The organism is Paenibacillus sp. FSL R10-2771 (assembly GCF_038000205.1).
In the GTDB taxonomy this organism is placed as follows: Bacteria; Bacillota; Bacilli; order Paenibacillales; family Paenibacillaceae; genus Paenibacillus_AQ; species Paenibacillus_AQ phytohabitans.
Window position 1 is genome coordinate 7780822 of record NZ_JBBOBM010000001.1, and the last position, 57671, is coordinate 7838492.

The 57671-nt window shown below is 55.0% G+C and carries 47 protein-coding genes, 1 pseudogene and 1 riboswitch (1 of these 49 running past the window's edge); of the genes and pseudogenes, 29 read left to right on the top strand and 19 right to left on the bottom strand.

What is annotated here, in order from left to right; genetic code table 11:
• Positions 1 to 2715: the 3' portion of a beta-phosphoglucomutase gene (gene pgmB / locus NSU14_RS33865; RefSeq protein WP_336101068.1), read on the top strand. The gene continues 402 nt to the left of window position 1, outside the view; 2715 of the gene's 3117 nt are visible here — the last part of the coding sequence; its start codon lies off the left edge, out of view; the stop codon is at positions 2713 to 2715.
• Positions 2716 to 2970: 255 nt separating this feature from the next.
• On the opposite strand, the gene NSU14_RS33870 is transcribed toward pgmB, so the two are convergent.
• Together NSU14_RS33870 and NSU14_RS33875 are read right to left on the bottom strand one after the other, a co-directional pair.
• Positions 2971 to 3459, bottom strand: coding sequence for a DinB family protein (locus tag NSU14_RS33870; RefSeq protein ID WP_076243600.1), 489 nt, complete (start codon positions 3457 to 3459; stop codon positions 2971 to 2973).
• 766 nt (positions 3460 to 4225) lie between these two features.
• Positions 4226 to 5203 carry a LacI family DNA-binding transcriptional regulator gene (locus NSU14_RS33875; RefSeq protein ID WP_076243599.1) on the bottom strand — a complete coding sequence of 326 codons (978 nt, stop codon included), beginning with the start codon at positions 5201 to 5203 and terminating at the stop codon, positions 4226 to 4228.
• 345 nt (positions 5204 to 5548) lie between these two features.
• On the opposite strand from NSU14_RS33875, the gene NSU14_RS33880 reads away from it, so the two are divergent.
• Positions 5549 to 8503 (top strand): ABC transporter substrate binding protein, encoded by a 2955-nt coding sequence (locus NSU14_RS33880; RefSeq protein WP_340948683.1) that lies wholly within the window; start codon positions 5549 to 5551, stop codon positions 8501 to 8503.
• Between the two features lie 150 nt (positions 8504 to 8653).
• Here NSU14_RS33880 and NSU14_RS33885 read toward each other — a convergent pair whose 3' ends face one another.
• Both NSU14_RS33885 and NSU14_RS33890 read right to left on the bottom strand, forming a co-directional pair.
• Positions 8654 to 10045 carry an aldehyde dehydrogenase gene (locus NSU14_RS33885; RefSeq protein WP_042140368.1) on the bottom strand — a complete coding sequence of 464 codons (1392 nt, stop codon included), beginning with the start codon at positions 10043 to 10045 and terminating at the stop codon, positions 8654 to 8656.
• Between the two features lie 74 nt (positions 10046 to 10119).
• Positions 10120 to 10824 (bottom strand): Crp/Fnr family transcriptional regulator, encoded by a 705-nt coding sequence (locus NSU14_RS33890; protein WP_042140367.1) that lies wholly within the window; start codon positions 10822 to 10824, stop codon positions 10120 to 10122.
• A 144-nt stretch (positions 10825 to 10968) separates the two neighbouring features.
• Between NSU14_RS33890 and hcp the strand changes: the two genes are divergently transcribed.
• Complete coding sequence (gene hcp, locus NSU14_RS33895) at positions 10969 to 12621, top strand: hydroxylamine reductase (RefSeq protein WP_156118753.1); 1653 nt, start codon at positions 10969 to 10971, stop codon at positions 12619 to 12621.
• Between the two features lie 504 nt (positions 12622 to 13125).
• Here the strand turns inward: hcp and NSU14_RS33900 are convergent.
• Together NSU14_RS33900 and NSU14_RS33905 are read right to left on the bottom strand one after the other, a co-directional pair.
• On the bottom strand, positions 13126 to 14094 hold the full coding sequence (locus NSU14_RS33900) for an aldo/keto reductase (RefSeq protein WP_340948685.1): 969 nt from the start codon (positions 14092 to 14094) through the stop codon (positions 13126 to 13128).
• 5 nt (positions 14095 to 14099) lie between these two features.
• Positions 14100 to 15029, bottom strand: a complete 930-nt coding sequence (locus NSU14_RS33905) for a LysR family transcriptional regulator (RefSeq protein WP_336101063.1) — start codon at positions 15027 to 15029, stop codon at positions 14100 to 14102.
• Between the two features lie 96 nt (positions 15030 to 15125).
• Between NSU14_RS33905 and NSU14_RS33910 the strand changes: the two genes are divergently transcribed.
• Positions 15126 to 16043, top strand: a complete 918-nt coding sequence (locus tag NSU14_RS33910) for a DMT family transporter (RefSeq protein ID WP_042140364.1) — start codon at positions 15126 to 15128, stop codon at positions 16041 to 16043.
• Between the two features lie 67 nt (positions 16044 to 16110).
• On the opposite strand, the gene NSU14_RS33915 is transcribed toward NSU14_RS33910, so the two are convergent.
• Positions 16111 to 17736, bottom strand: coding sequence for a flagellar assembly protein A (locus NSU14_RS33915; RefSeq protein ID WP_042140363.1), 1626 nt, complete (start codon positions 17734 to 17736; stop codon positions 16111 to 16113).
• 102 nt (positions 17737 to 17838) lie between these two features.
• Positions 17839 to 17932: riboswitch (cyclic di-GMP riboswitch) on the bottom strand.
• Positions 17933 to 18451: 519 nt separating this feature from the next.
• Between NSU14_RS33915 and biuH the strand changes: the two genes are divergently transcribed.
• Genes biuH through atzF form a run of 8 tightly spaced genes read left to right on the top strand, consistent with a single transcriptional unit; the run spans position 18452 to position 26759 of the window.
• Positions 18452 to 19135, top strand: a complete 684-nt coding sequence (gene biuH / locus NSU14_RS33920; RefSeq protein ID WP_076243593.1) for a biuret amidohydrolase — start codon at positions 18452 to 18454, stop codon at positions 19133 to 19135.
• Between the two features lie 54 nt (positions 19136 to 19189).
• Positions 19190 to 20203, top strand: coding sequence for an ABC transporter substrate-binding protein (locus NSU14_RS33925; RefSeq protein ID WP_340948686.1), 1014 nt, complete (start codon positions 19190 to 19192; stop codon positions 20201 to 20203).
• Positions 20204 to 20216: 13 nt separating this feature from the next.
• Positions 20217 to 21026 carry an ABC transporter ATP-binding protein gene (locus NSU14_RS33930; protein WP_052422151.1) on the top strand — a complete coding sequence of 270 codons (810 nt, stop codon included), beginning with the start codon at positions 20217 to 20219 and terminating at the stop codon, positions 21024 to 21026.
• Positions 21023 to 21775, top strand: coding sequence for an ABC transporter permease (locus NSU14_RS33935; protein ID WP_340948687.1), 753 nt, complete (start codon positions 21023 to 21025; stop codon positions 21773 to 21775). Before NSU14_RS33930 ends, NSU14_RS33935 begins: the two co-directional genes overlap by 4 nt.
• A complete protein-coding gene (locus NSU14_RS33940; RefSeq protein ID WP_336101086.1) occupies positions 21775 to 22845 on the top strand; it encodes a ring-opening amidohydrolase in 1071 nt (356 codons plus the stop codon). Before NSU14_RS33935 ends, NSU14_RS33940 begins: the two co-directional genes overlap by 1 nt.
• A gap of 52 nt (positions 22846 to 22897) precedes the next feature.
• Positions 22898 to 23329 (top strand): cupin domain-containing protein, encoded by a 432-nt coding sequence (locus NSU14_RS33945; RefSeq protein ID WP_340948688.1) that lies wholly within the window; start codon positions 22898 to 22900, stop codon positions 23327 to 23329.
• A 13-nt stretch (positions 23330 to 23342) separates the two neighbouring features.
• The gene (locus tag NSU14_RS33950; protein ID WP_042140357.1) at positions 23343 to 24980 is read left to right on the top strand and encodes a PucR family transcriptional regulator; all 1638 of its coding nucleotides are present in this window, start codon (positions 23343 to 23345) and stop codon (positions 24978 to 24980) included.
• 6 nt (positions 24981 to 24986) lie between these two features.
• Positions 24987 to 26759, top strand: a complete 1773-nt coding sequence (atzF, locus tag NSU14_RS33955) for an allophanate hydrolase (protein ID WP_340948692.1) — start codon at positions 24987 to 24989, stop codon at positions 26757 to 26759.
• Between the two features lie 472 nt (positions 26760 to 27231).
• Here atzF and NSU14_RS33960 read toward each other — a convergent pair whose 3' ends face one another.
• Entirely contained in the window at positions 27232 to 28332 is a 1101-nt protein-coding gene (locus tag NSU14_RS33960; protein WP_042140355.1) for an FUSC family protein, read from the bottom strand.
• Between the two features lie 294 nt (positions 28333 to 28626).
• Between NSU14_RS33960 and NSU14_RS33965 the strand changes: the two genes are divergently transcribed.
• From NSU14_RS33965 to NSU14_RS33985, 5 genes are all read left to right on the top strand, one after another.
• Complete coding sequence (locus NSU14_RS33965; RefSeq protein ID WP_171720783.1) at positions 28627 to 29751, top strand: ABC transporter ATP-binding protein; 1125 nt, start codon at positions 28627 to 28629, stop codon at positions 29749 to 29751.
• Positions 29741 to 30547: an ABC transporter permease gene (locus tag NSU14_RS33970; protein WP_042140354.1), complete on the top strand. Its 807-nt coding sequence runs from the start codon at positions 29741 to 29743 to the stop codon at positions 30545 to 30547. Before NSU14_RS33965 ends, NSU14_RS33970 begins: the two co-directional genes overlap by 11 nt.
• Before the next feature lie 20 nt (positions 30548 to 30567).
• Positions 30568 to 31395 carry an ABC transporter permease gene (locus tag NSU14_RS33975; RefSeq protein WP_076243746.1) on the top strand — a complete coding sequence of 276 codons (828 nt, stop codon included), beginning with the start codon at positions 30568 to 30570 and terminating at the stop codon, positions 31393 to 31395.
• Positions 31392 to 32465: an ABC transporter substrate-binding protein gene (locus tag NSU14_RS33980; protein WP_340948693.1), complete on the top strand. Its 1074-nt coding sequence runs from the start codon at positions 31392 to 31394 to the stop codon at positions 32463 to 32465. The genes NSU14_RS33975 and NSU14_RS33980 overlap by 4 nt, the downstream gene beginning before the upstream one ends.
• 76 nt (positions 32466 to 32541) lie before the next feature.
• On the top strand, positions 32542 to 32673 hold the full coding sequence (locus NSU14_RS33985) for a hypothetical protein (protein ID WP_269323201.1): 132 nt from the start codon (positions 32542 to 32544) through the stop codon (positions 32671 to 32673).
• 475 nt (positions 32674 to 33148) lie between these two features.
• Here the strand turns inward: NSU14_RS33985 and NSU14_RS33990 are convergent, their stop codons facing one another.
• From NSU14_RS33990 to NSU14_RS34010, 5 genes and pseudogenes are all read right to left on the bottom strand, one after another.
• Positions 33149 to 33271, bottom strand: a complete 123-nt coding sequence (locus NSU14_RS33990) for a hypothetical protein (RefSeq protein ID WP_340948695.1) — start codon at positions 33269 to 33271, stop codon at positions 33149 to 33151.
• Between the two features lie 152 nt (positions 33272 to 33423).
• The gene (locus tag NSU14_RS33995; RefSeq protein ID WP_336103974.1) at positions 33424 to 34098 is read right to left on the bottom strand and encodes a hypothetical protein; all 675 of its coding nucleotides are present in this window, start codon (positions 34096 to 34098) and stop codon (positions 33424 to 33426) included.
• Positions 34099 to 34233: 135 nt separating this feature from the next.
• Positions 34234 to 35057 (bottom strand): annotated as a pseudogene (locus tag NSU14_RS34000) (class I SAM-dependent methyltransferase).
• A gap of 53 nt (positions 35058 to 35110) precedes the next feature.
• Entirely contained in the window at positions 35111 to 35962 is an 852-nt protein-coding gene (locus NSU14_RS34005) for a 1,4-dihydroxy-6-naphthoate synthase (RefSeq protein ID WP_340948697.1), read from the bottom strand.
• The gene (locus NSU14_RS34010; RefSeq protein WP_340949037.1) at positions 35962 to 36645 is read right to left on the bottom strand and encodes a futalosine hydrolase; all 684 of its coding nucleotides are present in this window, start codon (positions 36643 to 36645) and stop codon (positions 35962 to 35964) included. The genes NSU14_RS34005 and NSU14_RS34010 overlap by 1 nt, the downstream gene beginning before the upstream one ends.
• Positions 36646 to 37855: 1210 nt before the next feature.
• On the opposite strand from NSU14_RS34010, the gene NSU14_RS34015 reads away from it, so the two are divergent.
• The 9 genes from NSU14_RS34015 to NSU14_RS34055 all read left to right on the top strand — a co-directional run bounded on the left by NSU14_RS34015 (position 37856) and on the right by NSU14_RS34055 (position 47576).
• Positions 37856 to 38329 (top strand): MarR family winged helix-turn-helix transcriptional regulator, encoded by a 474-nt coding sequence (locus tag NSU14_RS34015; protein WP_042140349.1) that lies wholly within the window; start codon positions 37856 to 37858, stop codon positions 38327 to 38329.
• 202 nt (positions 38330 to 38531) lie between these two features.
• Positions 38532 to 38933 carry a DoxX family protein gene (locus tag NSU14_RS34020; protein WP_039308226.1) on the top strand — a complete coding sequence of 134 codons (402 nt, stop codon included), beginning with the start codon at positions 38532 to 38534 and terminating at the stop codon, positions 38931 to 38933.
• Between the two features lie 127 nt (positions 38934 to 39060).
• Positions 39061 to 40011: a ring-cleaving dioxygenase gene (locus NSU14_RS34025; protein WP_340948698.1), complete on the top strand. Its 951-nt coding sequence runs from the start codon at positions 39061 to 39063 to the stop codon at positions 40009 to 40011.
• 2 nt (positions 40012 to 40013) lie between these two features.
• On the top strand, positions 40014 to 40631 hold the full coding sequence (locus NSU14_RS34030; protein WP_039308221.1) for an alpha/beta hydrolase: 618 nt from the start codon (positions 40014 to 40016) through the stop codon (positions 40629 to 40631).
• A gap of 261 nt (positions 40632 to 40892) precedes the next feature.
• Positions 40893 to 42122, top strand: coding sequence for a multidrug effflux MFS transporter (locus NSU14_RS34035; RefSeq protein WP_042140346.1), 1230 nt, complete (start codon positions 40893 to 40895; stop codon positions 42120 to 42122).
• Positions 42119 to 42985: a DMT family transporter gene (locus tag NSU14_RS34040; RefSeq protein ID WP_042140345.1), complete on the top strand. Its 867-nt coding sequence runs from the start codon at positions 42119 to 42121 to the stop codon at positions 42983 to 42985. Before NSU14_RS34035 ends, NSU14_RS34040 begins: the two co-directional genes overlap by 4 nt.
• Positions 42986 to 43074: 89 nt before the next feature.
• Positions 43075 to 43434 carry a FlxA-like family protein gene (locus NSU14_RS34045; RefSeq protein ID WP_340948701.1) on the top strand — a complete coding sequence of 120 codons (360 nt, stop codon included), beginning with the start codon at positions 43075 to 43077 and terminating at the stop codon, positions 43432 to 43434.
• Between the two features lie 384 nt (positions 43435 to 43818).
• Positions 43819 to 46476 (top strand): bifunctional lysylphosphatidylglycerol flippase/synthetase MprF, encoded by a 2658-nt coding sequence (gene mprF / locus NSU14_RS34050; RefSeq protein ID WP_340948702.1) that lies wholly within the window; start codon positions 43819 to 43821, stop codon positions 46474 to 46476.
• 236 nt (positions 46477 to 46712) lie between these two features.
• A complete protein-coding gene (locus NSU14_RS34055) occupies positions 46713 to 47576 on the top strand; it encodes a nitroreductase family protein (protein ID WP_042140342.1) in 864 nt (287 codons plus the stop codon).
• On the opposite strand, the gene NSU14_RS34060 is transcribed toward NSU14_RS34055, so the two are convergent.
• Together NSU14_RS34060 and NSU14_RS34065 are read right to left on the bottom strand one after the other, a co-directional pair.
• Positions 47569 to 49488 (bottom strand): ATP-binding cassette domain-containing protein, encoded by a 1920-nt coding sequence (locus NSU14_RS34060; protein ID WP_340948703.1) that lies wholly within the window; start codon positions 49486 to 49488, stop codon positions 47569 to 47571. The two genes, NSU14_RS34055 and NSU14_RS34060, sit on opposite strands and share 8 nt — an antisense overlap.
• Positions 49485 to 50303 (bottom strand): energy-coupling factor ABC transporter ATP-binding protein, encoded by an 819-nt coding sequence (locus tag NSU14_RS34065; protein ID WP_336103407.1) that lies wholly within the window; start codon positions 50301 to 50303, stop codon positions 49485 to 49487. Before NSU14_RS34065 ends, NSU14_RS34060 begins: the two co-directional genes overlap by 4 nt.
• 118 nt (positions 50304 to 50421) lie before the next feature.
• Between NSU14_RS34065 and NSU14_RS34070 the strand changes: the two genes are divergently transcribed.
• Both NSU14_RS34070 and NSU14_RS34075 read left to right on the top strand, forming a co-directional pair.
• Positions 50422 to 51030, top strand: a complete 609-nt coding sequence (locus tag NSU14_RS34070; protein WP_039308201.1) for a biotin transporter BioY — start codon at positions 50422 to 50424, stop codon at positions 51028 to 51030.
• Positions 51031 to 51359: 329 nt separating this feature from the next.
• Positions 51360 to 51728, top strand: a complete 369-nt coding sequence (locus NSU14_RS34075) for a hypothetical protein (RefSeq protein WP_340948704.1) — start codon at positions 51360 to 51362, stop codon at positions 51726 to 51728.
• A 234-nt stretch (positions 51729 to 51962) separates the two neighbouring features.
• Here NSU14_RS34075 and NSU14_RS34080 read toward each other — a convergent pair whose 3' ends face one another.
• Complete coding sequence (locus NSU14_RS34080; RefSeq protein ID WP_042140340.1) at positions 51963 to 53447, bottom strand: alpha-amylase; 1485 nt, start codon at positions 53445 to 53447, stop codon at positions 51963 to 51965.
• Positions 53448 to 53545: 98 nt separating this feature from the next.
• Positions 53546 to 54391 (bottom strand): DUF72 domain-containing protein, encoded by an 846-nt coding sequence (locus tag NSU14_RS34085; protein ID WP_042140339.1) that lies wholly within the window; start codon positions 54389 to 54391, stop codon positions 53546 to 53548.
• 271 nt (positions 54392 to 54662) lie between these two features.
• Here NSU14_RS34085 and NSU14_RS34090 point away from each other — a divergent pair, with 271 nt between their 5' ends.
• Positions 54663 to 55517, top strand: coding sequence for an MBL fold metallo-hydrolase (locus tag NSU14_RS34090; protein ID WP_340948706.1), 855 nt, complete (start codon positions 54663 to 54665; stop codon positions 55515 to 55517).
• A gap of 22 nt (positions 55518 to 55539) precedes the next feature.
• Here the strand turns inward: NSU14_RS34090 and NSU14_RS34095 are convergent, their stop codons facing one another.
• Both NSU14_RS34095 and NSU14_RS34100 read right to left on the bottom strand, forming a co-directional pair.
• Positions 55540 to 55749: a hypothetical protein gene (locus NSU14_RS34095; protein WP_340948707.1), complete on the bottom strand. Its 210-nt coding sequence runs from the start codon at positions 55747 to 55749 to the stop codon at positions 55540 to 55542.
• Positions 55750 to 55854: 105 nt separating this feature from the next.
• Positions 55855 to 57447: a histidine kinase N-terminal 7TM domain-containing diguanylate cyclase gene (locus NSU14_RS34100; RefSeq protein WP_340948708.1), complete on the bottom strand. Its 1593-nt coding sequence runs from the start codon at positions 57445 to 57447 to the stop codon at positions 55855 to 55857.
• Positions 57448 to 57671: the final 224 nt, after the last annotated feature.

Genomic DNA, 57671 nt, shown 5'->3' on the forward strand with positions numbered 1-57671 from the left:
ATGATCGAACTCAGTATTGAAGGACATGATTTCCGGATGGACCAAGGGAAGGTTCACCGGTATGAACGCCGGCTGGATATGCAGAGCGGGATTCTGCACCGGGAGGTGGAGTGGGAATCCCCTGCCGGCCACCGGGTGCTGCTGGAGATCCGCCGGATGGTGTCGCTTGCGCACAAGCATCTGGCCGCAATCGACTATGCAGTGACCGCGCTGAACTTCTCCGGCACGCTGAAGTTTGAGTCTGCCGTGGACGGCGAGATCCGGCGGCCGGAGGCTACGGATGATCCGCGGCTGGGCGCAGGCAGTGCCGAGCCCAGCCTGCTGCTGGAAGATACCGGCTACGATGCTGCCACCCGAAAGCTGTGGATGAAGCAGCGGACACGGCATACGCGGTTTGCGCTGCTGACCGCAGTCAGCCATGCGCTGCAGGCAAAGTCCGGCCGCGAGATGAGCAACCAGCTGATCGGACAGCGGATATCGGTGTGTTATGCTGCTGCAGTGCGCAGCGGTGAGACCGTAAGACTCACCAAATATATAACCTATCACACCTCCAAGGATTACGTGGAGGAGGAGCTGCAGGGCCGGAGTGACAGGGTGCTGGAGATGGCCGGAGAACTTGGATTCACCGGTCTGGCCGGGGAGCAGCAGGAATATCTGGATACCTTCTGGGCGCATACGGATGTCGAAATCAAGGGCGACCCGGCGCTGCAGCAGGGTATACGCTTCAATGCTTTTCAGCTGCTGCAATCGGCAGGCCGGGACGGCGCGACCAATATCGGAGCCAAAGGCTTAACCGGAGAAGGCTATGAAGGCCATTATTTCTGGGATACGGAAATGTACATGCTGCCGTTCTTCACCTTCACCCAGCCTGAAGTCAGCCGGGCGCTGCTGGAATTCCGCTATGCTACGCTCGGCAAGGCGCGGGAGCGTGCGGCGGTCATGTCCCAGAAGGGGGCGCTGTATCCATGGCGGACGATAGACGGCGAGGAGAACTCCGCCTACTTCCCTGCCGGGACCGCCCAGGCCCATATCAATGCCGATATTGCCTACGGGCTGAAGCAATACGTGCTGGCAACGGGCGACACGGAATTTCTGGTTGCCCAAGGGGCGGAGGTTCTGTTTGAGACCTCGCGCTTCTGGGCCGATCTCGGTCACTACAACCCGGCGCGCAGAGGCGCCTTCTGCATTGATGCTGTGACTGGACCGGACGAATATACGGCGATTGTGAATAACAATGCCTATACCAATCTCATGGTTCAGGACCAATTCATGTATGCCTATGAGACCGCCCTGCTTCTGCAGGAGGAATATCCTGCTGACTATGAACGCCTGCAGCTGGCTATAGGACTGTCCATGGAAGAGGCAGAGGGCTGGAGGGAAGCCGCCGAGAGGATGTTTATTCCTTTTGACAATGATCTCGGCATCTATGCCCAGGATGATACGTTCCTGGCGAAGCAGAAATGGGATTTCGAGCACACACCGCCGGATAAATATCCGCTGCTGCTGAATTATCATCCGCTGGTGATCTACCGCCACCAGGTGCTGAAACAGGCGGATCTCGTGATGGCTATGTTCCTGCTCGGGAACAAGTTCAGCCTGGCGGATAAAATCCGCAACTATCATTATTATGAGCCGCTAACCACCCACGACTCCTCCTTGTCGCCTTGTATTCATAGCATCATGTCTGCTGAGATCGGCGATTTAACCGGGGCATATGCCTATTTCGACCGCACCGTGCGGATGGATCTTGATGACATTAACCGCAACGCCAAGGACGGGCTGCATATGGCGGCGATGGCCGGCTCGTGGATGTCGATCGTGAACGGTTTTGGAGGGTTGCGGCTGTATGAAGGGAAGCTGAGCTTTGATCCGGCCCTGCCGGAGCAGTGGGAGAGCTACCGCTTCAAGATCACCGTGCGCGGGCAGCTTCTGGATATATTCATTGATCGTGAGGATGCCGTATATACGCTACTGGCCGGCACAGGTCTCGAGATCTTGCATAAGGACCAGCCGCTGAGGCTGCTTCCGCAGGAGCCGGTGAAGATTTCGCTTGCGGGCCGGCTTCAGGCGGTAATCTTCGATCTGGACGGCGTCATTACCGATTCGGCTGAATATCATTATCTGGCCTGGCAGGCACTCGCCGATGAGCTGGGCATTCCCTTCAGCCGCGAGAAGAATGAACGGCTGAAAGGGGTCAGCCGGATGGAATCGCTGGAGATAGTGCTGGAGGGCAGCAGACTTGCGCTGCTGCCTGAAGCCGAGAAGTTCCGGCTGGCGGAGAAGAAGAACGATCATTACAAGGAAATGATCGGGCGCATCACCCCGGCTGACCTGCTGCCGGGGATTCCTGAGCTGCTGGATTCCCTGCGCGAGCGGGGAATCTCTGCGGGGCTGGCCTCGGCCAGCCTGAATGCGCCGCTGATTCTGGAGCGCCTCGGCGCAGCCCATTGGTTCCAGGCGGTCGCCGACCCGGCTGAGCTCCGGAAGGGCAAGCCCGACCCGGAGATCTTCCTCAAGGCGGCGGAGCTGCTTGGGGCCGCGCCGGGCAACTGCATCGGCGTGGAGGATGCGGCCGCAGGGGTCGCCGCGATCAAAGCGGCGGGCATGAAGGCCGTAGGCATTGGCAACGCGGCGCAGCTGGGTGCGGCTGACCTGCTGCTGCCGTCTACCTCGGCGCTGGATGCCGGGAAGCTGCTGGAGCTGTGTGCGAGATAAGTGGCAGATAGGCTTGGCTGCGGTGGTGGAAAGGATGGAAGTACGGAAGTACGGCAAGAAAAGGGAGGCGTAGTATGCTGTAGTGCTCCGCTTTTCATTTAAGTGAGATATTAGACGCCCGTGTTCTCCTCAGTAGGTGGGGGAACACGGGCGTCTTTGTTGAAATTCAGGAATGTATAAGGTACACACGGTTGCTTCTCCCTCTATTTCCCGCTGGAATGGACCGTCTTTATTAAAGGACGGCAAAGCTATTTCTTACTGGTCAGGGTTATTTTTCGCTGGGCTATCCCAGTCCTGGTCCGGGAGCATTTGCCGCAAGTGATGCTTCATGTGATCCACGTAGTCCTCAACCAGCCATTGCAGGGTGACCGTAGTGCCATCATTCCGCAGGAAGAGGAGTGCCAGCTGCTCAGCAGACATGCGTGAAACTGCGCGTAGGACCGACTGATTCAGGCTGATCCACAGGGTCAGTATTTCATCATGCGGAGCCGAGGCATACTGCTGGGCAGACATCCATTCATTCTGGTCGTAATAAGCCAGCTGAAGAGGCTGCGGTTCGTACTGGACCTTGATAAACCGGGTGAGATTGTTGATCGCCGAATCGCATAAATGTCCAAGTAGTTGCAAACAGGACCATTTGCCTCCCGGACGCGGTGCGGCTGCTTCCTCTGGAGTGAAACGGTTATACGCAGCGGGTACTGCTGCCAGCAGCTGCTGCAGCTCAGCAATCGTAGGCGTTAGCATCGAACCATCCCTGCCTTTCAACTATAAAGTGTGAATAGGATTGGATAAGGAGTTTATCCCTGAATTCAAATATAGAAACTATATAAAAACTATATAGAAACTATTGAGAAACTATTGCTGTATTTCTGATTCCGCCGGAAGTGGGCGGAATGGGGAAAAGAAAGGGAAAAATCCCACTAATTCCGCCGGAAGTGGGCGGAATGGAGAAATGAAAGGGATAAATCCCTCTGATTCCGCCGGAAGTGGGCGGAAGGAGTAAATGAAAGGGAAAAATCCCACTAATCCCGCCGGAAGTGGGCGGAATGGGGAAAAGAAAGGGATAAATCCCTCTAATCCCCGCCGAAAGTGGGGGGAATGGGGAAATGAAAGGGATTAATCCCACTAATCTCGCCGGATGTCGGCGGAAGGAGTAAAAGAAAGGGATAAATCCCTCTAATCCCGCCGGAAGTGGCCGAAATGGGGAAAAGAAAGGGATTAATCCCACTAATCTCGCCGGAAGTGGGCGGAAAGGGGGAATGAAAGGGATAAATCCCACTAATCCCGCCGGAAGCGGGTGGAATGGGAAAATGAAAGGGATAAATCCCTCTAATCCCCGCTAGAAGTGGGCCCAAGGAGGAAATGAGGGGCAAAAGTGCCCTTGATTCCACCAGATGTGGCCCAAAGGAGGAAATGAGGGGCAAAAGTGCCCTTGGTTTCACCAGTTACGCACCCAAGGAGGAAATGCCTATATCTATGCCTCTGCCTATATCTATATCTATATCTATCCCTAAGTCGTAGCGCCCTCCTCCAGCTCCACGGGCAGGATGTATGCTGATTCGACATGCTCACCCTGCACCTGCCGCAGGATTAGATCGACGGCCAGCTTGCCCATCGCCTCCATCGGCTGGCGGATAGAGCTGATGGCCGGATACAGCAGGCTGCGGAGGGAGATGCCGTCATAGCCGATAATCCGCACATCTTCGGGAACGCGCCGCCCTCTGATCTGGCAGGCCTTCAGGGCATAGGCGGCAATGATGTCACTGCCGGCGAAGATGCCGTCCACCTCAGGATGCTCGCGGAACAGCTGGGCCAGCAGCAGCTCATAGGCTTCGAAGTCGAAGCTGTTGTTGTCCGTATGCAGCGAAACGTACTGGGCGCCGTGCTGCTTCGCAGTTTCTTCGAAGGCGACGCAGCGCAGATGCGATAAGATATTCAGCTTGGGATGCCCGCCGATATGGGCCAGGCGGCGGCAGCCTTTTTGAATCAGCAGGGTCGTGGCCAGCCGTCCTCCCGCGTAATTATCCGAGCATACATACGGAATATCCGGCGAAATCTGCCGGTCAAAGGTAACCAGAGGCAGGTTCATCTGCCGGTAATCCTCTACTTCAAGCGTGTGGCTGCCCATAATAATGCCATCCACCCGGCTTGCGCGCAGCATGTTGATATACTCCTGCTCCTTCTGCTTGTCCTGCCACGAGTTGCACAGCAGCAGCTTGTAGCCTTCCCGGTAGGCATGTTCTTCAATATGACTGGTCAATTCCCCAAAAAAGGGCAGGGAAACATGCGGAATAATCAGTCCGATAATGTTTGATTTTGAGCGGCTGAGCGAGCGGGCCAGTTCATTCGGGCGGTAATTGAGCTCGTCCATCGCCTGGTGCACCTTCTGCTTCAATTCTTCACTTAAGTAACCCCTGTTGTTCAATACCCGGGATACGGTAGTTGCCGATACGCCAGCCTTCAGCGCAACGTCCTTGATGGTCGGCATGGCCTGGCCTCCTGTCTAAGCAGTCAACTGCAAATTCATTCTAACGTGAGCGCTGTTCTCTGTCCATAAAGGCCGCAGCTCCGCTCTATTTGTTGTTTATTAAAATATCGTTTCCCCCTATAATTATAAGAAAGCGGCAAATTTAAAAGATAAGAATTCATTTGCTTTATGCAATAAATTATCCTTATCTTTTACGCTGATACCGGCCGGTGCAGAATGGGGTGCTTTTTTCACTCAAAAGAGGGATGGGAAATGGGTATAACGAATTAGTATTTAGTATAATGTCGAAATTCCTCGTTTTATAATCGAAATCTGACTTTGAGATAGATGAACGGGAGTGTGCGAATGGGTGTAGATAAAATTCATCTCAGGTTGTTAAAAAGCTTGCTCTTGCCGCTGTTTATCTTACTGTGTACGACAGAAGGCACACACGCCTACGCCGAAGAACTTCCCGCTCAGAATGTGCTGGTGCTGCATTCCTATCAGAAAGGCTTTGCCTGGAGCGATGAACAGAGTGCCGGAATTGAAGAACGCCTCAAAAGCGCAGCCGCTCTGCCCGTAATCTATACCGAGTATATGGATTGGAAACGGTATCCCAATCAGGAGAACCTCGAACACTTCTACGAAACGATCAAATTCAAGTATCAGAATATCCGTATTGATGCGGTTCTCACCACAGATGATGCAGCCCTGAGCTTTGCCATGAAATACCGAGGGGAGATTCTGGATAATGCTCCGATCATCTTCAGCGGTGTCAATGAGCTGGGTGTGGCCGGCATCCCGGACACTCACAACATCACAGGTGTTATCGAGAAGATTGATCCTACGCGTACGATCCAAATGGCGCTGGAGATCAACCCTTCCGTGAAGAAGGTTTATGTTGTTTTTGATAATTCGGAGAGCGGATTGTCGACCGGCAAAATGGTCATGGATCAGATTGACGCGCTGAACCTGGGGCTGGAGATCCTCCCTATGAACCGCTTTTCTATAGAACAAATTAAAGCAACGGCATCCGCCCTGTCTCCGGAAAGTATCGTACTGATGACTACATACTATAGTGACTCGACCGGAAGGATTGTTGAGTTTGACAGGTTCTCAAGTGAACTGGGCAAGAGCAGCAGTGTTCCGGTGTACCATATTTATGATTTTGGACTAAACCACGGTGCCTTCGGCGGCAGTCTGATCAGCGGCAGAATTCAGGGCCAGACCTCAGCGGAGCTGGCGCTGCGCATCCTGCAGGGGGAGAGTGCGGATAATATCCCTGTTGTGACTGACAGCAATGTCCGCAATGTATTTGACTACAACGAGCTTCAGCATTTCAGCGTACCCCTGGACAAGCTGCCGGAGGGCAGCGAAATCATTAACAAGCCGTTCTCCTTCTATCAGACCTACAAAGTGCTGGTACTGAGCATTATTGCCGCTTTTGCCGTGCTGCTTACCTTTATCTTTGTATTATTATTCTATGTACAGCTGGTGAAACGGATCAGAAGCAATCTGGAAAAAAGCAATGAACGCTTCAGCCTGGCCACCTATGGCGCGGACGCGGTCATCTGGGACGTGGACATGTCCACGATGATCTATTACTTCTCGGACAGCTGGTACGAGCTGCTGGGGTATGAACGGGATGAGGTCAATGAGACCCGCGGCGGCTGGAGAGACCTCCTGCATCCTGAGGATGCCGAGCAGGAGGACCGGCTGCGGACCCAGCATCTGGAGGGTCGTTCTTCGTATTACTACGCTGAATACCGGATGCGCAGCAAGTCGGGGGAATACAAGTGGTTCCAGGCCCGGGGCAAGGTGCTGCGTAATGCAGGCGGCGGATATATCCGGTTTGCCGGGTCGATGGTCGATGTCACCGACCGCAAAGGGTATGAGAGCAAGCTGCAGATGAGCTATCAGGAGCTGGAGTCTACTTATGAGGAGCTGACAGCACTGCAGGATGAGCTGCTGGAGCAGTATAACAAGGTGGTGGAGAACCAGGCGCTGCTGCAGACCAGTGAAGAGAAGTACCGCCTGCTTGCCTATAATGATGTACTGAGCGGCCTGCCGAACCGGCTGTCGCTGTCCGAAGAGCTGAAGAAATTTATTCAGGAGCACTCCGGCGGCCATGCGGCACTGTTCTTCCTGGACATTGATAATTTCAAGTATATCAATGATTCGATGGGCCATACCTTCGGCGATGAGCTGCTGGTGAAGGTCGGCGAACGGCTGCTGGAGCTGTCCGACGGGCGCAGTAAGCATTTCCGCTTCGGCGGCGATGAGTTTGTGATTCTTTTCAAGGATGTAGACGGGTATAGTGAAGTGATCCGCTATGCGGACTCGTTGGTTCAGGGCTTCAAGGAGCCGTTTCAGCTGAGTGCCAGTGTCGTGCATATCTCGGCCAGTATCGGGATTGCCCAATATCCGGGGAATGGCGTGAACGCGGAGGAACTGCTGAAGAATGCCGACATTGCCATGTATAAAGCGAAGGAAGCGGGCAAAGGCATTTATGTGATCTACGGGCGTGAGATGCAGCAGCATTTTGATGAGCGGATGATTATTGAGATGCATCTAAGAAACGCCATCTCCAATAATGAGCTCTCGCTGCATTATCAGCCGCTGGTGGATATCGGTTCGAACGAGATTTGGGGCTTCGAGGCCTTGATCCGCTGGAACAATCCCGTACTGGGCTTCGTATCGCCGTTGTCCTTCATTAAGATTGCTGAGGATTGCCGGCTGATTGTGCCTATCGGTGAATGGGTGCTGCGCACCGCCTGTCAGTTCATCAAGGATCTGCAGAGCCAGGGGTATGCGGGCTACCATATCTCGGTTAACATCTCGGTCATTCAGCTGATGCTGGATGATTTCACGAACATGGTGCTTACGGTGCTGCGGGATACCGGACTTGCCCCGGAATATCTGGAGCTGGAGATTACAGAGTCGATCTTCATGGAATCCTTCGAGGCCATCAGCTCCAAGCTGGAAGCGCTCAAGGAAAAGGGGATCGGCATCGCGCTGGACGACTTCGGTACGGGTTATTCTTCACTGAGCTATCTGAAGCAGCTGCCGATTACCACACTGAAGATTGATAAGTCCTTCATTGACAGTATCGATACCCCGAACAACATGTCGCTGGCCAGCTCCATTGTGACCATCGGCCACGATATGGGCCTGAATGTTACCGCAGAAGGGGTGGAGACCCCGGAGCAGCTGGCTTTTCTGGAGCGGACGAGCTGTGACAAGATTCAGGGCTATTATATCAGCAGGCCTATCCCGGAGAAAGAGGTTGCGGGCTGGGTTGCCGGACGGCGTGCGGGCTGAAGCAATAAGTATACGGAATGTACTCCGTTGATAGTCTGGGTATGTAATATAACAACAAAAAGGGAAGCTCCTTTTAGCAGGGGAGGCTTCCTTTTTGTTTTTTCTTTTGCGCAAAAGTGGGGTAGAGGGCTATCCGGTCTCCTTAATCCTCTACTTCAGCAGCTTCCGGGCCAGCTTGACCTTATTGCCGTATGGCGGATAGACAATCCCGAAATCCAGTCTCGTGCTTCGCTTAACAATGCTCTTGCGGTGGGAGAAAAGCTCAAAGCTATGCTTACCGTGATAGCCGCCTATCCCGGAATTCCCCACACCGCCGAACGGCAGATGAGTGCTGGCTACATGGGAGATTGTATCATTCACACAACCTCCCCCGAAGGAAACGCTGCCCATCACCTGTTCCTCGACCTGCTTATCCTCAGTGAACAGATAGAGGGCGAGCGGCTTGGGGTGATCGTTGATACTCCGGATAGCTTCGCTAATCTGGCTGTATTCCATAATCGGCAGCACAGGTCCGAAGATTTCATCCTCCATCAAGGCATCGCTCCAGGAAGCCGGGTAGATCAGGGACGGCTCGATGTAGAGATCCTCCGGCACAACGCTGCCGCCCAGGATCAGCTTATCGCGGTCCTGCTCAAGCATCTTTTCAATCCGCCGCAGCTGGCGTTCATTCACAATCCGTCCGTAGTCTGTGTTATGCCGGATATCCGTTCCGTAGAATGCGGTGATGTTGTGTTTGATCCGCCCGATCAGCTCAGCTGCAACATCGCTATGGACCAGCAGGTAATCCGGGGCGATACAGGTCTGCCCGACATTAATCAGCTTGCCCCATACGATCCGTTTGGCCGCGGCCTCCAGATTGGCGGTCTTGTCGACAATGACCGGACTTTTACCGCCCAGCTCAAGGGTTACAGGCACCAGATTCTTCGCTGCCGCCTCCATGACAATTCTGCCTACAGGCACGCTGCCGGTGAAGAATATATAATCGAATTTCGCGTGAATAAGCAGATTTGTCGTTTCTTTCTCACCCTGCACCACCCGGATATATGCGGGGTCAAAGGTCTCCCGGATCATGTCTTCAATGACTGCCGAAGTAGCAGGGGTACTCTCGGAAGGCTTCAATACCGCGCAATTGCCGGCGGCAATGGCCCCGATCAGCGGCTCAATCAGCAGCTGGAACGGATAATTGAAAGGTCCGATGATGAGTGCAGTCCCATAAGGCTCTGCTAGAATGCTGCTCTTCGCCGGGAACATGTGCAGCGGTGATCTTACCTTAACCGGCTTCATCCAGCGCCGGAGATGCTTCATCATATAGCCGATGCTGTCCAGCGTAAATCCGATTTCGGTGGCGTACGCCTCGAATTCACTCTTACGCAGATCTTTATTCAAGGCGGCGATAATCCGGGGCTCGCTGCGCTTGATAGCGTCCTTCAGCTTCTGCAGCTGCTCCAGCCGGAAGCCGGGGGTTCTCGTGATTCCGCTGCTGAACCATTGTCTATGCTCTGCCAGCAGCTGGTCGATATGGGGGGCGGTTAACTGCAACATGCTTGCATCCTCCTCGGGTGAATCTATAGGGTTCGTCTAGTCTAGCCCGGTCTGCTCTGCACCGGGGACGTTCTTCACAGGTTGCCTGCTGAAGAGGGCAGGCTCAGGAGGTAATCATTCATCCGGCTGCGGTCCAGCAGTGTGATTTCACTGCCCTTGAAGTCAATCCAGCCCTGATCGCGCAGGAATCCAAGCTCCCGGGACAATGAAGGACGGGCGGTATTCAAATGCCCGGCCCATTCTTTGCGGCTGAAGGGAAGCTTCAGCGTATCGGAGGCCTGCTGCGTGCCCTGCTCCAGCAGGAAGTCTATGATCCGGCGCCGCAGCGGCCCGGCGGACAGGTTCTCGATTTTCCGGTTAACAAGCACCAGCCGTTCGGACAGATTCTCAATGAAGCGGGTGAGGATATCTGTGTCCGCAGCGAATATTCGCAGCAGCTCCTGCTTGCCGATGAACATCACCTTGCAGGGTCCCGTTGCTGTTACCGTGGCGGGGGCTACATTATCCCTGCGGAATAACACAGCCTCCCCGATGGTCTGTCCTTCCTTGAGGTGGGCGATGGTAACGCTGCTGCCGGTGGAATGCGTCTTCTGCACCTCGACCCGGCCGGAGAGCAGAATTCCCAGCCGGTCAGCCGGATCGCCTTCGGCGAGGATGATGGCATTCCTGCGGTAAGTGCTGACGGTATAGGCCAGCGTATGCAGCAGCAGTTCGATCTCTTCTGCGGATTTCCCGCGGAATAACAGGCAGGCTTGCAGCGCGGCAGGCTCCGGTTTCATACATTTCCTCCGAATTCATAATAATCGGTAACATCCGTTACCGATTGATAGACGAAAGTCTACTACAATTACTGGTAACTGTAAAGGCGGGACGCAGCGCTGTCCTGTCCAGCTATCCAATTCATAATAAGGAGTGAATGTGTAATGAGCGACATGTTTTGTTTTCAGTGCCAGGAGGCGGCCAAGGGGACGGGTTGTACGATTCAGGGGGTATGCGGCAAGACCAGTGATGTAGCCAATCTGCAGGATCTTCTGGTGTACACGCTCAAAGGCATTGCGGTGTTCGCACGCAGCGGCCGTGAGCTGGGCATTACCGATCCGGTGACAGAGAAATTTATTATAGAGAGCCTGTTCGCTACGATTACCAATGCTAACTTTGTTCCGGAATACTTCACTGCGAAGATCCGGGAGGGGCTTGCCCTGCGGGATAACTGGCGCAGCAGAATTGCGGATGCCGGAGTGATCGCATATTTGTCAGAACATGACGCAGCGCTATGGAGCGCCAGTACGGACGGGGAACTGACGGACAAGGCGGCAACCGTGGGTGTGCTTGCTACAGAGCATGAGGATATCCGCTCTCTGCGTGAGCTGCTCACCTATGGTCTGAAGGGAATGGCTGCTTACATGGAGCATGCGGCGGTGCTGGGATTCTATGAAGCAGGCGCACATGCTTTTATGGAAAAAGGCCTGACGGCCGTGCTGGATGATACCCTGAGCGGGGGCGATCTGACTGCCCTGGTCCTGGAATGCGGCAAGTTCGGTGTGGATGTAATGGCACTGCTTGACCGTGCGAATACGGCAGCTTACGGTAGTCCGGAGATTACCAAAGTGAATATAGGTGTGGGCACGAACCCCGGCATTCTGATCAGCGGACATGACCTCAAGGATATGGAGGAACTGCTGAAGCAGACGGAGGGGACAGGAGTCGATGTGTACACGCATAGTGAGATGCTGCCCGCCCACTATTACCCGGCCTTCAAGAAATACAGCCACTTCGTGGGCAACTACGGTAACGCCTGGTGGAAGCAGACTGAAGAATTTGACAGCTTTGGCGGCCCGGTTCTGATGACTACGAACTGTATCGTACCGCCAAAAGAAAGCTATAAGAACCGGCTGTACACCACAGGCAACACAGGTTATCCGGGAGTTCAGCATATTGCAGCAGGAGCAGACGGGGTGAAGGATTTCTCCGCTCTGATTGAGCAGGCCAAAGGCTGCAGCGCTCCGGTAGAAATCGAGACGGGTGAGATTATCGGCGGCTTTGCCCATGCGGCGGTCATGAATCTGGCAGATCAGGTAGTCGGGGCCGTCCAGAGCGGCGCAATCAAACAATTCTTCGTGATGGCGGGCTGCGACGGACGGATGAAGAGCCGAAGCTATTATACAGACTTCGCGGCGGAGCTGCCTGAGGATACAGTGATTCTCACCGCAGGCTGTGCCAAATACAAATATAATAAGCTGGCGCTTGGCGATATCGGCGGAATTCCCCGCGTGCTGGATGCCGGCCAGTGCAATGATTCCTACTCCCTTGTGGTCATAGCGCTGAAGCTGAAGGAAGTCTTCGGCCTGGACGACATCAACGATCTTCCGATCTCCTACAATATTGCCTGGTATGAACAAAAGGCGGTAATTGTGCTGCTGGCGCTGCTGCATCTGGGCGTGAAGAACATTCACCTCGGCCCTACACTTCCGGCATTCCTGTCACCTAATGTAGCTAAGGTGCTGGTAGACAGCTTTGGCATCGGCGGCATTACCACCGTACAGGAAGACATGGAGCGGTTTATAGCAGCGGTGTAACACAGAATGTTGACCGTCTAACCTGCGGCGCTATGTCTCACAAGACTATCGGATGGCCGCTTTTGCAGGGAATTTCCTGATTCATCCATTATCCGTGACAGAGATCCGGTAATATTCTAAAATCCTGCACGGAATACAACATTTTGCCCGTTAAACCGGCCTAAATCCAAAATTGTTGTATAAAAGGCATGAATTCTCCTGCTTCAGGCGGCTTAGCGGATCAATTCTTGTATTTCCTACAACAATCCTCCGCCACAACCGGCTATCTATGAATCAAAGTTGTAGAACGTACAACACTTATGTCTGCAATGCTTACTTCATAGTCTTCATTCTGCCGGCAACAAGACAAGTGTGAGGATCTGATGTATGCCGTATTCTGCAAGTCCCACCGCGGGCCGGTAACTTGTCTGGTGGTGACTTAAGCGGGGTTTGTCTATGTAACGCACAAAAAAGCGGGCCCACGGTATACCGGGGACCCGCTTTTTTGGTATGAGCCGGCTGCGGTTACGGCAGCCGGTAGACGGCGAACGGCTCCCCGCTGCGGAAGGCGGCGCTGGCCTGATCCAGCTGCTCAAGCGTTGCCGCATCCGGCCGGACGGAGAGACTCTGCAGGTTATGCTCCACCTGCTCCACCCGGGTGGCGCCGACAATCACCGTGGAGACGGCCGGCCTGCTCATCAGCCAGGCCAGAGACAGCGCCGCCGGTGAAGTGTCCAGCTCTTCCGCTATACTGCTAACCTGCTCCCCGAGCGAGATGCGTTCCGGGGTAAGGAAGCGGCGGAAATTCGGGTCGGTTTCCGCTCTGGAACCGGCAGGGGCACTGCCGGTATATTTGCCGGTGAGAATGCCGCCGGCCAGCGGGAAGTACGGGATGATGCCCAGTCCCTGATCCAGACACAGCGGAAGCAGCTCTGCTTCAGGTGTGCGGTCGGCAAGCGAATAGCTGCACTGGATCGAGACGTATTTGGCCCAGCTGCGCGCTTCGCTGATGCCCAGCGCCTTCATCAGCTCCCAGGCAGCATAATTGGAGGCCCCGACATAACGTACTTTGCCCGCAGAGATCATATCATCGAGGGTGCGCAACGTCTCCTCCAGCGGGGTGTAGGGGTCGAAGGTGTGAATCTGATACAGATCTACATGATCCGTCTTCAGCCGCCGCAGGCTGCCTTCCAGCTCCTGCATCAGATGGCGGCGGGAAGAGCCGCTTCCGTCAGGCCCGTCATGCTTCGGAAGGCCGGCTTTGGTAGCCAGGACGGCCTCATGGCGTCTGCCCTCAAGCGCGAGGCCGATAATCCTCTCCGACTCGGAGCCGGCATAGATGTTGGCGGTATCGATGAAGTTGATTCCCTGATCCATTGCGGCATGAATGATACGGATCGAGGTCTCCTGATCCGCCCTTTTGCCAAATGAGTTAGTTCCAAGGCCCAGCGCAGATACCTGCAGGCCGCTATTTCCGAGACGATTATATTCCATGTTAATCACTCCTTATCGGTATCGTTAATCAGGCCGGCTGCGGCCGGAGACGGCGGAGCGGCTTCATTGCCGGAGAACAGCTGCAGTGCAGTATCAATAAATAATTGAACGGCAATAGAGGTCTCCTCCAGGGAATGGACGGCGATATGAATGTCGCGGTAAGCATCAGGCGCCAGCTCCCGGACCACGACATTCGGCGGCAGCGACAAGAGGGAGAGCTGTGACATCACACCGACGGCGAGCCCCTCCTTAATCATATTCAGTGCGGTAATGTAGCTGTTGACCTCGTATTTCACATTCAGCCTGCTTCCGGCCCGGTTGAATAAGTCCACTACCGGAGGCTCGTAGCCCGACCGGCAGAGCAGCATAGGCTGAGCTTCCAGATCCTTCACGCAGATGATCTGCTTGTGCCGAAGCTCGTGATCCCCGGGCAATACGGCGTAGAGCTTCTCCCGGAACAGCGGCAGGGAGGCGAAATCTTCGACCGGCGGAATCATCAGGCCTGCGTCAATGAACCGTGATGCCAGCCAGTCCTTCACCTCGGCGACCGAACCTTCATATAATCTGATCTCAATTCCGGGGTATTTGGCAGTGATGGCACTGATAATCTTCGGGACAAAATAGGCAGCGGCAACCGGAAAGGCGCCGATGCGGATGAGGCCCTTCTCCAGGCCTTTCTCGGCGGCAATCTCCTGATCTATCTTATCGAGGCCGCTGAGAATTCCGCGGCAGATAACCAGAATCCGCTTGCCGATATCCGTCAGCATCAATCCGCTGCGCCGGTCGCGCAGCAGCAGCTTCACGTCCAGCTCGGCTTCGAGTGCGGAGATGGCGCGGCTGACTGCGGGCTGGGTCATATTCAGCTCAAGACCTGCCTTGGTGAAGCTGCGGCTCTCAGCGATTAAGACAAATAGGCGAATTTGAGTGTTATTCATATCTAATCTGGTATGCCCCTCATGATTATAATTCATTTCAATTATGACTGAATCTATTGTATCATTTGGGAAGAAATCAGAACAAGAGGTGAACTCATGCAGAAGCGGAAGCAAACCATTGGCTTATTAGTGTTCCTGGTTATTGTCTGGGGCATCAACTGGCCGCTCTCCAAAATTGCCTTAACGTATGCCCCGCCCTTGCTGTTCGCCGGAATCCGAACGGTCATTGCCGGTATTATACTAATCATCGCGGCGCTCCCGAAGCGGAAGCAGCTGCATTTGCGCCAGCTCTGGCCCGTCTATCTGGTGTCAGCATTCCTCAGTATCGTCTTCTACTATGGCTTCCAGACGATTGGCCTGCAGTATGTGCCGTCCGGATTATTCTCGGCCATTGTATTCCTGCAGCCGGTGCTGCTCGGAATCTTTGCCTGGATCTGGCTGGGCGAGCGGATGTACGGGCTTAAGATCGCCGGCCTCGTAATCGGCTTCCTCGGGGTAGCCTCGTTAAGCCTTGGGGGATTAACCGGAAGTATCTCGCCTATAGGCGTACTGCTGGCCTTGGCCAGTGCACTCAGCTGGGCGCTGGCTACGGTCTATACCAAACGCAATGCAGCCAGAGTAGATATGCTGTGGATGACCGCGATGCAGATCATGATCGGCGGGGTAATCCTGCTGGCGGCAGGCTCAGCTTCGGAGAGCTGGGCGGATATTAGCTGGAGTAGTACTTTTATAATAAATACATTGTTCATCGCGGTCTTCGTGATTGCGCTGGGCTGGTTGGTATACTTCAAGCTGATCAATGAAGGAGAGGCCGGCAAGGTAGGCTCGTTCACCTTTCTGATTCCGCTGATTTCCATCGGCTCCAGTGTAGTCTTATTGCATGAACAGATTACGTTGAATCTGGTCATCGGTATGCTGCTGATTGTGAGCAGCATTATTCTGGTGAATGTCAGGCTGGGCCGGAATGCTGGGAGTGTCCTGCAGACCCCGGTACCCGGTCTGGGTAAGGAATAAACAAACGGCTGCTCCCTCAGAAGAGGGGCAGCCGTTTATGTTTGTCAGGGGTTATATTACAGCAGGCTTAGACCGTTTCTGCGTCCGCGTCCCGCAGGATCAGTTCTCCGCCGGACTCCAGGATACTGTTATGGGAACGGGCGATATTAATGAAGACATGCTCCTCCTGGAGCAGTTCAATGTCTTCACACAGATTACGCAGCAGCCGGGAGAAGCTGTTCAGAACACTGTCAGTGATAAACTCGGTGAACTGCCCCGGATGGGTAAAAACCTCCAGCATCTGCTTGAGCTGATCCGTACCGGGCTGGGGGGCCCCTTCCATGCACAGCAGTGCGGATTTAAGATCGCTGATCAGGCACTCTATATGGCTGTACTTATCCTCCAGCAGCAGCATAACCACCAGACCGTATTTCACGGATTGCTGGCGGGATTCTACATTCTTGGCCAGCAGCCGGGCGGCTTCCCGCAGTCCGCCAACTTCAGTCAGCAGAAGACTGGAGAAGCGGTGCAGGCGGTGCTGGTGTACCCCGGCAAGTCCGGTGTGCAGGCTGCAGCCGGTTACTTGACCGCTTATATAGATACTGCCTGTAGCCGTAATTGTAGATTGGCAGACGTTGCCGTAGATATACACATTCCCTAACGCCTCAATACACATAGGGCCTTCAATATCTGAGGGTACGACGATGTCACCTGCAAACATAATCTCACGGGCTGTTGCCGCCATTTCCTTGGTGATGAGGCATAGGTCCGGGAAATCGCAGGTTGTGACGCTGCCGGAGTCTCCGCAGATGCGGGGTCTGCCCGTACGCAGAGCCGCGATCTCCCCGTTTGGAAGCAGCCGTGCATTGTCTCCGGCTGCGAAATAAATATCCTGCGGTGGAGGTGGAGGCAAGATGCCTCCTTCTACGTCGAATCCGGGAATTCCCTCTTCGGGCGGCAGCTTGCGGGCGAATACCTCTCCCTCTCTGGCGAAGGGGGCTCCCGGAAACCGCAGATAATCTAAGGAATCTGCAGCTTCCGCAGTTCGTCCCTCCCGGAGCATTCCATTGCCTGTGAGCGTATGCTCCGGGAGGGATAGCTGCAGCCTTGATTTCTTGCCGGGCAGCGGGGCTCTCCCTTCTGCGATACAGACAGGGAGATATGTAGGGTTGTTCAGTTCGGCGTATAGGGCCGGGATATTCAGATTCCGCAGAATGGAGCGGTTATCCAGCGAAGAAAGAATCTGTTCTATGGTGAGCGTGGACAGCAGCATCGCCCGGTTAGGCTCAGCCCGGACTGCGGCTTCGAAGGAAGCCGGGCAATTGACCAGATTCCAGGCGTACTTCTCTGCACGGTACAAGGTGAAATGCACTTTGAGCTTGTCAGGTGAAACCGTAATCTGATACTGTGGCTTCTCGCAAATTTCCCAGGTAATATGATCCGCTGAGGTTACCTCAGTAGGCTCTGTAACGGTCTTCCAGTTGATCTTCAGCACTACAGGATGAACAGCGGAGATCCGGGCGGGCTTGCCGCCAGAGAGCGGGGGAGTAATGAAGATCTGATTATTCTGCACAAGGATAATTCCATCCTTATCTCCATTCATCCCGCCGGAAGTCCGGCCCTCCACAGAGAAAGAATCCAGGAATCCGGTCCGTTCAAGCATCAAGGATTCCACGAAATCATATCGGGTTGGTTCGATGAATTGCTGCGGCATTATCTTAACCTCGCTTTTTCGTATAATCAATGGCATTCGTACAGAAAAGAGCATCATAAAGCCTGGGGGATCTCCCGGTGACTGATGGCTTACGTGGTCTCTATTGGCAGCCTGGCGACCATAAACGCGGATTCTCAGCATTCTTAGGCCCATTGCTTTGCGTCCTACCCTTTCAGGAAGTTTGCCTTTAGAAATAGATCAATGATATACACTCAGCATGAGGCGATTTCAATCGACTGTAATCGACAAAAAAGGTCATAACTGGTTCCTGCGCTGCAGGAACTTCTGCAAACAAGCTTAATTCTAGTACTTAAGGAGCTATTTTTCAACTGTATTCTGCCAATTTATTAATAATCTTGAAATGTGCAGCTCTATATTGCTTGAAAAACTGGTTTCCCAGCGCTTACAGCTTATGGGAGGAGTCTGCTCTGCAAGAACAGCCGGATCTTTGAGCTGGAGAACGGACTGCTGCTGAGGCTGCCTGCGTTGGGCGGCTTTTTTTAATATATGAATAGGGTTAATCCGGGGTTTATATGTAATGTTTATGTTATATATGTAGAATAACACAAACAATTAGCGCATTATTTCGTAATAAAAACGAAGACATTGCAAATTTGTTGTAATATAATCTAACAAACAGCAGGAAATATAAAATTAATGTTAATAAACATAACATTAAATACATGCATTGAATTCTGGAAGGGGAGCATGAACCATGCAGATTACAGCAGCACCTTACACCTGGCCCTATGACGGAGTCCTTGATCCGGCGAAGACGGCACTGATGATTATCGATATGCAGACGGATTTTTGCGGCAAAGGCGGTTACGTGGAGCGAATGGGCTACGACCTCTCATTAACATCCAGAGCGATTCAGCCGATTGGGCGGCTGCTGGCACGCATCCGGGAAATTAACGGATTCACCGTTATCCATACCCGGGAAGGCCATAAGCCGGATCTGTCCGATCTGCCGGCGAATAAACGGTGGCGGAGCAGACAGATCGGTGCTGAGATCGGCTCGGAAGGACCGGCGGGACGGATTCTCGTACGGGGCGAGCGCGGCTGGCAGATCATTGATGAACTGGCACCTATACCGGGAGAGCACATTATTGACAAGCCGGGTAAAGGCAGCTTTTATGCTACGGACCTGGATTTAATATTGAAGAATAAAGGGATTACCCATCTGATTCTGACCGGAATCACGACGGATGTCTGTGTACACACGACGATGCGCGAAGCCAATGACCGCGGTTATGAATGTCTGATCCTGGAGGATTGCACGGGTGCTACGGATTATGCCAATCACCTGGCAGCGCTCAATATGGTCAAAATGCAGGGCGGTGTCTTCGGCAGTGTGAGTGATTCGCAAGCGGTGCTGAAGGCGCTGGAGCAATTCTAAATACGAATTACGAATGACCAGTATTCCAAATAACATCATAACGGGGGAATCACCATGTGGAACAAGTCCAGAACCAAAGCGCTTATCCTGCTCACTTCACTAATGCTGCTCATTACAGCCTGCGGCAACAATTCGGATACCGGCAAGGCTGAGGGACAGGGGGCGGAAGGCTCCGGTGAGCTTAAGAAGGTTGTTCTGAGGTTGAAGTGGATTCATCAGGCGCAGTTTGCCGGGTTCTATACCGCAGTTGAAAAGGGCTTCTATAAGGAAGCGGGGCTTGATGTGGAGATTCGGCCGGGAGGCTCGGATTTTCCGGCGGTACAGATGGTCGCTTCGGGCAGTGAGGAGTTCGGGGTAACCGGTGCTGACCAGATCATTATTGCCAGAGAAAAAGGCGTACCGGTTAAGGCGTTATCTGCGATATACCGCAAAACCCCGTTCGTAATGTTCACGCTTAAAGAATCCGGTATCACCACAATGGAAGATCTTGTCGGCCAAAAGGTGGGCATCAAGCTCGGCGGCAATGAAGAGCTGACCTTCCGTGCTATGGAGAAAAGCGCGGGCATCGAAACCTCGCAAATCGAAGAGATGCCGATCAAATATGATCTCAGCCCCTTATTGACCGGCCAGGTCAAGGCATGGCCCGGATATGTAATTAATGAGGTGCTGGCTGTGCAGGAGCAGGGCAAGGAAGTCAATATTATCGACCCGAACGACTATGGCATCAATTTCTATGCCGACACCCTGTTTACCACGGAGTCCGTGATTGAGAAGGATCCGGAAATGGTCCGGAGTTTCGTACAGGCCTCCATGAAGGGCTGGGATTATGCGATGGAGCATCCTGAGGAAGCGGCAGAATTCGGCCTGAAATACGGAGAAAAGCTTGATCTTGCGCATGAAATCAGCATGATGAAGGCCAGCATTCCGCTGCTGGAGCCGGAGAAGCTTCCGCTCGGCTCGATGGATGAGGCGGCGTGGGGGACGCTGCAGCAGAATCTTATCGATCTGGACTTTGTGAAAAAGCAGCAGGACATTGGCTCATTGTTCACCAATGAGTACTTGAATTAAGGAGGGAACCGGTATGACAACAGCGATGAAAGAACAGATGGATTCCGCCCCTGTGAAGAATCCCGGTACCCGGGACACGATGCTCTCCTTGCGCAATTGCTCTCTTTCCTTCGGCAATGTGCCTGTGCTTGATAATGTCAGTCTTGACGTATACCGCAATGAATTCATCTCCATTCTCGGACCGAGCGGCTGCGGGAAATCAACGACACTGCGGCTGATGCTGCGGCTGCTAAGCCCGGAAGGAGGCGGGGAGGTTGCCTATTCCTCCCCGGACCTGTCGCTGGGCATGGTCTTTCAAAAGCCTGTACTGATGCCATGGCTCAGTGCCCTGCAGAATGTCATGCTGCCCCTTGAGCTGGGCCCGAAGAAGAAATTCAGCAAAAAGGAAGCGCGTGAAAAGGCGGAAAGTGCCCTGCGGCTGGTCGGCCTGCAGGATTTCCAGAACCACTTCCCGCATCAGCTGAGCGGCGGAATGCAGCAGAGGGCGGCGATTGCCAGAGCCTTGGCCGCCGATCCGACCGTGCTGCTGATGGATGAGCCGTTCGGTGCGCTGGATGAACTGACCCGCGAGAAGCTGAACTTTGAGCTGCTGCGTCTGTGGGAGAGTCCGGAGACAAGTCTAAGCAGCATTGTAATGGTTACCCATTCTATTCAAGAATCCGTGCTTTTGTCGGACCGGGTGGTGATGATGTCACCCCGGCCGGCCGGGGTGACAGATATTATTCCGGTACCGCTGCCTTCACCGCGTCAAGCGGGAATGGAAGAGCTGCCGGAATTCCACCGGACCGTCAAGGAATTGAGAAAGCGGGTGAAGCATCTATGACAGCCAAACTCAAGGACAGCCTGTACCCGGTCACCTTTGCGCTCGGCTTCCTGATCTTGTGGGAGCTGGCCGTACGGCTCCTGTCGGTTCCGATGTATTTGCTGCCTTCTCCAACCCAGGTGGTCTCGGCCATCGACGGTTCGCTGTGGTCCCATACGCTGGTTACCCTGGGCGAATCCCTGACCGGGTTCATGCTCGCTAACATACTGGGCCTGGTTACTGCGGTTGTTTTTGTTCATTCCAAGCCGATTGAGAAGGGGATGTTCCCGCTCGCCATTGCCCTTAAGACTACACCGCTGGTTGCGCTGGCGCCGCTGCTTGTCGTGTGGCTGGGGACCGGATATACCTCGAAGGTCATCGCTTCGATGCTGATCTGCTTTTTCCCGATTCTGGTGAACAGTGTCAAAGGTCTTAAGGCGATTGAATACGAGGCCTGGGAGCTGTTCTCCACCTATAAAGGAACCAAAAGCGAAATCTTCTGGAAGCTGCGGCTGCCGACCAGTCTGCCTTATATCTTCTCCGCACTGAAAATCTCGACCTCGCTTGCCATTGTTGGAGCGATTGTCGGCGAATTTGTCGGGGCCAATAAGGGGCTGGGTTATGTGGTGCTCGTCTCCTCCTATCATATGGATACTCCGGTGATGTTCTCGGCCATTATTGCTTCGGCGCTGTGCGGCCTGCTGCTGTTCTGGTGTATCGGGCTGCTGGAAAAGAAGGTTATTTTCTGGACAAGGAGCGATGATCTGTGATGAAATGCTCGGTGATCAAAATCCCTGCAGGTGCGCCGAATGACATGTCCGGCCTGCAGGCGGCGATAGAAGAGGGGCTGTTCCGGCCCGAAGAGGTTGCAGCTGTACTGGGAAAGACCGAGGGGAACGGCTGTGTCAATGATTTCACGCGGGGCTATGCCGTTATGGCGCTGAAGGCGTTCTTCGCCGGGGTATCCCAGGAACAGCGGCCTGCAGAAATATCCTATGTGATGTCCGGAGGGACGGAAGGTGTGCTCAGCCCGCATTTCACGGTCATTAGCCGCAGCGGCCAGGCAGAGACGGGCGTAAATGCTGATGGTCTAAAGTCACTTGCAGTCGGTACTGCCAGAACACGGACCTTCCGGCCGGAGGAGCTGGGCCGGCTCAGCCAGGTGGACGCTGTGGCGGATGCCGTGGCCCGGGCGGTCCTGGATGCCGGAATCACCTCGGAAGCGGATGTGCATTATGTGCAGATTAAATGCCCGCTGCTCACTGCAGAGCAGATGTATGACGCGCACAGCCGTCAGGTATCGCTCGTTACAGAGGATACCTATAAATCCATGGGATATTCCAGAGGTGCATCCGCACTGGGGACTGCCGTTGCCCTGGGTGAAGTGGAGCGCTCGACCTTAAGTGAAGAAGATATATGCGTGAACTGGGATAAATTCAGCGCTGTGGCGTCTACTTCGGCCGGAAGTGAGCTTGCCTACTGCGAAGTGATTGTGTTCGGCAATTCGCTGTCTGCGGAAGGCCCGTATCACATCGACCATGCAGTCATGAAGGATGCTATTGACGGCGCAGCGCTGCAGGGCCTGCTGGACCGGTATCCCGGTGAGGAGCTGGTGCAGGTGCTGGCCAAAGCTGAAGCTGATCCGGACGGAGTCATCCGCGGACGGCGCCATATCATGCTGGATGATTCGGATATCAATCATACCCGGCATGCGCGGGCTGTGGTCGGCGGTGTACTGGCCTATGTCGGCGGCGATCCGATGATCTACGTATCCGGCGGAGGCGAGCACCAGGGCCCGAAGGGCGGAGGGCCGGTAGCGGCTGTATTCCGCCGCAGATAGCGGGCTTTTTTCAACCTATACCTATAACTTATACATCATGGAGGAATGGATTATGCATACACAGGAAACGGAAGTGCTGACAGCGGCGGACATGACATGGGAGTTAATGCCGAATCATATTGAGCTGTACCACCGGGAGATCGTCTCGGCAGCGCAGGCGGACCGTCTGGGCATCATGATGAGCTCGATTCTGTGGGAGAAGCTGGGTGTTGGCGGTCAGGTATTACCACACTATCATGATGTGGTGGAGATTATTCATATCACTGTGGGGGAGGTCAAGCTGCTGTGCGAGGGTGAATGGTACAGCTACCGGGCCGGGGATACCTTCCATGTACCTGCGGGTGTAGTCCACTCCGTTGCGAATGCGGGGGATTCGCCGTCTGAGCAGATCAGTATTTTTGTACCGGCCGAGGCGAATGTACCTGCGAACCATTTTTTTGGCACCACTCTGATCGAGGATGTGTATTCTTCCAAGCTAAAGTAAAGGCGGCGGAGCTATGGGCAGCAATGTAATCACCGGATTGAACTGCAGCGATATCCTGCTGATTCCGGATCTGAAGGAAGCGGTGGTCCTGGCGGGAGCCGGAGGTCTTGGGCGTTACATTAACCGTGTCAATGTGATGGAGGTTCCCGATGTGATTGACTGGGTCCGTCCGGGAGAATTTCTGATTACCAGCGGTTTCCCCTTCCACGGTCAGCCGGAGCTCATCACCGAGATTATTCCCCAGCTGAACCAGAAGGGCGTATCCGCGCTTGGGATCAAGACAAAACGTTATATTGACGAAATTCCGGCACGGGCGCTGGAGCTGGCGGATCAGCTTAATTTCCCGATCTTCGAGCTGCCGGCGGCTATCTCCTTCTCCGACGTTGTACGTGACATTATGGAACGGGTGCTCGTGCAGGAGGCCAGGGAGCTCTCCCAGCTGCAGAGCCGCTTCCAGAAGCTGTCCAAGCAGCTTCTGCATGGCGACGGCATCGAGGATTTCCTGCTGACGCTGGATGGTATGCTGCATAATCCGGTCGTGCTGCTGGATGATACCGATCAGGTCCTCTGTTCCCCGCAGGCAGAGGCGCTGGAGCTGGCAGAGCAGCTTCCGTTATGGATGCAGCTGCGCCAGGAGGGCAGTCTCGGGATAACCTTCCTGACGGTCGGAGAGCGGCGGATCCGCGCCTATGTATCGTCCGTCCATGACAAGGGAGTGGATCAATGCCTGCTGGTGCTGCTGGAGTGGAACCGCGAGCTGGCGGTTGTAGATCAGTTAACCATTGACCGGGTGGGGGTACTGGTCGGGCTGGAGATGATCAACGCCGGTGCCCGCCGGGAGGTTGAACTGAAGTATGTCGACCAGTTCCTGCAGGACTGGATCAGCGGCCGGATTGCCGCAGCCGAGGATTTGAAGCTGCGGGCCGAGGCCTGCGGCTGCCCGCTTCCTGAGCGTCCGCTGCGCGCCGTAACCGTCGGCTGGCTGGAGGAGAAGCCGGAGCTTAAGCAGCTGCAGCAAGCGGTGAAGCGGGTGCGGGCCCGGGGAGATCTTCAGCATGTGAAGCTTACGATCCTTGAAGGAGAATTGGTTCTGACGGTTCCGGAGCAGCCGGATATTCCATTGGAGGAAACGCTGGGACGACTGCTGGCTGAGATGAACCGGGTGTTTGCCAAGGAGAGCTGCGCCTTCTGCATCGGAGATCTTGCGGAAGGTCCCGACCAGGTGCGCTTCAGCTATGAGTCCGCCCGCAAAATCGCCCGTATCTGCGAGGTCAGCGGTTACAGCGGGGCTTATGTGGATTACCGGAAGCTGGGTGTCTTCAGGCTGCTGTACCATTTGCCGGAGCTTGCGGAGATCAGCGCGTACAGGGACCAGTACATCGTTCCGCTGCTGGAGTATGACAGCAAGCATGGCGTGTCTCTCGTGCAGACACTCCAGCTGTATTTCAAATGCAACCGCAACATCAAACGGACCTCAGCCGAGCTGTTCACCCATTATAATACGGTGACTTACCGGATAGAACGGGCCTGCGAGCTGCTGGGACTCAGCCAGAATGACGGTGACGATATGCTGGAGCTGCAGCTTGCGCTTAAGCTGCACGAGATGAGCAGCGGCCGCAGGGTACGTACGGATCCGCAGAGAAGGAGATGAAGCATCATGACGGCAATAACTGAATTTCCCGCCAAGCTGACCGCAGGCTGGCTGCGCGGGCAATATTTAAGCGGTGTGCTGGACCCGGAGGAGGTGGTCCGGGAGATCATCCGCCGCGCTGCACGCGACAAGGAAATGAACATCTGGATTGAGCCGCCTGCCGAGGCGCATATCCGTCCCTTTCTTGAGAGACTCAGGGAGCTGGACCCGCAGAGCCATCCGCTGTGGGGCATTCCGTTCGCCGTTAAGGATAACATCGATGTTAAGGGACTGCCCACAACGGCAGCTTGTCCTGAATATGCTTATCAGCCGGATCATGACTCTTCGGTTGTCGCAAGATTGGTTGCTGCGGGAGCCATTCCTCTCGGCAAAAGCAATCTGGACCAGTTCGCCACCGGTCTCGTCGGTGTACGCAGCCCTTACGGCGAGACGCATAACGCCCTGCGCCCGGAATATATCAGCGGAGGCTCCAGCGCCGGATCCGCCGTGGCTGTTGCCCGTGGCCAGGCCGTGTTCAGCCTGGGCACCGATACCGCCGGCTCGGGCCGCGTGCCTGCCTCGCTGAACGGGCTGGTCGGCTATAAGCCCAGCCTCGGCGCCTGGCCGGTGCGCGGGGTAGTGCCCGCTTGTGCCAGCCTGGACTGCGTCACCGTGTTTGCGCACAATCTGGAGGATGCCCTCGCGGTGGACCGCGCAGCGCGCGGCTTCGATGAAGCCGACCCCTGGTCGCGTTCCGTGAAGCTGGGGCCCGCCGCTCTTCCGGCGAAGCTGCTGCTTCCGGAGGCTCCGCCGGAGTTCTATGGCCCCCATGCCGAAGAATACCGGGAGGCCTGGGGACGGGCCGAAGCAGCCGTGCAGGCATTGGGGCTGCCGGTTGAACGGGTGGACTGTACGCTGTTCTCCGAAGCGGCAGCTATCTTGTACGAAGGTCCATGGGTAGCCGAGCGCTGGGCCGGTCTGGGTGAGTTCGTGGAGAATCACCGTGAAGCTGTGCTGCCGGTGACGGAGTCCATCTTGTCTTCCGGGTCGGCCGGGCGCCATACGGCCGCAAGCCTGTTCCAGGCCATGCGCCGGCTGCAGCGCTATAAGCGGGAAGCGGAGCTGCTGCTGAAGGATGCCGTGCTGGTGCTCCCGACCTGCGGCGGAACCTGGACCCGGGAGCAGGTTGCCGGTAATCCGGTAGGGGCCAACTCCGATATGGGGCGCTATACCAACCACTGCAACCTGCTTGATCTGTCAGCCGTGGCGGTTCCTGCCGGGGATGCGGCGGAGGGCCTGCCGTTCGGCATCACGATGTTCGCTCTGGCGGACAGCGAGCATCTGCTGGCCGGAGCGGGCGCACAGCTTCTTGGAGAGAGTGGTCCGCCGGAAGGTGCTGATGATGAGACGGCATCTCCGGGTATGATGACACTGGCTGTCTGCGGTCTTCATATGCGCGGCTTCCCGCTGGAGAAGCAGATGCTGGAGCATGGTGCCCGGTTCTGGCGGGAGGCGCGGACGGCCCCGTGCTATGAGCTGGTCAAGCTCCAGACGGTGCCGCCGAAGCCAGGCTTGCTCAGACAAGCGGCAGGCGGAGGCTCTGTCGGGCTGGAGCTGTGGCGGATGCCGGCGGCATCGCTGGGCGCATTCGCGTCGCTCATACCCGCTCCGCTGGGCCTGGGGCGGGTGGTGCTCGAAGACGGCCGGGAAGTGACAGGCTTCATATGCGAAGGCTATGCTGCCGCCGGAGCCGAGAACATTACGGCCTACGGGGGCTGGAGATATCTGCCTGTGAATTGAATAACGTCCTGTTGGAGCGCGCGAACGCCCCGCAAGCAGAAGTATGGCTTGCGGGGCGATTTGATATTCCTGACAAGCGGTGTAGATTCCAGGCTGCTCATGGGTTTTTTTGATATTCCGGAAAAAGGCAAGATAATAATTACGCAGTGCCCCGATTACGGTACATGCGGTATACTTAATTGCACTTTGTACAACTAAATCCTCTGATTTACAACCGATCATCCGTTTAGTTGTATTTCATACAATTAAACTGCTCTATATAGATTGGGTTTCACTCATTCGGGCAAATTTAGTTGTACAGAATACAGTTATCAGAGGAAAGCCATCCTTTTTGCTGTTTTTAATTGTACAGAATACAACTATCACGGAATGCTCACTTCGGTCTAAACTTCACATAATTGATGAATTGTTAAATTGTTGAATGGATCACTTGTACTAGCCCCCACCCCCAAAAAAAAGGACGCTCCCCAGCTTATAGCTTATGGGAGAGTCCTTTTTGTATGAAACGTATAGCGCGCGCCGGTACAGCCTTGGCTGGTTGTGCTGCGGCTGAAATTGCCGCATAATCGGCACGTTCAATCTCTTCAAGAATCCGGTTCAGATGCGAGAACACCGCGCCAAGATCACGGAATGCGGCGAGCGGGCATTGGCCCTGCAGCTCAGAGAACCAGGCCAGCTGTACATCACGGGCGCGGCGCAGGCTCTCGGGGAGCGAACGCCCGCATTCCGCATCCGACAGTGTCCGGGTGCCATATAAGGCAATGCAGTCTGCCGTTGCCGTTACCACCTCTGTCATCCAGTCGGCTGCGGCATAGTGGGCAGGGAGCAGCGAGAGCTCTTCGGAAATTCCTTTGACGTAGGAATGCACCCTGCTGAGATGGGAGGTTGCCTGTGACAGCGTACCGAGCTCTTTGCGGCACTGGTAATGGGAGAGCGTGAAGTGCAGCTCCTTCTGCAGCTGCTTGCTCTTGCCCAGCAGTTCACCGGAAAGCTTAAGTGCGGTCAGCGCCTGTGCGGCATCCCGTCCCCCGGAAGTTAGACCGGTTAAGGCATCGGACAGTGTCAGGCTGCCCCTCAGTGCCAAGTCTTTGACCTTGACGAACCCCTTGGGCGGAACGATAATCATATTTATGATTAAGGCAATCAGTACACCGATTAAGGTCTCAGCGACTCTCCAGACGATATATTGGTCATGATAGAAGGTGAGCGCCAGGACGGAAGTGACGCCAACCTGTGAAACGGCCTGGATATTAATCCGGCAGGCGGTGGCTACGCCTATGCCGAGCAGCAGCATCAGCAGAATCGAGAGCGCACCAACATCGAAGAAGCGGCCCACAACCAGGCTGGCGATTCCGCCTAGCACAATACCGAGCAGCCGGTACACCCCTTTTTCGAGGGAGGCTTTGACACTGCTCTGGGTGATAAGAATCGCCGCCAGCGGCGCAAAGTACAGATAACGGTCGCCATACAGGCTGTGTACCGCGAGCCAGGATAGTGATGCAGCAAGGGTAACGCGTATCATATAAAGGGATAATCCGAACTTCTCAAGGCGGTCTTGTAACCCCTCGTTCATGGTAGTCATCTTCTTTCGCAAATGTAAGAAAAATTTTATGTTTTTCAGCCGTTTTCATTATAGCACCTCAAAACAGGCCCCGCCGGGTCCATTTTTTACGAACTTGTTAAGTTTCTGCAATGCATTTAATAATGTAAGCTATCGCATATATAGGATTATTCCTATATGCTATATATATTGAAGTCTGTCGAACATAGGGAGGAATTGTCGCTTATCCGCGCTGAGCATGCTGTTTCTGGATTGTCTCCCGCAAGAAGCGGGTAAAATAGGTTGTACTACATAAGGTAAGGGAGGTTGTTAGCTATAGCTACCCCGGAAGGCACTATTATTTCATTTGATCAGGTTATTAAGCAATATGACGACGAAGAGGCTGTACTCAAAGGCGTGAGCTTCGAAATTGAACGCGGTAAATTCTATACTCTGCTGGGCCCCTCGGGCTGCGGGAAAACGACCATTCTGCGACTCATCGCCGGCTTCGCCGAGCCGACTGAAGGTTCTATTTATCTGAACGGTAAAATCATCAACCACATTCCCGCCAACGAGCGGCAGGTGAATACGGTATTCCAGGACTATGCGCTGTTTCCGCACCTGAACGTATTCGAGAATGTGGCTTTCGGACTGCGGATTAAGAAGCTTAAGAAGGATGTTATTAATCAAAAGGTGCAGGAAGCGCTGCGCTTCGTCAACCTGGTCGGGTATGACCAGCGGGCCATTAATGAAATGTCCGGAGGACAAAGACAGCGGGTCGCAATTGCACGCGCGATTGTCAACGAGCCGCAGGTTCTGCTGCTGGACGAGCCGTTATCGGCACTGGACCTTAAGCTGCGCACGGAGATGCAGTATATTCTGCGGGAAATGCAGCAGCGGCTGGGCATCACCTTCATTTTCGTTACCCATGACCAGGAAGAGGCGCTGGCGATGTCCGACTGGATCTTCGTCATGAACGGCGGAAAGATTGAGCAGAGTGGTACGCCTAATGATATCTATGATGAACCGATCAACCGCTTCGTGGCGGATTTCATCGGTGAGTCGAATATCGTGCCGGGCGTAATGATTGAGGACTATGTGGTTGAATTTAACGGCCACCGGTTCGAGTGTGTCGATGCCGGCCTGAAGCCGAATGAAGCCGTGGAAATTGTGATCCGCCCTGAGGATCTGGAGATTGCCACCGTAGAAGCGGGCAAACTGAAGGTGCGCGTGGATTCCCAGCTGTTCCGCGGTGTGCATTATGAGATCAGCTGCTATGACGGCTCCGGCCACGAATGGCTGGTCCATTCCACCCGCAAGGCGGAGGTAGGCAGCGAAATCGGGCTGTATTTTGATCCGGAAGCGATCCATGTTATGCGTTTCGGCGAAACGGAGGAAGAGTTCGACAAACGTCTGGAGGCTTACGGCGAGGTGGAGAGCGATGAAGAGTAAGGGCAAGTCGTACTACCTCATTCCGTATTACCTGTGGATTGCGTTGTTTGTTATTGCACCGGTGCTGCTGGTTGTCTATTATTCCCTGTTCGATCTGGACGGGAAGCTGACGCTGGACAACTACGTCAATTTCTTCACGCCGGTATATATGAGAATGATGCTGAATTCCTTCTGGTATGCTTTTCTGATCACACTGTTCTCGCTCTTGGTGGCGTACCCGGCTGCTTATCTGCTGACGCGCACGAAGCACAAGCAGCTGTGGCTGCTGCTGATTATTCTGCCGACATGGATCAATCTGCTGCTGAAGACATATGCCTTCATCGGTATCTTCGGCACCTTCGGCCCGGTCAACAATTTCTTTGATCTGGTGGGGCTCGGGGAGCAGCAGATCCTGTTCACCGGCTTCAGCTTTGTGTTTGTATCGGTCTATATTTTCATTCCATTCATGATTCTGCCGATCTTCAGTGCACTGGATGAGATGAATCTGTCGCTGGTGGATGCTGCGCGTGATTTGGGCGCCTCCGGCTGGACGACATTCCGGCGGGTCGTATTCCCGCTCACGATCTCCGGGGTCCGCTCCGGCTGCATGGCGGTATTCATTCCCGCGCTGTCGCTGTTTATGATTACGCGTCTGATTGCCGGCAACCGGGTGATTACACTCGGCACCGCTATTGAGCAGCATTTCCTGGTCACACAGGATTGGGGCATGGGCTCCACGGTAGCGGTATTCCTGATCGCCATTATGGCGCTGTTCATGATACTTACGGGCAGCTCGCGGAAAGGAGGGCGCGCGTGAAGAGCAAGAATAGAAACAAAATCAAAAATAAAAACGGGATTGCGAATATCTATCTGGTGCTGGTCTTCCTGGTTCTGTACGCGCCGATTTTCTATCTGATGTACTACTCGTTCAACAGCGGCGGAACCATGCATGAATTCGAGGGCTTCACGCTGGATTATTACCGCGAAGTCGTGGCCGATACCCGGCTGATGATTATTATGATTAACACACTGGTCATTGCGCTGCTGTCCTCGGCAATTGCAACGCTGATTGCGATCATCGGAGCACTGGCGATTCAGCATGTCCGCAGCCGCCGGGCCAAGAACACGCTGCTCTCGCTGAATAATGTGCTGATTGTCAGCCCGGATGTAATTATCGGAGCCTCCTTCCTGATCCTGTTCACGATTGTCGGGATCAAGCTGGGCTTCACCTCCGTTCTGCTCTCGCATGTGGCGTTCAGTATTCCGATTGCCGTTATCATGATCCTGCCGCATCTCCAGGAGATGAGTCCGACACTGACCGACGCCGCCCGGGATCTTGGAGCCACGCGCCGTGATGTGCTGACGAAGGTGATTCTGCCGATCATCAAACCGGGGATCTTCAGCGGATTCTTCATGGCCCTGACCTATTCCCTGGATGATTTCGCGGTAACCTTCTTCGTAACAGGCAACGGATATTCCACCTTGTCGGTTGAGATCTATTCGAGGGCGCGCCAAGGGGTCTCATTGTCGATTAACGCACTGTCGACACTGATCTTCCTCTTCACCATCCTGCTGGTAATAGGCTACTACTACCTTAACCAGCGGAAGAGCCGCCCGGTTATGCATATTGCAGAACCGGTTGCTGAAGCGGGGGTGCCTAGATGAAACAGCTGGTAAATACGTTTCTGGCGATTCTGATCGTAGCATTCGGGCTGATGTTCCTGGCCTCCAGGCTGAACTCGGCCGAAGGCTATTCCGGCGGCAATACGCTGACGATCTACAACTGGGGCGACTACATCGATCCCGAGCTGCTGGAGCAGTTCCAGGAGGAAACGGGCATTACAGTGATCTACCAGACCTTTGACTCCAATGAGGCGATGCTGACCAAGGTTGAGCAGGGCGGTACGGTCTTCGATGTCGTGGTCCCTTCCGACTATGCCATTGCCAAGATGCGGGAAGAGAACCTGCTGCTGCCGCTGGATCACAGCAAGCTTCCGAATCTGGCCAATATCGGGTCCAAATTCATGGATCTGTCCTTTGATCCCGGCAACCTGTATTCGGTGCCTTATTTCTGGGGGACGGTAGGTATCATCTACAACCCCGAGATGACGGAGGGCATTGATTTCAGCAGTTGGGATTCGTTGTGGGACAAGCGCCTGGACAATAATATCTTTCTGGTGGATGGAGCACGCGAGGTGATGGGCATGGCGCTGAACAGTCTGCACTATTCCGTCAATGACAGGAATGAAGAGCATCTGCAGGAGGCGCTGACCAAGCTGAACCGGCTGTCGCCGAATGTGAAGGCGATCGTCGGCGACGAGATCAAGATGCTGCTGGCGAACGAAGAGGCGGCTGTTGGAATCGTCTGGTCCGGCGATGCTTCGGAGATTATGGATGAGAACGACAAGCTGGATTACGTTGTGCCGGAGGAAGGCTCGAACATATGGTTTGACAACATGGTCATTCCGCGCGGAGCAGCCAATATCGAAGGGGCACATAAGTTCATCAACTTCATGCTCCGCCCGGATGTGGCGGCGCAGAATACGGAATACGTCGGCTACTCTACGCCGAACGTTCCTGCCCTGAAGCTGCTGCCGGAGGACATCTCCGGCGACGAGCGCTTCTACCCGCCCGCCGAGATCACGGACCGGCTGGAGGTCTACGACAACCTTGGCAAGCGGATGCTTGCCCATTATAACGAGCTGTTCCTGAAGTTTAAGATGAATAAGAAGTAGGTTGCCGGTCATTGAGTGCCCGCATGCGGAGGTTTCGCATGCGGGTGTTTTTTTGCTGGAGGGAGGGGCTAGAAGGATGGGGCTGGAGGGGGAGGTGAGAAGGAGGGAGAGAAGGAGAGGCTGGAGGGATAAGGTTAGAGGGATTGGGCTAGAAGGGGGAGGCTGGAAGGCTAAGGCTAGAGGGGTGAAGCTGGGGGCTAGGGCTTGAGGGAGAGAAGGGGGAAGCTGGAGGGATAAGGCTAGAGGGATTGGGCTAGAAGGGTGAAGTTGGAGGGGGAGAAAGGGGGGAGGCTAAGGCTAGAGGGATTGAAGAGAAAGAGTTAGCTGGAGGGCTGAGGCTAGAGGAAGGGGAGAAGGATGAAGCTGAAAGGCGAGGGTCAGAGGGGTTGCCTAGAAGGGCGAAGCTGAAGGTTAGGGTCAGAGCACAGGTGAGGGACATGACTTGTTGGAGAATTGCATGGCTCCCTCACCGGCTACTGAGTGAATAGGCAGTATTAGTTGGATTTTCTACACTTACTGGTGAACGAATGAACCCTGCGAATGCAGCAGTTGGATAAACAGCACTTAAATTATTACATTTCACCCCAAGTAGCTGAAATCACCCAAATTAGTTGCTGTTTTTCCACTTGCTTGCCCACGATCCTACGAAATCGATAAATTAAGATACCTTTTTCCACTTACTGTTACAGCAGTTGATTCGCGGTACTATAGCCTACAGCCAGCAGCGGGTTCAACGATCCACTTGAACGTTGCTGGCGGTTCTGGTTAAAGCTCAGCGTACTTTTCGGATACATGTTACTGGGCAAACGTCGAGCGGACAAAGTATAGTGGTGATCCACTTGATGTTGCAATGTTCATCTACGTCAGTCTACGGCCTCGCAACGGATCGCATTAATGCTGGTCCGTTACATTAAATTTGGTCTGCTGCGGAACCGCAAGTAGATTGCTCCTTATGAGACTAATTAAAATATTCAAGCACACTGCGTTTCAGCTCATACCGTGCGGTCCGTTCCTGATTACTGGTGGGGACGGGAAGGAGCCAGCCTTTGTCAACCAGATTGTGTAACGTCCGGACTGCGGTTCTGTAATCGACAGAGAAATGTTCCTTCACATCCTGCGGGCGGATGGGCCGGGCCAGCTGGATAATCAGCCGGATTACCTCCTGCTCCATTAGCTGTACACGTGACACAGGTGCCTCGGCAGGCTGATATCTGCCCAGTACGAGCCGCAGCAGGGTCATACAAAGCTCAGGGCGCTGCTCAACATCATCGTACGCGAATGAAATCACATGATAGCCCATGGCGTACAGGAACGTTTCCCGGTTAAGTTCGCCGCAGTATTTAGTCCGGTCCATATCGCGTACATGTGAGGCATAGCCTTTGATCTCGATGAGCAGCTTCACGTATCCCGGTAACCAGGCGAAATTTGCAAAATAAGATCTTCCCCGCCAGTCCATGACTTCATACTCCGGATGAAGTCCGCCAAAGTGGCCCCGCAGAGGCCACCAGATGTTCCTCAGGAACAGAACCTCTGCATGCCGGTGCCCCCGATCCAATCGTGCCCGCCGTTCTCCCTCAGGCCTGCTGCCCAGATGTCCGTTGATAAACTGCAGATGTGCTTCTTCGAATATCATTACGCTCCAACCTCCCCGTGAAAATAGAAAACGCCCCGGCTCCCTCGCTGAGGGCAACCGGGACGTTCTTCGTCTCGCTGTTATTAAGTATAGTCTACAAGCTTGATTATAACTAGAATATAGCAGGAAAAGTTTCTATTTCACGCCGATCCGCATCCGGTAGCTAATCAGCACCTGCAATGTCCGGCCTCGGAAGTAGTTCTTAACCTCTGCCGAGAACTCGGCAATATCTTGCTCAAGTGAGGCCGGGCTAAGCTTCAGAACCGATTGCATTCCACCTTGGCTGAGGGCCAGGCCGATATAGCGCTCTGCATCGCAGGCTTCTGTGTTGTGAAAAACAATTTCTCGCGCGTAAGTGAAACATCCGCTGGCTTTGATCCGGCCGAGATGCCCTTCCTTGTCCCATTTACGGGCCTGTTCGGCATCGGCTGAAGCCCGGCGAGCAGGTCATCCGAAGTGGCGATCAGCCTATTGTAACGGGCTTCGACAGCAGGGTTCAGTACCAGAGGCCAATCGCAGTCATAGGCAGCGAACACTCCGCCGGGACTCAGGCAGCGGGAGATTTCCTGAAGTGTGCTGGCCGGGTCCATCCAGTGGAATGACTGCGAGCAGGTGATGATATCGACGGTGCCGGAGGAGAACGGGAGCTCATTGGAGTAGCCTTGGACAAAAGATACGGATTCAGTCCCGCTGTGCAGGCGGTCCAGCTTCTCCTGCGCTTTGCCCAGCATATCCGGGTTAGGCTCCACTCCGGTTACGGAGTCGGCGGCGTCTTTCCACAGGAAGGTGGACAGACCGGTGCCGCAGCCTATATCAGCGACCACGGCCGGACGGCGGCCCAGGTAATTACTCAGCAGCTCAATAACCAGCGGCGGCGCTTCGGGCCGGTAACGGTCGTATTCGTCCTGATATCCCAAGAAGCGGTCAATATTAGGCTTGCTGTTGCCTGCAGGAATCATAGGAATCAGCCTCCATATGAGTTTTGTTTGTTCCTTAATCTAATTAGTCCAAGCTAGCGCAACAGCTCCGGATCAATGACAGGCACGAGACCCTCGGCAGCGGCACGGGTCAGCAGGGCAGAGATTGCTGCGTAGCCGTCTTCGCCCAGGTTCATCGTGAACTCGTTGACATAAAGATCGATATGCGATTTGGCTACTTCCGGGGAGAGCTCCTGGGCGTGGCTCAGGACATATTCCTGGCAGGCCAGGGGATGATCCCAGGCATACTGCAAAGAGCTGCGGATCCAGCCGGTAATGGACTCGTGGTCCAGATCCCTGCGGGCGATGATCGCGCCGAGCGGAATAGGCAGGCCGGTGTCGCTTTCCCACCAGCTGCCGAGGTCAGTCAGCAGGTTAAGATTATAGGACGGGTAGGTGAAGCGGGCTTCATGAATGACCAGCCCGGCATCAATCGTGCCATTCTGTACAGCAGGCATGATTTCATCGAAGGGCATGACGACGATCTCGGCCGGGCCGTCCGGCACCTGCTGCGCAGCCCATAGCCGGAAGAGCAGATAGGCGGTGGAGCGCTCGCTTGGCACGGCTATTCTGCGGCCGGATAGCTGACGCGGATGTTTGATGGCGCCTGCGCCTTTGCGCGTCAGTACGAGCGGGCCGCAGCCCCGTCCAAGCGCACCGCCGCAAGGCAGAAGCTTGTACTTATCCAGCACCCAGGGAAGCGCGGCGTAGGAGATCTTAAGCACTTCCGGACCGGCGCCGTCTGCCGCGAGTCCGTTGGTGATATCAATATCGGCAAAGGTCACCTCCAGCTTGGGTGCATCCGGTACCAGCCCGTGCGCCCAGGCATGAAATACGAAGGTATCATTCGGACATGGAGAAAAAGCAATATGAAGTTCGGTTGTCATTACAGCACCTCCAGTAGAATAGCCGCTGCCGCTGTGAGGGCGTCCAGGGCTTCTTTGATCTTCCACGCGGCCCGGTCGCGCGGGCCGACCGGGTTCGAGATCGCGCGCAGCTCCAGCGCTGCGATCCCCAGGGCCTTGGCGGCCACGGCGACTCCGTGGCCTTCCATCGCTTCCGCCGCCGCCTGCGGATGGCGCGCGGCAAGCTCCGCGGCCGTCCCGGCGGTGCCGGTCGCGGTCGACACGGTAAGCACGGTGCCCGTGCTTACCGCAAGCCCGGCCGCTGCCAGCGCGGCCGCAAGGGCCTGGACCGTGCCGCCCGGCGCAGGCACGGACACGCTGCCGAAGCCAAGCTCGGCAGCGCTGCGGAAGCCCTCCGGCGTCTCTGCGCCGAGGGCCGCGTCAAGCATCTCGCTGGCGACGACCAGCGAGCCTACGGGTGCACGGCCGGGGAAGCCGCCGCCGATCCCGGCGCTGATGACGCAGCCGTAGGAGCCGGCTGCCAGAGCGGCGGCGGTGCCCGCCGCAGCCGCAGCGGTGCCGGCGCCCGCTGCGATGACATGGAACCTGCGGCTGCCCTGCAGGCCGCGCAGGACGGCATCCCGCTCGGCTGCGACAGCGGTCACGATCAGCACGTTAGCGCCCGGCGGAATAAGCCGGGCAGCATTGCCGGACGCGTCCCGCATTGCTCCGTCCTGCACGCCTGAATCCCGCTCAACAAAATCCCGCACCGCTCCATCCCGCACTGCTGTACCCCGTTCCGCAGAATCCCGCACTGCTAAATCCTGCTCAGCTGTACCCAGTTCAGCAGAATTCCCTTCCGCTATATCGCGGCCCCGGGCATCCCATTCCGGTAGTTCCGTTGAATCCATCCAGGTGTTGCCTCCTTTATATGTAATGAACTGCTTCCTTACATTCGCACCCAAAAGGATACGCCGTTTTGGGAGTGAGGTCAAACCGAGTCCTTGCTGTAATCTTTCATTATCAAGTGAACTCAAGCTGTATCTAGATTGATCTGAAGGAATTTCCGAAACAGATATTTAATCCAACTGTAATTGAATCATCCTAAGCTCAATCCTGGTTGGACTCTATTCCCTATTGCACTATGTACAGCAGATGGCTCTAAAATCCGCCGGAAATTAGAATCTGTAGCACTCTGTACAGCAGAATACTGTGGAACCGGCGGCTTTGAGCAGGAATCTGGAAATCAATTGTATGAAATACAACAGACTTTACCGATGGAACTTTTAAATGTACTTGGCATGTGGGACAGACCATTGCGCCAGAGGGTTATCTGGGGAAGGCAATGCGGAGCGCATAGCGGATAATTGTATTTTGTGCAGTTAAAAGACAGCGAAAAGCCATATCAGCAAGGATAACTGTATTCCGTACAATAATAATTAGGAAAACTGCTCTTATACGGCATAGTAGCGTTTTATAAGTGTACAAAGTGCAATTAAAACTGCTCCTGCGCAGAAATAGGTCTTTTTAGTTGTACAAACTACAGTTAAAATTTGAGCGATAGCCTCACTCTATACAACCAGCAATTCGGAGTTCAACCAAGACGTCTGGTGGGAGACCGAAAGCTATTAATCGAAAATTAATCCCCTAAGCCTTCCTTAGTACCTCGCTCTATACTTACATCAGCACTCCATCAGCACTCCAATCAATACTCCCCCAGCGCTCACCAAGTTACTCCATCAATCCCTTCCCTCAGTAATCCCCCGTTAATCCCTGAGTATTTTCACACAACTTCCTATATAGTCACCATATACTCTGGTATATAAAAAATCTTCCCCTAATCAGTTGACAATGAAATCGTCATGCTGTATATTTATCTTAACTTAAAGATAATTAATTTAAAGATAAACGCGAACACGACAGGAGGTGCACATAATGAGCGGCAATAATGACACAGCAGGTACAGCAGCTGACAGTACAATCGATCAGGAGCAGGCGGCATCACTGAAATTATTCGTTGTTCTGTCCAAGGCTTACAAGAGCCTGATGGATCAGGCGGTGAAGGATATGAAGAGCCACGGGCTGGCATCGGCGGAGTTCATGGTGCTGGAAGTCCTGTATCATAGAACGCGGATTCCACTGCAGCAGATTGGCGAGAAGATTCTGGTCACCAGCGGCAGCATCACCTACAATATCGATAAGCTGGAGAAGCGCGGACTACTGAAGCGCGTTCCATGCGAGGACGACCGCCGTGTGACTTATGCCGAGATTACGGAAGCGGGGCGCGAGCTGTTCGATGATATTTTCCCCCGTCATGTCAGTTCCATACACAGCTTGATGGGCGGGCTGGACAGTGAAGAGAAGGCTCAGGCCACTCAACTGCTGAAGAAGCTGGGCAAGGGCGTATAGAAGACGGACAGCGCAACAAGTTAAAGAACTGGCTGGAGCCCGATAGATGACAGTCAGCTTTAGCAGCGGGATGAGGCATTGATGATCAAGCTAAGTCCCCGGATGTAACCGGTAATTATATATAGATCAGCAGGACCAAAAATTTTTACCTAATATCTTAACGTTAAGATAATTAAAATCGAGAGAATGGAGAGTGTTTAAAATGGTTAGTGTAGGTTTATTGTTGATGAGATTGGTAATTGGTGTAGCGTTTATCGGGCATGGTGCACAGAAGCTGTTCGGCTGGTTCGGCGGCTACGGCCCCAAAGGCACAGGCGGCTGGATGGAGTCGATCGGCATTAAGCCCGGCGTACGTATGGCGGTGCTGGCAGGACTGATGGAGCTGGTCGGAGGACTGCTGTTCACACTCGGTCTGTTGACTCCGGTAGCTGCTGTGCTGATTGCCGCAACCATGCTTGGCGCAATAGTCAAAGTCCATGCTCCTAACGGGTTCTGGTCTACGGCTAACGGGATCGAGTTTCCATTAACGGTACTGGTGGTTGCGGTCGGGGTGGCTCTGGCGGGTCCGGGTTCGATTTCACTTGATGCACTTTTCTTTAAATAATAGCCGGTACTCCAGGCGGCCTGCTCCACAGACAGCGGGCGGCTGCCCAGGGCGGACGTCAAGATAGCATCCTCATTTTACAAAAGAACAGATTGTACAACACACCCAATTTCAGGAGGTAATAATCATGACTATGCAAACTGCAGGAATTCATCATATCACCGCTTTTGTAGGAGACGCTCAGCGTAACGCTGATTTCTATGCCGGAATTCTCGGACTGCGCCTTGTCAAAAAAACCATCAACTTCGACGCACCCGACGTCTATCATCTCTACTTCGGCAATGAGCAGGGTGCACCGGGCACCATTATTACCTTCTTCCCCTGGTCTACCGGACGCAAGGGCAGAATCGGCGGCGGTCAGGTTGGCGTAACCACTTATGCTGTGCCGGCAGGCTCCATCGGGTTCTGGGAGCAGCGGCTGGCCGCTTATCAGATTCCGGTTACCAAGGTAAGCCGGATCGGCGAGTTTTATCTCTCCTTCGCGGACTTCGACGGTTTGCGGATTGAGCTGGTGGAACGTGAAGAGGGTTCCTTGAGCACCTGGTCCTTCGCCGGAGTACCTGTAGAACATGCGATCAAAGGCTTCGGAGGTGCTGTTCTCTACAGCGCTGCCCCGGACAGAACAGCAGACACTCTCTCCCGTACGCTGGGAATGGAGCGGATTGCTGAAGGTGACGGCTACATCCGGTACAGATCTGCCGGTGATATCGGGAATATTATCGATCTGAAGTCTACTCCGGTTCCGCAGGGGGCTGGCGGCACAGGTACCGTCCACCACATCGCCTGGCGCGCCAAAGATGATGCCGAGCAGCTGGAATGGGGCCGCCGCGTACAGAGCCACGGCTACCAGCCGACTCCGGTGCAGGACCGCCAGTACTTCAATGCCATCTACTTCCGTGAAGAAGGCGGAATCCTGTTCGAGATTGCGACCGATCCTCCCGGCTTTGCCCGTGATGAAGCGCCGGACGCGCTGGGAGAGAAGCTGATGCTTCCGGCATGGTTTGAACCGCAGCGTGCGGCAATAGAAGATAACTTAAGCCCATTTGAAATCCGCGAAATCGGGGTGAAGCAGAAATGAATATGACGCATGTATTCCATCAAGGTACGGATGTAACTCAGCCGACGCTGGTATTATTCCACGGCACAGGCGGCAACGAGCATGACCTGCTGCCGCTGGCCGGGCTGCTGGCTCCCGGCGCTTCGGTACTGGGCATCCGCGGGAATGTACTCGAGAATGGCATGCCGCGCTTTTTCCGGCGGTTGGCTGAAGGAATATTCGACGAGGAGGATCTGATCTTCCGCACCCATGAGGTGAAGCAGTTCCTGGACGAGGCTGCAGCGAAGTACGGATTTGATGCCGGCAATCTGGTTGCAGTAGGCTACTCCAACGGTGCGAACATCGCCGGCAGCCTGCTCTTCCATTACGGAGGCATCTTCCGCGCGGCAGTGCTGCTGCATCCGATGGTGCCGCTGCGCGGCCTTGCGATTCCGTCGCTGCAGGGGGTTCCGGTCTTTATCGGGGCAGGAACCAATGATCCGATCATTCGCTCCGAAGAGACACGTGAGCTGGAATCCCTGCTGAGCGGCGCGGGAGCCGAAGTCACCTCGCACTGGGGCAATCAGGGACACCGCCTGAGCACAGCCGAAGCTGAAGCTGCCAGGGATTGGCTGGCCGGACTCACAGCTTCCGGAGAATGATATAACTATACAGACAACCGCCTGCGGTAGCTGCTGATCAGTGATATGATCGGCCGGCCGGCTCCTGCAGGCGGTTCTTTGCGATATATAGGTTATAGGTCCAAGATATATTGCTCCCCCGTTCTATTCCCCGTTAATGCACAAAAGCATTGAACATTCAGGTTGTGATCGGGTAGTATGAAGAATAAAAAAACGGACCTGAGCAAAAACGGATTTGCCGTCTTTTAAAGAGGTACCATAAGAAAGGTTGCGTCACTATTTATGATTAAGCAAAACCATATTTCAAGCCTTGCGGAGGGCGGGCCTTCGAAGAAACAGCGGCTGCAGCTGGCGGTCATTCTGGGAGCCATCGCCACGATTGGCCCTCTGTCGATTGATATGTATCTGCCGGCTCTGCCTGCGCTTAGCACCCATTTCGCCACCAGTCCGGCCATGGTGCAGCTCAGCCTGACCTTCTTCCTGCTGGGGCTGGCCTCGGGCCAGCTGGTGGCCGGACCGCTCAGCGATGTGCATGGACGCCGTGTTCCGCTCTTTATCGGTATGGTGATTTATGCGGTTTCTTCACTGCTCTGTGCGTTCAGTCCTTCTATCGGCCTGCTGGTGTTTCTGCGTTTCATCCAGGGCCTGGCCGGATCAGTAGGCGTGGTCATCTCCCGGGCGGCGGTCCGTGATATGTACAGCGGCTCGGAATTAACCAAGTTCTTCTCGCTGCTGATGATTGTCAACGGGCTGGGGCCAATCTTCGCTCCTGTCATCGGGGGACAGCTGCTGAGAGTAACGACCTGGCAGGGTGTGTTTGTAGTTTTGTTTGTGTTCGGACTGCTCTTTGCGGCCATCATTCTGCTGCGTCTGCCGGAGACATTGCCCAAAGAACGCCGGATCAAAAGCGGGCTCAAAGGAACGCTGCTCACCTTCCGTATCCTGCTCGGCAATGCCAAGTTTATGGGCTATGCCCTCTCCCAGGGTTTCGTTACAGCAGCCATGTTCGCTTATATTTCCGGTTCTTCCTTCGTATTGCAGATTATTTACGGGGTATCCCCGCAAATGTACAGCCTGATCTTCGCTGTTAACGGGCTCGGCATTATTATCTCCGGGCAGATTGCCGGCCGGTTGTCCGCAAGAGTAGGGGAGCGCAAGCTGCTGATTAGCGGACTTCTGCTCTGTACTTTCGGCGGTGTCCTGCTGCTGGTTACCCTCCTTGCCGGAGGCGGACTGCTGCCGATTCTGGTCTGCCTGTTCGCCGTAGTCTCCAGTGTGGGTCTGGTGAGTACAACCAGCTTCTCGCTTGCCATGCAGGATCAGGGAGAAACCGCAGGCAGCGCCTCTGCACTCCTGGGTCTGCTTCCCTTGCTGCTGGGCAGCTGTGCGGCTCCGTTAGTCGGACTTGGCGGCAGTGACTCTGCTGTGCCGATGGCGCTGGTCATCGCGGGAGCAGGCATCCTGTCCATTTTATCTTACCTGCTGCTCTGCAAAAGGGCGGACAAGCCATGAGCCGCAAGGATCTCACCACCCTGCTGCTGCTTGCCTTTGCCTGGGGAGCCTCCTTCCTGTTCATGCGGATCGCCTCTCCTGAATTGGGGCCGGTCTTCACGACCGAGCTGCGTGTTACGCTTGCCGGAGCAGCCCTGCTACTCTATGCGTTTGTGACCCGGCGCAAGCTGGGTATCCTGAAGCACTGGAAGCAGTTCCTGCTGCTCGGTGCCATTAATGCCGCGCTTCCGTTCACCCTGATCTGCATGGCTGAGCTGCATCTGAGTGCTTCGCTGGCGGCAATCCTTAATGCCACGACCCCGATGTTTGCGGCCCTGGCCGCCTGGGGAACCCGGCAGGAGAAGCCGGGCCTGGCCAAGTCGGCCGGCCTGGTCATTGGTCTAATTGGCGTAGCTGTTCTGGTCGGCTGGAGTCCGGTACCGCTCACAAGTACAGTTCTCTTGTCAGTAGGGTACTCGCTCTGCGCTGCATTGTGCTATGCATTTGGAGGATTATATGCTTCCCGTGTAGGCTCCGGCCTCACTCCGCTGGCGCTTGCTGCCGGACAACAGCTGGGTGCAAGCGTGGTGCTGCTGCCGCTGGCGGTTATTTTTGCCCCGGATCATCTGCCCTCGGCCGCTGCGGTATACTCCGTACTTGGTTTGTCGCTGATCTGTACCTCGGTGGCTTACCTGCTGTACTTCCGCCTGATCGCCAGCGTTGGCCCGGTCAAGACCGTCAGCGTCACATTTCTCGTGCCTGTATTCGGCCTGATGTGGGGAGCCATCTTCCTGCATGAGCCGGTCTATGCCAATACCCTTGCCGGACTGGTTATCATCCTGCTGAGCGTAACACTGGTTAACCGGAAGCCGCGCAAGTCTTAGGACAACAGACATTCAGCAAACTTTCAGCGCATTTTAACGTTCTTCTGGGGTGAAGGGGCTATATTGAAGAGGTGAAAGGAGGGATAGGCATGAATATTTCATCCGTATCCGCATCAACGTCCACCTCGTATACGTCCTCCAGTGCAACGGACACAGCCGCGCTTGAGAAGCAGAAGGCGAAGCTGGAAGCTGATCTTGAGAAGGTAAGTTCAAGTAAAGACGACGAGAAGACCAAAGAAACCAAGACCAAACAGCTTGAGCAGCAGATCAAGCAGATCGAAGCGCAAATTGCCCAAAAGTCACAGAGCGCCAGCAGCTCCTCTTCGGCTGGAAGCGCAGCTGCACCACCGGAGAAGCCTGCTGACAGCAGCAAGCTGACGGCGGCATCTGCACAGGAAATCGCGACGGCAACTACAGATAGCGAAGGCAGATTTGACATTCGGGTATAACCCCGGCTAAACAGCATGCCTGAGAAGAGGACCGCCATTGCCGTGGTGACTGGTTCTCTATTGCGGTATGGTAACCCTTGTGCAGCAAGAAATAGGCGTCCGGACCGATCGCAGTCCGGGTGCCTATTTTTTGTATCCCAGTATTTTGTATCACAGGATCAATCAACCTTCGGTTTTCTGCTGAAACTCAAGCAATTCTCCGGTTACTGCGGACTCTGCAGTGATTTACACTTTGCCTGCTGTCTAACTCTGGTGAACATACAACCGTTATACGGGTCATCTGCTGCTGATATTGCTATAATAGGTTCTATGGAAAATGCTGAATATTGTTTAGCCAAGGGTGAGTTCAGCAGTAAGGGCAGGTGAAGTCATGCATTCAAAGTCATGCATTCAATGAAACAAAGATTGGAACGCTTCAGATTCGTGAGGCTGCTTCTGTCCATCTACCGGATTAAGGCGGTAAGGGCGCTTGTTCCGCTGCTGATCATCGGTCTTGTCTATTGGGAAGGGCAGAATGAGCTGAAGCAGATTCATTTGGGGATGATCATTCATGAATTAAAAGCAGTCCCCGCGCCGGCCATTCTGCAGATGCTGGGCATTTCCCTGCTCTCCGTTGCGGTCATGAGCACTTATGATTATTTAATCCGCGGGCATTTCCGCTTGCAGACCAGCTACTTAAGCACCTTCCGCTATGCCTGGATCGCTAATACGTTCAATAACCTGATCGGCTTTGCCGGTCTGGCTGGCGCGGGCCTCCGGACGCTGCTCTACAAAAAAAGCGGTGTGCCCTCGTCCGTGCTGGCACCGGCAATCGTATTTCTGTCACCGCTGATGATTACAGGGCTGTCGCTGCTCTCCTGGTGCACCCTTACCGGAATCCTTCCGGCGGATGCCCTTCTGCATGAACATCGCTGGCTGGTATTCGCGGTGTGGGGAATGGCGCTTTATTTGCCGTTTTTTGTGATTCTCCAGCGTTCCTCACTATTCGCCAAGTGGATTAACCGGGGGCAGGGCAGGACATCCTGGCTGACGGTAGCGGCTTCTGTCGGAGCTTCCCTTCTGGAGTGGACCTTTGCCGGACTGACCTTCTGGATGATTGCCGGTCAGCTGCTCGGCGGTGCTCCGTTTGTAACGGTCTTCAGCATCTATGTCGTTGCCGCCATTGCCGGCATTCTAAGCATGGCTCCCGGAGGCATCGGTGCCTTCGACCTGATTGCCCTGCTTGGACTTACCCAGCTGGGAATCCGGAGCGATCAGGCCATGGCCGTACTCGTCATCTACAGATTATTCTATTACATTGTGCCCTGGCTGATCGGACTGGTGCTGGCGGCGCTGGAGATCGGGCTGCCGGGTAAGAAGGGGACTGAACGCAGCGGAGACAGAGTTGAAACTCCCGTTACCGTATGGCAGAGGATATGGGGCTGGCCCGGCCAGTACACCTTCCTCAGCGACCTGGGGGTCTGGGCACTCGGCAAGCTGGTGCTGGCCAGCGGTCTGATTCTGCTGCTGTCCGCAGCTACACCTGAGCTGCTCTACCGGCTGCGGATCACGGAGGATCTCCTGTCCCTGCCGGTGATGCAGATTTCCCATCATCTGTCCGTGCTGATCGGCTTCATGCTAATTCTGCTGTCGCGGGGAATTTCCCTGCGTGTCCGTAGAGCGTATATCTGGACGAGTCTGCTGCTCCTCGGAGGGGCGGTATTTGCTTTTACGAAGGGGTTTGATTATGAAGAGGCGCTGTTCCTGCTGCTGGTAGGCTTAATCCTCTGGATCTCGCGGACCCGGTTCTACCGGATCAGTGTACCGCTCAGTACCAGGAGCACCGTATGGTGGCTGGCTCTGACTTCAGTTGTAGCACTCGGTTATTATGGGCTGGGGAGTTATTCGCATCACGGTTTCCTGAAGCATCTCCCATCCGGAATCCGGCCGGAATGGCTGCGGCAGCACAGCAATGTGGCGGTTACAGCTATTGGCGGACTGATCTTCTCCTGGCTGCTGCTGACTATGCTTGTTGCTCTCCGGCCGCAGCGCAAGGCCGATGAGCTTTTCGCGGATAAGGATATGGCGCGGCTGGAGCAGTTTCTGGCGGAAGGCTGGGGCAATGCCTTAAGCCATATGCTGTTTCTGGGCGACAAAAGCTTCTACTGGGCCCGGGAGGGCAGAGTGTTATTCGCTTTTGCCAGAGTAAGGGACAAGCTGGTGGTACTGGGTGATCCTCTGGGTCCGGTGGGCCTGGTCAATGACGCAATCAGCGAGTTCCGCCAGGCGGCGGATTTGTATGGACTCGCCGTAGTGTTCTACCAGGCTACACCAGCCTACCTCCCGGTGTATCAGAGCCAAGGCTACCGGTTCTTCAAGCTGGGCGAGGAAGCGTTGGTGCCGCTTGAGAACTTCAAGGCCAGCGGCCCCCGCAATGCCGATCTGCCCAGTGTGGCAAGCCGGTTTGAACGTGAGGGCTATGTCTTTAAGATTGCCGAGCCCGCGCATTCTGCAGACCTGCTGCAGGAGCTCCGGGCGCTGTCGGAGGAATGGCTGGACGGGCGCCTGGAAAAAGGGTTTTCGCTGGGCTGGTTCAGCAAGCCGTATCTGCAGCTCGCTCCGCTGGCGCTGCTGCGCGGAGCTGACGGGCAACTCATGGCTTTTGCCTCCGTTGCCCCGGGCTATGACGGACACAAGACCGTGTCCATTGATCTCATGCGCCACCGCAAGGATACCCCAAACGGGACTATGGATTACTTGTTCCTGTGTCTGCTGGAGTGGGCGAAGTCGCGGGGGTTCCGCAGCTTTAATCTGGGTCATGCCCCGCAGCCTGGTGCCGGCCGGAATACCGGAGCGCTGCGCGAGGAGAAGGTGGCCCGCCTGGTCTTTGAACGCGGCGGCCACTGGTACGGATTCTCCGGCCTGCGGCGGTATAAGGAGAAATTCGGGCCGCAGTGGGAGCCGCGGTATCTGGCCTATCCTGCATCGCTTACCCTCTACCTTTTAACCCTCGATCTGGTGAGACTGGTTTCCCGCCATCCGGGTCCGGAAGATAAGGAATAAGAGCTGGACGATTCTCCTGAAATAGGGGATACTAATTTTACCAGCAACCGGACCGCAGAACAGGCAACTATTGAGTATAGATCATTTTGGGAGGGCTCCTGTTCTTAGCGGAGCCCTCTTTTTTGGGCTTGAAGCTGTAACAGGAAGGCTGAGCCAGCCAGTAAGGACTGGGCAGTTCAGGTCAGGTCAAGGCAAGGCAGGGCAGGGTTGCGGGATAATTTGAGGAGGCGGATGTTATGGGGAATGCAGTAATGGAAATTATGGAGAAACGCAAGTCTGTGCGGACTTATGAGACCACACCAATTGATACAGCAGCCCATGCCTCCATTATGGAGTATCTGGATAAGGAAGAGAATTTGCGCGGTCCTTTTGGCGGGATATCAGGGATTGAATGGATCTGGGCCAAAGGCGGGGCGGGGGAAGGCAAGGGCATGAAGCTGGGCGCTTACGGGATCATTGTGAATCCGCAGGCTTATCTGGTAGGCTCCGTGCGTAACGGGAAGCTGGCACTGCTGGAGTTCGGATATACCTTCCAGAAGCTGATTCTTTTTGCGACCGGGCTGGGTCTTGGAACCTGCTGGATTGGCGGAACCTTTAACCGCAAATCCTTTACCCGTGAGCTGGAGCTTGCCGAAGGGGAGATTATTCCCTGCATTACGCCGCTCGGCTACGCGCGGGAGAAGCAGCGGCTGCTGGATACCACGATGCGGTATGTGGTCAGAGCCGACAATAAGAAGCCTTGGCAGGAGCTCTTCTGTGACGGTGATTTCAGCAAACGGCTGACACCGGAAGCCGCCGGGAAGCTGGCCGTCCCCATCGAGATGGTCCGGATCGGCCCGTCAGCCTCCAACAAGCAGCCATGGAGACTTGTCTTGTCTCCAGACCGGCAGCAGTTGCATTTCTACTTGGAGCATACGCCTAATTATAGCGGCAATAAGCTCGGGTTCCAGATGCAGCGGATTGATATCGGCATTGCCGCCTGCAATTTCGAGCTGGCCTGCCGCGAGCTGGATATTGCAGGCACCTGGACCATTAACGATCCGGGAATAGAAGCCGGCAGTCCGAATACGGAATACATGCTCAGCTATACACTTAGCTGATCCGGGAAAGCCACCATAGCAGGCCTGTTGCCGTCAGGATACCTAGCGCAACCCATGTATCGCGCTTGTTCCAGGCCAGCTGATAGACAGGAGTCCGCTGCTTGGCGGGATCATACCCGCGCGATTCAACGGCTGTAGCCAGCTCGTCGCCCATGCCCAGGACAAGGATCAGCAGGGGTACGATGATCAGGGTAATCTGCCGCGGGGACCAGCGCGCCAGTCCGCGGGCCCGCCTGCCGCGCGAGCTTAGCGCCAGCTGCAGCTGTGTCAGCTTGCCGAGAATCCAGGGCACGAACTGCAGCGTCACGGACACAGCCAGCGACCAGTTGCGGGTCCGGATTCCAAGATGTCTCAGCGGAGCAATTCCCCATTCCAGCCCTTCACGCAGCGGAGCGCCGGTAGTGGTCTCTGTGAACAGAAACCCGAGGACGATCAGCAGCAGAAACCGCAGCACGCTGATCCCTCCGCGCTGAAGTCCCGCAGAACTGAAGCTGAGCGGGCCGATGCTGAAGCCGGGCGAGTTCCAGCTGAGCCCGGACAGCAGCCAGAGAAACAGGAACATGAGGAGGAACGGGCGGAAGAAGCGGAAGACCCTACGCCAGGAAATTCCGGCCGAAACCGTGAGTCCGGCCAGCAGGCTTGCAGCCAGCAGCAGCGGGAGGAAGGTATCCATCCCCAGCACGGTTAGTGATCCGATAATCATCCCCAGCCATTTGACCCGGGGATCCAGTCCCTGCCAGCGTAACCGGCCAGGGGCTTGTTTGATTGATAAGTGGTCAGATGTTGCGGGCTCCCCGTAAAGTCCCTGAGGAATCGTTGAAGCCAGGGCCTCGCTTACCGGGCCTGGCGTGGCGGCAGATAGATCCGGTGCGTCTCCGCTTGCCGGGCCTGGTGTGGCGGCAGATAGACCTGGTGCGTCTCCGCTTGCCGGGCCTATTGTAGCGGCAGATAGACCTGGTGCGTCTCCGCTTGCCGGGCCTATTGTGGCGGCAGATAGACCTGGTGCGTCTCCGCTTGCCGGTGGAGATTCCGTCACGCTTCTTCTCCATTCGCTGGGCTCCTTGTGGGCGGCCGCAGGAATGCTGACAGACTGTGGAACGGGCAGAGGCTGCTTATCCAGTCCGGCGAGCAGCTCCTCCAGATTGTCCGGCAATGCTTCAAGCCAGCCGCGTTCTACAAGCCTGCGGCCTATCGAGGCATAAGCCGGAGGCGTAAGTCCGGCGGCTCGCAGCAGTCCGGGATCCGCTGTCAGTGCCGCAGCAGGGCCATCATAATGGACCGCGCCCTGCTTCATCACGATCACCCCGTCGGCAACCGGCAGAAAGCTGTCCAGATCATGCGTGCCGATGATCAGAGTCAGGCCGCTCTGCCGCAGCTCCTGCACCATTTCCAGCAGCGACTGTGCCGCCTGCGGGTCCAGTCCTGCGGTCGGCTCATCGAGAATGAGAAGCCCGGGCCGGGAGGCTATGGCTCCGGCAATACAGACCCGGCGCTTCTCGCCTCCGCTAAGCAGGAAAGGGGAACGTCCGGCGAACTCATCATAAGGCAGCCCGGTCCGCGCGAGGGCGCTGCGGATGATGCCGTCCCGCTGCACCTTAGGCACACCGCGCTGCGTCAGGCCGTATTCGATATCCTTATGGACGCTGTCTGCGAACAGCTGGGTCTCCGGCTGCTGAAATACCATAGCGACAGCCTCCCAGGCCTTGTGGTCCGCAGGCTTCGTATCCTCATGAATGATATTGCCGGATGCCGGATGCTCCAGCCGGGCGAGCAGGCGCAGCAGAGTGGACTTGCCGCTTCCGTTAACTCCGCAGAGCACGGTCAGTGTGCCTGAGGGGATATTCAGGGAGATATCCTGCACGGCGTACTTGCCGTTGTAATGGAAGGAGAGATGCTCTGCCTGAATCCTCATAGCATCGCCTCCAGCTGCGGCTCGGTCAGCGGGAGCAGATGAAGCGGCCAGTTCTGTCTCTGCAGCAGTCTCCCGATGCGGACCACGGGCGATGGAACCCATCCGAGCGCATCCGGCAGGCCGGAGGCGTAGAACAGGGTGCGCGGATCACCGTCATAGAGCAGCCGGCCATCGCCCATAACGGCAATGCGCGGGCTCTCGGCCAGCTCCTCCATCCGCTGCGTGACCCAGAGCACGGTTGTGCCGCTCCTCCATAACTGGCGGGCCAGCTCTAGAATATCCTGCCTTCCCGCCGGGTCCAGCATGGAAGTGGCCTCATCGAAGATGATCATGCCGGCATCCAGGGCAAGGCAGCAGCCGACAGCCAGGCGCTGGCGTTCTCCGCCGGACAGACTGGCGACATCTGCTTCTGCTTTGTGGGCCAGTCCTACCTGCTGCAGAATATCATGGATTCGCGTAACCATCAGAATCCGGTCCAGCCCGCGGTTCTCCAGCCCGAAAGCGATGTCCTCGAAGGGCGTAGAGCCCACCGTCTGTGCCTCGGGATTCTGAAATACAAGCTGGACCTGCTGCTTCACGTCCGCGCGGTTCTGAGGCGAGCGCAGATCCAGCCCGGCGACGGACAGACTGCCTCCTGACGGGGGAATCAGCCCGTTGAAGATGCGGACCAGCGATGTTTTGCCGCAGCCGTTGGCTCCTGTGAGTGCAACCCATTCTCCCCGTCCAATATGGATACTAATCCCTTGCAGAACCGGGCGCCTGTGCTGGCCATCCCGTAAAGACAAGGTCAAATTATGCGCCCTGATCATCCTCATGCCCGCTTTCCTTACAGTTCTAGTCAACAATCGCTCCCCATTATAACAAAGATTTGAGGATTGATGTATCCGGAGGGGGATGATATAGTGATCCTAAAAAAAGGGGGTACTCCCGGCAATGAAGAAATGGACGACCCGCGGCCTGATATTCAGTGCACTATTCGCCGCAGTTATGATCGCTCTGAGTTATTTAAAGATCTCTCTGCCTTTTTCTACTGTACCTATTACAATGCAGACCCTGGCTGTCATGCTGGCCGGTTCTATTCTGGGGGCACGCTACGGCACGCTCGCCGTACTGATCGTGATCGGACTTGCTGCAGCGGGCTTCCCGGTGATGGGCGGAAGCGGCGGACTCGCGGTGCTGGTTGGCCCGACCGCAGGCTATATATTCTCCTGGCCGTTCGTAGCCTGGCTGATCGGCTTCTTCGCCCAGCGTATTAAGCAGGATAAATATACTTTCGTGAAGCTGCTTGCGGCTAACTTTATATTTGGTGCGCTGCTTGTCTATCCTGGCGGCGTATGGTGGCTGGCCCACTCAACCGGCATGGACTCGCTGGCCAAGGCGTTAACTGCAGGTATGTGGCCGTTCATTCCGGGCGACCTGACCAAGGCAGTGCTGTGCTCTGCCGTAGTGACGGCTGTGTGGAAGGTGTATCCGATCGACCGTATTTTAAACAGTGATTCCGGCGTCTGGGCAGACGGGGAGAAGTCAACCGTCATTCGTTAGCCGGTGGAGGCTGGATGAGGCTGCTAATTGGCTGGCTGAGGTGGCGAATGGCTGGCTAAGGTGGCGAACGGCTGGGCTGAGGTTGGCGAACAGTTGGCTCAGGCTGGCTAGTGGCTGGCTGAGGTGGCGAAACGACTGGCTAAGGTGGCGAATGGCTGGGCTGAGGTTGGCGAACGGTTGGCTGAGGCTGTCTAATGGCTGGCTGCACGGAGCAAAGAGGCGATTTCGCTGCCGTATGGCAGGGAGTCGCCTCTTTTAATTGTTATTTAGAAAATTATGATGTTCGTCTGTAGTGTATAGAACGTGCATGATGTACTGGTTACGTTTCTTTGGAGCTTGGAGCCAATCCGTTTGAAGGACAAATTTGTTCTTGTATCAGGAACTCCACTGAATCCCCCGGAAGTCGGCAGCACGGTGAAATCAAAGGGATAAATCCCTCTGATTCCGCTGAAGGTGGGCTGTATGATGAAATCAAAGGGATAAATCCCTCTAATTCTGCTGAAAGTGGGCTGCATGGTGAAATTAAAGGGAAAAATCCCTCTAATTCCGCTGAAAGTAGGCTGTATGCTGAAATTAAAGGGATAAATCCCTCTAATTCCGCTGAAAGTAGGCTGTATGCTGAAATTAAAGGGATAAATCCCTCAAATCATACCCGGACGTTGACCAAAGGAGGAAGTGAAGAACAAAAGTGCCCCTGATTTCACCCGGATGCGGGCAAAAGTGGGAAATGAGGAGCAAAAGTGCCCCTGATTTCACCGGACGCGGGCAAAAGGAGGAAATGAGGAGCAAAAGTGCTCCTGATTTCACCGCCTGTCCTCGTCAGCCCCCGCAAGCTCCCCGCCTGTCCTCGTCAGCCCCCCCCCCCCCCCCCCGCCCGCCCCGCCAGTCCTCGTCGTCATTCGCCCGTCCACCGCCCGCCCGGAGTCCAATGCTCACTCTTTCACGCAATCGTCCTCCGGCTCCGGATCGGGCAGAGCCCAGACCGAGACGCTTCCGCCATTCACCGGGAATACTGCCCAGCCGTCCTCTCCGATGGTGACAGTCTCCTGGCGGTTGCCGGTCAGATCCTCCCATACTTCCCCGCCGCGCGCTTCGCCGGCGAACATCCGCTTCTCTCCGTTGTCCCCGTTCGAGATCACTACGGCGCAGCCGGAGCCTTCGATCTCCGGAACACCGCGCCGCACCCAGCCGATGGTGTTGGGATGGTCGAAGTAATCATCCTGGTCGCCGTAGGCCTTGTTGTAACGGGCACAGAGCAGAGGATCGATGGCGTCCTTCTTGCCCTCCACCGGCGCCGGGCCGCCGATACCGTAATAATCGCCGTAGAAGACAACGGGGTATCCGTCCCTCCTCAGTAGAATCAGGGCATAGGCACTCTGCTTGAACCAGTCGCCGACCCATGATTCCAGCGCCTCATGCGGCTGGGAGTCATGGTTGTCGACGAAGGTGACGGCATTGGCCGGATGCGTCTGGACCAGCGTATCGTCAAAGATATGCGTCAGATCGAAGTCCCTGCCCGCCAGCGCAGCCGAGTAGAGCTTGTAATGCAGCGATACATCGAACAGATCGATCTGATAGTCAACGGTGTTCAGGAATTCGCGGCAGGCCTCCAGATTGGAGTTCCAGAATTCGCCGACAATGTAGAAGTCTTCGCCGCGTTTCTTTTTCATCTCCGCCGCAAATTCTTTAACGAACTCATGGTTGATATGCTTAATGGCATCCAGGCGGTAGCCGCTGCACTGCAGGGTGTCGACCAGCCATTTGCCCCAGTTCAGCATTTCGTTCTTCACGTCTTCATTACTGTAATCAATATTGGCGAACATCAGATAGTCGTAATTGCCGAATTCATCATCCACATTCTGATTCCAGCCTTTATTCGTACCATCGATCCGGAATACGCCGTTCCGGCTTGCCTTGGCATCGAAATCGGTGCCGTTGAAGTGGGTGTGGTTCCATTTGAAGCTGGAGTACTCATCCCCGCGCCCCGGAAAATCAAACTTGGTCCAGCCTTCAATCTCAAACGGCTGGGAGATATCCTTATTGCGGTCGTTAGGATCGACCTCAATGACCTCAAACACCTCTGTCTCATCTGCCCCGGCCTTATGGTTCATGACCAGATCCACGTAGACCGCGATGCCGTTCTTCAGACATTCGGCAATCGCGTCGACCAGTTCCTGCTTGGTTCCGTATTTCGTACGTACGGCACCCTTTTGATCAAATTCGCCCAGATCGTATAGATCATAGACTCCATAACCGGTATCTTCCGGAGAGACCGCCTTGGTTACGGGAGGGACCCATACGGAATCAATTCCCGCCGCCTTCAGGTCAGGGGCCATTTGGGCAAGGCGTTTCCAGTGTTCTCCGTCTGCGGCAACATGCCATTCAAAAAATTGCATCATAGTATGGTTTCTCTTCATTCCTGGTAGCCTCCTTAAGGGTTGTGAAACGAATGGAACAATTCTTGGGTCTGTTGCTTCAGCAAGGAGTAGAAGAGATTTATGTAGACCTCCGAACCTCAGGTGAATAAGTCCAGCTGGCGCGGGGCCAAACCGCCGTCAATCCCAAGCAGGGACTGCAGCTCCTGCGCATTGGGGGTGGCATCACCGGCGGAATTATTATTAAAGACTACATAGATATCACGGCAGCTCTGCGTAAGTGTAAGCAGACGGTTCTTCCATTCCACCAGTTCTTCGGTGCTGTAACGGTACAGATAGCGCAGCTTGCGCCAATCGGGATGACTGCTCTGATTCCAGCCTCCGGTATTGCGGCCGTGCAGCCGTACATAGGTGATGTCCGGCGTGGTAGCGACCGGTACAATCGGGATCGAGCCTGAACCCGCCTGCGGCTCATCGGCTATGGTATGAATCCAGCCCTCCTGCTCCAGGAACTGCAGGGTTCTGCTGCGCAGCTCAGGACTGTACCAGGAATCGTTGCGGAACTCGATGGCGGAGGGCACATCCAGCATTCTTTCCTTAGCCTCACGCAGGAATTCCACATTGTCCTTGGTGCAGTCGAACCAGGGCGGGAACTGGAACAGCGTCATGGCCAGCTTGCCTGCCGAACGCACAGGGGCAATGGAGGTATGGAAGGCGCGGTACATCTCCTCCGGAGTATCGTAATAATTTTTTTTATCACGGAGATGTCCGGTCATCCCCTGGTAAGCCTTCACAATGAACTTGAACTGCTCCGGCGTCTGGTTAACCCACTTCACATAATTCTTGACCGGCTGCACGGCATAGAAAGAACTGTCGATCTCCACAATGGAAAAATAAGCGCTATACGCAGGAAGCCGGTCGGCAGGTTTGATTTTGCCATACAACTCCTCGTGGTCTCCGAAGCCGGTAAGCCCGATCTTAATCATAGAACGCCCTCCTTGTATCAGTCTGCTCTATGCCAGTTTCAACACTGGCTATCTCTTATTAAACTGAAAACCCGTCAAGGCAAACAAGGGCATTTGATTAAAAGCTGAAACTCAGGCAACATGAAGATAGGATTTGGAACAGAATACCGTGAATGAAAAACTGCCAATGGTGCTGTTATCACCAAAAGAGGAAGAGGATATACTCCGGCAGAATGCCTTTTATTCTGCTTACCCTACCCTTTAAGGTATAGCAATAGAAAGGAAGTTGTGTATGGAACATAAGTTTCAGGAGCTAAGTCCGCATATTCTTATCATGCATGCGGAGCATGACACGGACCGCCCGATCCTGGCGGCCGTCTCCGGCTCACGCCGGACACTGCTGATGGATGCGGGGAATTCCCCCGCCCATGCGGAGCTGTTCCGGGAAGAGTTGGCAAGAAGGGGCTGGCGTCAGCCGGATCTGCTGGCCTTGACGCACTGGCATTGGGACCATACCTTCGGGATGACAGCATGGAACGTCCCTGTGATTGCCCATGAAGAAACAGCGCTAGTACTTAACCGGCTCGCAGGGCTGAACGGAAGTGATGAAGAGCTGGAAGGCCTTGTGCAGGAGGGGACAATCAGTGAGGAGAGTGTAGCGCATATCCGCCTGGAATATGGCTCCCCGCGGGTAATCACCGTGGATACGCCTGATATTATATTTAACGGGAGTATTACTGTAGATCTGGGCGGGGTCACTTGTGAGCTAAGCCATGTGGGCGGTGATCATTCAGCCGATTCCTGCGTCCTGCATGTTATAGAAGATAAAGTTCTTTTACTGGGAGATGCCCTGGGACCGTCCGTATATGGCGGGCCGCGCCGCTACAGCAGTACCGGTTTCCTTAAGCTGCTGGAGCGTATCTACGGCTATAAGGCGGCCCTGCTTGTAGAATCACATGGAGTACCAATGACGGAACAGGAATTCCGTGCAGACCTGGTACCTTGGGAACGTCTTGCCCGGATTGTAGATGTCTTCGGGGATAACCGCGAGCGGGTGCTGCTGGAGCTGAAGACGTATCTTCAGCTGGAAGAGCTGCCGCCGGGCTTATTGCGGAGCGTGGAATATTTCCTGGAGGGCGCAAGGTGATACTCCGCAGCCGAAGCCGAGACTAATCCAAAAAAGCAACCACCCGGTTCAGCTTCTCCAAGTCATGCGGATTAAGCTTGAGTGTGGATGACGGCACACCTGTACCGCCGTAAAAAAACGGATAGCATGCCGAAGAATTCTGCCCCTTCTTGCGCTGTACGAATCTGTCGTTCATGATGGAGGATTTCAAACCCACATGCTGGGCCTCTAATATTTCTGTTAACTTATCCACGACATTACATCCCCTTTGGTACCCGATAAGAATTTTCCCAAAAACAACACTACCCCCGTGCTCAGGATTCTGTCCGGGCATGGGGGTAGTTGTATTGTTATGAAATTATACCGGCTTGAAATGCGTGATCGCAGAGCCGCTGGACAGATGAACGGCATTGCGGCCGTTCCGCTTGGAGGTGTAGAGTGCATGATCGGCTTCGGAGAGCAGCTCCTCCAGCGATATATTACTGCGGAAGGCTTCCACCACGCCGAAGCTTGCCGTTACATTAATGGACCCTGACAGCGTGTAGAAAGCGCTGCGCTCGATATCCCCGCGGATTTGCTCCGAGATGACCGCCGCCTGCTTCAAGGGAGTATCCGGCAGACATAAGACGAATTCCTCGCCTCCATAACGTCCGAAGATATCCTCTTCCCGCACATGCCGGCTGCATACACCCACTACATGCTGCAATGCCATATCGCCATATTGGTGTCCGTACCGGTCATTGATGCTTTTGAAGAAATCGATATCCAGCAGGATGATCGAAAAGGGGGCGGAGCGTTCGGCCGCTTCCTCCAGCAAGCCCCGGCTCAGTTCCATGAAATGCGTCCGGTTATATATACCGGTAAGGCTGTCGATGGTGGCCAGCTGCAGGAGCTTCTCCTGGAGCAGTGTCCGTTCAGTGACATCGATCAGCATAATCATCCGTCCGGCCAGATGCCCGTCATGCTTCTGCACAGGGGAGGAGCGGATCTGGTAAAAACGGACATCCTCCCCCATATTCCAGACGAGCTCCTGCTCCTCGCTGTCCCCGGGATTGGAATTCATCACATAATCGACAGCTTCCTTGCCGGCGGGAAGGAACAGCTGGGCCAGCGGCCTGCCGATTGCGGAGGCATCGAGATCCTGCAGCATCTCGGCTGCGGCCCGGTTGTAATCAACAAGCTTGTCCGAGAGGTCCATGACCAGCACGCCGTCCCGCATGCTCTCGAACAGATTCTCGCGGGCAATAGGTGCGGCGGTAAGCATGCCCCGGGAGAGAATAGCCCATATATACAGGGTGGACGTTACACTCATAATTACGGGCACGGGGTCCATTCCATACGGAGTTGCATCCATCAGGTAGAGGAATGCGCCCAGTGCGGGCAGGAACTGCCCGATGAAAATAATCACCATCTGCCGGAGATACACCCGCTTCATCCGGTTCCAGCGCCAGAGAATAAGGCACATGCCCGCCAGCATGCAGCCGAAGGTCAGACTGCCTTGCACAATATACCAGGGGCCCATGACGATATCGATCAGCGGTGTAGGGGCACCTTCCCGGAAATGCATGGATTGATAGAACAGGTGGTGGTACTCGTTGGTCCATACGAGCACGGTAGAGATTACGGGCACCGAATACAGGACGGTCAGCAGTTTTTTGGAAATCAGACGCTCCAGACCTACGAAGTGCATAATCATTAGCATGCTGGAGGGGGCGATATAGGGCATACCGAGGTACTCCACCTTAACCCACAACGCGATTTCCTGCATGGTGCTGCCGGAGAGCTCCAGCGCGAACCCGAAGGTATATATCGCCGAAGCGGCTGAGCTTACAATGAAAGCTTTTAGACCGGAAAAATCAGTCTTCCTATAATAGGCAAACAGCGCCAGCAATGCGCTCAGCACACCTGAGATAGAGACGATGACTATATAGTTGGAAATCATGGATTCCATGGGTAGCGCCTCCATGTGTAGGAATAGGCTTTGAACATTGGCTAAAGGTCTCCTATAGAAGAGTAGATATAGTTAAATGATATCACACATCTGCATAGATAACAGTTGGCAGGAATCCGGCAACAGAGGGTGAGAATACATACTAACTTTATCGGCACAATTCCAGATTATTAACAATGCAAACGGGCTCCTGGACAAAATGACGGAATTTCTCAGCGTCCATT

Bases quoted from the DNA above. Each gene is read 5' to 3' on its own strand.
- NSU14_RS33870 (WP_076243600.1), bottom strand. From the start codon at position 3,459: ATGCTAACGCCTACGATTGCTGAGCTGCAGCAGCTGCTGGCAGCAGTA.
- NSU14_RS33875 (WP_076243599.1), bottom strand. From the start codon at position 5,203: ATGCCGACCATCAAGGACGTTGCGCTGAAGGCTGGCGTATCGGCAACT.
- NSU14_RS33880 (WP_340948683.1), top strand. From the start codon at position 5,549: ATGGGTGTAGATAAAATTCATCTCAGGTTGTTAAAAAGCTTGCTCTTG.
- NSU14_RS33885 (WP_042140368.1), bottom strand. From the start codon at position 10,045: ATGTTGCAGTTAACCGCCCCCCATATCGACCAGCTGCTGGCAGAGCAT.
- NSU14_RS33890 (WP_042140367.1), bottom strand. From the start codon at position 10,824: ATGAAACCGGAGCCTGCCGCGCTGCAAGCCTGCCTGTTATTCCGCGGG.
- hcp (WP_156118753.1), top strand. From the start codon at position 10,969: ATGAGCGACATGTTTTGTTTTCAGTGCCAGGAGGCGGCCAAGGGGACG.
- NSU14_RS33900 (WP_340948685.1), bottom strand. From the start codon at position 14,094: ATGGAATATAATCGTCTCGGAAATAGCGGCCTGCAGGTATCTGCGCTG.
- NSU14_RS33905 (WP_336101063.1), bottom strand. From the start codon at position 15,029: ATGAATAACACTCAAATTCGCCTATTTGTCTTAATCGCTGAGAGCCGC.
- NSU14_RS33910 (WP_042140364.1), top strand. From the start codon at position 15,126: ATGCAGAAGCGGAAGCAAACCATTGGCTTATTAGTGTTCCTGGTTATT.
- NSU14_RS33915 (WP_042140363.1), bottom strand. From the start codon at position 17,736: ATGCCGCAGCAATTCATCGAACCAACCCGATATGATTTCGTGGAATCC.
- biuH (WP_076243593.1), top strand. From the start codon at position 18,452: ATGCAGATTACAGCAGCACCTTACACCTGGCCCTATGACGGAGTCCTT.
- NSU14_RS33925 (WP_340948686.1), top strand. From the start codon at position 19,190: ATGTGGAACAAGTCCAGAACCAAAGCGCTTATCCTGCTCACTTCACTA.
- NSU14_RS33930 (WP_052422151.1), top strand. From the start codon at position 20,217: ATGACAACAGCGATGAAAGAACAGATGGATTCCGCCCCTGTGAAGAAT.
- NSU14_RS33935 (WP_340948687.1), top strand. From the start codon at position 21,023: ATGACAGCCAAACTCAAGGACAGCCTGTACCCGGTCACCTTTGCGCTC.
- NSU14_RS33940 (WP_336101086.1), top strand. From the start codon at position 21,775: ATGAAATGCTCGGTGATCAAAATCCCTGCAGGTGCGCCGAATGACATG.
- NSU14_RS33945 (WP_340948688.1), top strand. From the start codon at position 22,898: ATGCATACACAGGAAACGGAAGTGCTGACAGCGGCGGACATGACATGG.
- NSU14_RS33950 (WP_042140357.1), top strand. From the start codon at position 23,343: ATGGGCAGCAATGTAATCACCGGATTGAACTGCAGCGATATCCTGCTG.
- atzF (WP_340948692.1), top strand. From the start codon at position 24,987: ATGACGGCAATAACTGAATTTCCCGCCAAGCTGACCGCAGGCTGGCTG.
- NSU14_RS33960 (WP_042140355.1), bottom strand. From the start codon at position 28,332: ATGAACGAGGGGTTACAAGACCGCCTTGAGAAGTTCGGATTATCCCTT.
- NSU14_RS33970 (WP_042140354.1), top strand. From the start codon at position 29,741: ATGAAGAGTAAGGGCAAGTCGTACTACCTCATTCCGTATTACCTGTGG.
- NSU14_RS33980 (WP_340948693.1), top strand. From the start codon at position 31,392: ATGAAACAGCTGGTAAATACGTTTCTGGCGATTCTGATCGTAGCATTC.
- NSU14_RS33985 (WP_269323201.1), top strand. From the start codon at position 32,542: ATGGGGCTGGAGGGGGAGGTGAGAAGGAGGGAGAGAAGGAGAGGCTGG.
- NSU14_RS33995 (WP_336103974.1), bottom strand. From the start codon at position 34,098: ATGATATTCGAAGAAGCACATCTGCAGTTTATCAACGGACATCTGGGC.
- NSU14_RS34005 (WP_340948697.1), bottom strand. From the start codon at position 35,962: ATGACAACCGAACTTCATATTGCTTTTTCTCCATGTCCGAATGATACC.
- NSU14_RS34010 (WP_340949037.1), bottom strand. From the start codon at position 36,645: ATGCGGGACGCGTCCGGCAATGCTGCCCGGCTTATTCCGCCGGGCGCT.
- NSU14_RS34015 (WP_042140349.1), top strand. From the start codon at position 37,856: ATGAGCGGCAATAATGACACAGCAGGTACAGCAGCTGACAGTACAATC.
- NSU14_RS34020 (WP_039308226.1), top strand. From the start codon at position 38,532: ATGGTTAGTGTAGGTTTATTGTTGATGAGATTGGTAATTGGTGTAGCG.
- NSU14_RS34025 (WP_340948698.1), top strand. From the start codon at position 39,061: ATGACTATGCAAACTGCAGGAATTCATCATATCACCGCTTTTGTAGGA.
- NSU14_RS34030 (WP_039308221.1), top strand. From the start codon at position 40,014: ATGACGCATGTATTCCATCAAGGTACGGATGTAACTCAGCCGACGCTG.
- NSU14_RS34035 (WP_042140346.1), top strand. From the start codon at position 40,893: ATGATTAAGCAAAACCATATTTCAAGCCTTGCGGAGGGCGGGCCTTCG.
- NSU14_RS34040 (WP_042140345.1), top strand. From the start codon at position 42,119: ATGAGCCGCAAGGATCTCACCACCCTGCTGCTGCTTGCCTTTGCCTGG.
- NSU14_RS34045 (WP_340948701.1), top strand. From the start codon at position 43,075: ATGAATATTTCATCCGTATCCGCATCAACGTCCACCTCGTATACGTCC.
- mprF (WP_340948702.1), top strand. From the start codon at position 43,819: ATGCATTCAATGAAACAAAGATTGGAACGCTTCAGATTCGTGAGGCTG.
- NSU14_RS34055 (WP_042140342.1), top strand. From the start codon at position 46,713: ATGGGGAATGCAGTAATGGAAATTATGGAGAAACGCAAGTCTGTGCGG.
- NSU14_RS34060 (WP_340948703.1), bottom strand. From the start codon at position 49,488: ATGAGGATTCAGGCAGAGCATCTCTCCTTCCATTACAACGGCAAGTAC.
- NSU14_RS34065 (WP_336103407.1), bottom strand. From the start codon at position 50,303: ATGAGGATGATCAGGGCGCATAATTTGACCTTGTCTTTACGGGATGGC.
- NSU14_RS34070 (WP_039308201.1), top strand. From the start codon at position 50,422: ATGAAGAAATGGACGACCCGCGGCCTGATATTCAGTGCACTATTCGCC.
- NSU14_RS34080 (WP_042140340.1), bottom strand. From the start codon at position 53,447: ATGAAGAGAAACCATACTATGATGCAATTTTTTGAATGGCATGTTGCC.
- NSU14_RS34085 (WP_042140339.1), bottom strand. From the start codon at position 54,391: ATGATTAAGATCGGGCTTACCGGCTTCGGAGACCACGAGGAGTTGTAT.
- NSU14_RS34090 (WP_340948706.1), top strand. From the start codon at position 54,663: ATGGAACATAAGTTTCAGGAGCTAAGTCCGCATATTCTTATCATGCAT.
- NSU14_RS34100 (WP_340948708.1), bottom strand. From the start codon at position 57,447: ATGGAATCCATGATTTCCAACTATATAGTCATCGTCTCTATCTCAGGT.